The sequence below is a fragment of the Arthrobacter sp. H35-D1 genome, assembly GCF_030063185.1.
Lineage (GTDB): Bacteria > Actinomycetota > Actinomycetes > Actinomycetales > Micrococcaceae > Specibacter.
Genome location: NZ_JASISP010000022.1, coordinates 1 through 57,671 on the forward strand (window position 1 = coordinate 1; position 57,671 = coordinate 57,671).

The following is a 57,671-nucleotide window of genomic DNA, read 5'->3' on the forward strand; positions in this document are numbered from 1 at the left end:
GTCTTGCGCCTGCGGGTCCATCGCGACAGCTGCTCACGCTCTTCATCAGAGAGGTTCAATTCGGCCTTGGGTCGTCCGGTGCATGCCATTCAGCAATTTAAACACTTATTGAACGAATTTACGACGCGGGACACTAGATGATAGTGCGGCATCATAGATGTACGCCGCTGAGTCCCTTATGGAGTCCTCCTTAGACGTTTCCGTTGGGTTCGCCGCTAGTCAACGTCCTATGAAAGACATGGACCTCGCGGGCGGTACGTGATCAGTGTTAAGGGCACTATCATCGCCCTGCTCAGACGAATGAGACTTACCCAACGACTCTGGCAGTTCTTTCGCTTGCATGAGCAGGTGTTGCTACTACTGGCCGAGGAGCGATGCGCGGTAGGTGCTGGAACCATGCATCGCGTGTCTACCTAGTGTAGTGTCTCAGTTTTCCTTGACGGTTTGGAGGGCGACGCGGCCGCGGGTGACTTTTTCGAGGATGGAGTCGGCGGGTGCCGTCCAGAAGAAGGGCTTCGGGTTTTTGTTGTTGTTGTTGATCTGGATATATTCCTCGATTTTTTCGATCAGCTCTGGTACTGAGTGAAAGACTCCCCGGCGCCGGGCTCGCTCGGTGAGGTCCCTGAACCAGCGCTCGACCAAGTTCAGCCAGGACGATGATGTCGGCGTGAAATGCAGGTGGAACCGGGGATGTTAACCCAGCCAGACTTTCACCTCGGCATGCTTATGCGTCGCGTAATTATCGACGATGAGGTGGAACGCCAACCCTGGCGGGACTTCCTTGTCGATGGTTTTCAAAAAATCAAGGAACTCGTTATGGCGGTGTTTGGGTACACGCGATCCGATAACTCTTCCCGTGGCACCCTCAGGCTTGGAAAACTGTGTCAACTCCACGATTTCAGCGATCTTCGACTCCGGAATCACCGGCTTACGCCCCCGCCCGGCGCGACTGCTCCGAGTTCCTTCAACCCCTACTGAGCGAAACGCTTCCGCCAAGCACGCACAGTGGCCGGAGAAACACCAGCCACCCGAGCAATCCACTCATTAGCTAAACCTTCAGCGGCCATCAGCAACACCTGCGCCCGCCGCACCTGACGATGAGAAGCAACCTGAGACTTGGACAAGACCTCCAAGACCTCACGCCGGGCATCACTAAGCTGCTGTGCAGGGGCTGGATTCATCATAAAACCAGCTCAACACTCAAAATGTAAACTATTTTAGAGACACACCACTAGGGTGGCCATTGTGCAGCAGTCCTCCTGGGTGAAGCTGTATTTGCCGCGTTGATGGTTGGTTGTGCCCGGGACTGGACCCACCGAACGTTATAGGTGTGTCGCTGCAGGAAACGGATTCTGTTGTGTCGTAAGCAAGAGAACCTCGGTGGTTCTGCAGTATTTTGGGTCCGTTTTTCGCGCTAGGAGCTACCCGTTGGGGTGGAGCTCGCCGGCGGGTGAGACGTACCGGTAGAGGGGTTGGCGGGTTTCACAATATGGGTCTCGGGCTGGGTCTTGGCAGACATCGCGAGACGGCTTTTCGTTGGAGGCAGTGTAAAGATCCGTCCCCCCTGCGTGTCTTTGGGTCCGGGCTGAAGCGTTGGCCCTAAAGATGCCCGAGGAGCAACGGAGGCCATGGGAATGGAAACTTTTCTATCGGGTGGAGACAGTGGAAAGGCCGACACCCGCTGGGGTGCCGGCCTTTCCACAGTCCATGGGCCTGACCATCTAGGACGAGGGCCTGAGTTTAGATTGATAGTCCGGCCCGAATGTCGTTCTTTCGAACCAGGCCAAGATTAGTTGACCTCCCTTGTCCGAGGACTACTCCAAGGTGGGATCTGTTCTGGGAGTTAATGGCGAGGTGTGAGTGGAAGCGTAGTCTTCCTGGCCCAGGGCGGTAAGGAAGCCGAGGTGGCCTTCGTAGCGGGCTAGGACGTCGTCAATGATTTGTTGCTGGGTCACGCCCATGAGGTCGTAGCCTTCGGAGCCGGTGGATGAGAAGACTTCGGCACGGTAGTAGACATCCTCTTCGTGGAAGGTGCGTCCACCGAAGGTAGGGATGGGGGCCTGGACGGCTTGGATTTGGTAGAGGAAGTCGCGGTGGTCTGGGATAGCGACTACTAGCGCGTAATCGGTGATACCGGCGTATTCGCTTGCGACAGCGGTCAAGGTGGCGTGGTGGTTTTGTTCGTTGAATTCTTGGGTTACTTCGGCGAGGGCGGGTTGCGCGGTGTGTTCGATGAATTCCACTAGACCGGTTTTGGTGGGGTAGGAGCGGATCCCGGTTAGTCGTTGGCGCCAGGTGCGCTCCGGTCCGTCGCTGCCGTGGACTGCTTTTGATTGTTGGCGGAGTGCTTGGCCTTCACGTTGTGCCCGTTCTATCCGTAGTGCTTTGAAGAAGGATGCCATGACCAGCCAGGCGATGATGGTTACTGGTAGGGCGAAAATCAGTGTGGCGTGTTCCATGGTGGTCACTCCGCCTGCTACGAGCATCGCGATGGTGAGAAGTGCGGTGAGGATGGCCCAGAAGATGCGTAGCCATTTGGCCCCGTCTTGGGTTGCGTTAGTGATGCGGGAGGAGAAGTTGGACATCATCATGGCGCCGGAGTTGGCGCTGGTGAGGTAGAACAGCATGCCGGAGAGGGTGCCGAGACCGATGAGGAAGGCGGCTCCGGGGAACATTTCCAGGAGCGCGTACCAGCCTCGTTCGGGGCTGTCTATGGCGAGTTGAGCGAATTCTGTGTTGCCGTTGAGGACCTCGAACATGGCGCTGTTGCCGAAAATGCTCACGACGAGGAAGTCACAGAGCACGGGGATGGTGATGGCGGTGATGACGAACTGCCGCAGGGTTCGTCCGCGGGAGATGCGTGCGAGGAATAGGCCCACGAAGGGTCCCCAGGCGAGCCAGAAGGCCCAGAAGAAGAGGGTCCAGCCGGCCATCCATTCCGAGCCGCCTTCTTCGTAGGCGAATGTTTGCATGGTGCGTCCGGGCAGGGTCACGGCAAAGCGGCCAATGTTCTCCATGAGAGCGTTGAGGAGGAACGCAGTCTGACCGGTCACCAGGATGTACAGCAGCAGGGCTGCGGCGGCCCAGATGTTGAGCTCTGCGATCCAGCGGATTCCTTTGTCCACTCCGGAGGTACATGCGGCGATGGTGAGCACGGCGGCGACTATCACCAGCGCGATTTGCAGGGCTAGGCCCTGCTCTAGGCCAAACATGAGAGAGAAGCCGACGTTTAGCAATACCGCGCCGATGCCCATGGCTGTGGCCACCCCGAAAACGGTACCCACGAGGGTGACGATGTCGATCGTGTCGCCTAAGCCTCCCCGGATGCGCTTACCGAGCAACGGGTATAGGACTGCCCGGATTGATAGGGGGGTGCCCCACCGGTAGGCGAAGTATCCCATGGCCATGCCGAGCAGCGCGTACATGGACCAGCCGGCTATTCCGTAGTGGAACATGGTCCATACCACTGCGTCCTGGGCTGCGGCCGCTGTTTTGCCATCGCCTTCTGGTGGTGTGATGTATTGGGTGATGGGTCCGGTTACGGAGTAGAACAGCATGTCAATACCGACACCGGCGGCGAATAGCTGGGCTACCCAGGTGAAGAGTTTGTACTGGGGACGGGAGTTATCTGGGCCCATCCGCACCGAACCTACCTTGGAGAAAGCCACCCACAACACAAAACCGATCACGACGGTGACGGTGAGTACGTACACCCAGCCAACGTTCGCTGCGACCCATAGCGTGACGACTCTCATGGTGTCGTCGGCGTTAGTGGGGAACACCATCGCCCAAAGTGTGAAAGCGAGGATGATGACAGAAGCAATGATGAACACGATCCAATTGACCTTGGGAACATTGCTCTCGCTACTTTTAGCGCGTTCCATGTCGGGGTCTTTGACCGTGTTGGGTCCGATAGCACTCAAAATTTCAACTCCAGTTCTTCGTCGTTGCTGCATGAAAACAGCACATTATGGTGGTGTACACGGTCTTTAAAGGATCGCTCAGCTAAAAGGTTCCCGCTGTGGGCAGTGGTGTCCCCTTGACGTGCCGATAACGGACCAAAGCCTGAAAAAGCCTCTGCCCCTACCGCAACAAGCAGATACTGCATAGCTGTTGCCAGAGGCGAAGGCACTGCCAGGAAAAGAAAGCTGAACACGGTCACCATCGGCGAACCGGGGGTAAGGCCAGAAAGCCGCCAGCGCTGTCTTCGACGTGGAGGACCAAGAAAGTGCAGGTGAAACGGGTGCTGCCTGAACTGGTACGTAGCCGGCGCCTGAAGGCGGCGGCTACGTACCAGATTACTTAGTGATGCTCAGTAATATTCAGTGATGCTTGGTGTTGCTTTAGGACATGGAGCCGTGGGCGGTGAAGAAGCCTAGGCCGTAGTCGGGGGTTTCGAAGGTGATTTGTGATCCGGCGGGGAAGAAGAGGACGTCGCGTTCCTTGGCGTGGGTTACTTCTCCTGTGACTCGGTCGGTGAGTTTGAATTCGCCCTTGATGACGACTTTCATTTCATCGACTTCGTAGGTGTAGACCAGGGGTTCGGAGGCTTTGAGTTCGAAGAATCCGCTACTCATCACTGATCCGTTGGGGTGGGTGAGTGAGTCACCGATGAATGCTTCGACGCCGGGGATGTTCATGGACGGAAGTCCGATGAAGCCCTTTTCTACCTTGTGGATCGCGCCGGTCTTGGTGGGTGTTCCGAGAACTGTTTCCATTGTTTTCTCCTTTGAAGGGTGGTGCGTAGCTCTGACTTATGGTTGTCAGGACTGTTGTGGGTGGGTGGTCTTTGGTGGGGTTAGAAGATGACGAAGACTTTGCGCAGGGTTTCGTGGATTTCCCAGTTCCCGCTCCAGCCGCGGGGGACGAAGACCGCGTCTCCGGGTCCCACGAACTCGGGCTGCCCGCCGTCGGCGGTGATGGTCATCGACCCGGAGAGGACGTGCAGAAATTCGTGTGTTTCCAGGACCCAGCGAGAGGGCCCGGCCGTGCATTCCCAAATACCGGATTCGGCACCGTTCTCGTCCTTGAACAGGTAGCTTCCGCGAGTATCCATCTGCGGACCGGTCGCTTCAGGACACGGACCCCAATCCTCTAGCTCCGTAACGTTCTCCGCGTCGCGAATCAGGCTGGCAGAGATGGAGGGTGTCTGTGCGGTCATGAGATTTCCTTTTCGTGGGGGACTACCAGCCACTTTTGCCGATAGAAATATTTGTTGGTGATTCACAACGGACCAAAGCGCCCTCAGCTGCGGTATGCACAGTCTTCCGCCTTGTCCAGGCGTGCTGTTAACCCACGTCCAAGAGGACCTATGCCCACTGACAAAGCGGAGCGTGATTATTCCGGCTTCGACTCCGGATTACCACGCCCGCTCCACTGGTCATACCAGAGGAGTTGATCAACCTCTAGGGGTGGAACAGCGTACAAGCGTTCTGTCGTGCGGGGATCTACCAGGGTTAGAGTTCTTCGTATTTGAAAGAGTGTGACTCTTCACCGTCGGGGTTGGGGCCATAGATGGTGTACATCCGGGCGTAGACGGGTGCTGAGTATCGGCCTATCCCTCCGGGATTAACGCGTGCCGAATCGCCTGGCTTCAGGATGACAGTCTTGCCTTGACTCTCGATGTGGAGCTCGCCCTCCAATACGAAAGCAGTTTCGCTGTGTGGGTGGAAGTCCTCCCAGGCGCAGGCCTTCAGCTCCCATTCAGAGAGGATGAAGTCGTTCCATGCGCCGGTGGGGTGGGAATTGATGAACCTGCAGCTCAATCGACCCCAATCACCCTTTAGGGCCTTCATGGGCTCCGCTGGCCAGAAATCAATTGCTTCCCCCGACGTCACTGTCGGGGTTTGAGGGGTGCCTGTAGCCATGGCTTTAACCGTCTCTCTCTCATCGGAAGTCTTTAGTGGCACATCAGTCATACGGTCTGATGTGGTGCAGGTGATCAACATCCCATCGTTGTGATGTTTATCACCGTATATGGACTAGTCTCACATGTACAGTTGTTCAAATCAACCGTTCTAGACGAAAAGTTTGGAATATTCTTTTGACCAACACACCTTGACGTACGCGTCCTCGACCGGGGGCGAAACCGGAAGACTGGAGAGTGAACCATGCGGGTATCGGCAGAAGACCGCAAAGAACAGTTGATTGCGGCGACCATGGAATTGATGCGCCGTGAGGGTGTTCAGTCGGTGACCATGCGGGAGATAGCCAAAGAGGCTGCTGCCCCCTTGGCCGCGGCTCATTATTGCTTTGGCAATAAAGATGGGCTTATGGATGCCGCCGCCGAAGCATGGTTCCAGCACATGAACCGCTTTTCCAGCGACGTCCCCGTTCATTTGGGACTTCGCAAAGCGGTGGAAGAAGTGGCCGAAGGATACTGGGGCTCACTGGAGGAAGATCCAGCAAACATGCTCGCTCAGATGGAACTCATTCTCTGGGCCACACGAAATCGTGCCGTCAGCCCGCTGGCCACCAAGATTTATCCCGACTACGAGGTGGAACTCGGAAAGATTTTCTCCTCCGCAGCCCACAACAGTGGTGAACAATGCCTCATCGCCTTCCCCCTGCTGGTCAGGTCCTTCCTCGTGGTCTTCGAAGGAGTAGCCATTCAATGTATGACCGACCCCGAGGCGATAGATCACCGCGGACTGTTCTTCCTGATGATCGATGCGATCCTGATCAAAGCCGGCCTCTAACCGCAGAACTCCCGACGTCGTTTGAATGCTTTGAGGGTTGGGACGTGTTTCGAACGCGGCATCTGAGCGACAGCCTCAGCCCTTGGAGTCCTCAGGCCCTGAAATTGGGCCTGGTCCTTGTGGAGATTCCGACTTCGACGATCGGGTAGACCAAGGGACGTCGGCCGGGGAGAAAGGGGTGGGATGTTGTTGAGTTCCTCGGTGAATAGTGGCAGTGTCTGGACGACTCGTGGGCTACAGGGCACCCTGAGCGTGGTAATGACTTGGTCTGACGGCAGGCAGAGCGTCGCACTTATCGCCGTCCACCTGTCACCAGAGACCTACTCGAGAAGTTGCCGTTCCACTGCCGATTTCATCCAGAGAAGCTCCCGGCCCGAATATTATTTCGTTTTCGCGGGCGACGCGGACGTACCCGGGAAATATGAGAATAAGCGCAGGTCATCTGCCTTCATGGGCTTCCGTTGACCCTTGACATCCCGAGGCGATCCGACGTCGAATATTGATCAGGCATCGGGCAATGGTCGGTGAGGACCAGCCATCGCCACCAGCAACGAAGAAGCCCTGTTCATGACTTGGATTATGATAAAAGTTTCAACCTTTTCACCCGGAACGATTGACTTGAACGTATGTTCATGTCAGGCTTTCACTAATGTAGTGACCCGCCTCACAAAGGAGTTGTTTATCATGCGTAGTCAAACCATCGAGCAGTTGGAAGTCCTCGTCCCCACACGTGATCAACTTCACGACTTGCTCAATAACGCAGAATCCGCGCTCCGGCAGGTGGCAATGGTCCAACGTTCTGCTGGCATCATGGTCACCCGCCATCATCCCGGCCGGTACACGCTCTCGCTCAATGACACTGTTCCCTTTGGAGAAACCTGGGAACAGTCGCTCTCCTAACCGCCCAATGACGATTGCCCTGCCGGACCGCAGCCGGGGAGCACTTGAATGTTTCTAGCGCTGTGTCCGTGAAGGCTGGCGCTGCTTTTCACGTAATCTGAATGGTCTCGTGTCAGCCCCAGCAGTGTCCTTCATTTCAACTCCTGACTCGCTGAGTCGCGGGTCGCCAGCGAATCGGGGCCAGCCATCATGTGTAGTGAAGCGGTGCCACCGGCCTGCGTTGTGACGTACAGCGAGATCGAACGTGCTTTGGGGATTGATCCCTGGCACGCGGGCCGGGCCGTATTATTGCTGGATGATGACGTGCCGTGATGACGATTTGCTTAGCCTTGATCTCTAATTGTTCTTAGCAGGTCTGGTACCCGCTGGCAGGATGGTGCTGATCCACCGGGATGTGACTCAGCCGCGATCTGGTCTTTGACAATGGTCAATGTGCCTTTCGGTAGACCCGCCCATCCGGGTGGAGCGGCACCGGCCTGAGCTCTTGCCATGGCTGGACAAAAAGGTTGGCCGCAACCACTGGCTGCGTGCTTCATTAGGGCTTTGCCTGACAACAACTCTATTCCAGATCGATGCCGCCTTGACGGCTTTCAACTGGAACTGGAGGATCACCGTCATGACCATGGTGACGGAAAAGTACGCATACGTCATTGGAATTGACACCCATACACTGACCCATGCCTACACCATTCTCAACACCCGCACAGGCGCATGCGAGCGATGCGAGGCATTCCCAGTGAGTCCCGCCCGGATGCGGCGCGCGATCGCTTGGGCAGGGCGGAACACCGCCGGAGAGGTGCTCGCAGCGGTGGAAGGAACCCGCTCCTGCGGGGCCTCAATCACGACGGCACTAACCGTCGGCAATATCCTGGTGGTTGAGGCAAAGCCGCCGAGGAAGCAGGCCCGTGCCGGAGTCGGGAAAACCAACGAAATCGACGCAACGGCCGCCGCAATGAGCGTGCTGGGCAAAGACCCTACCGACCTCCTGCAGCCACGGGCTGAGGGAGTACGTTTGCGATCAGTGTGCTGCTGGCCAGTCGGCAGCGGATCGACCCCCAACGCACCATGAACCGCGACGCCGTCAATGCCCTGGTCCGCGAGATCGATCCCACTCTCGACACGCGAAAGGCCTTGACCGACCGTCAGCTTGCCGACATCAGTGCCTGGCGCCACCATGCCGGCGATACGACTGAGCACCTCATCGCACGGGAAGAGGTTGGCCGTGGCTCGGAACACTCCCGGAACCATTGCTGGCGATACTCGGCGCCGATGCGGCTGGACCCTTCCAAGTCAACTTCGAATATATCGCAGGAATGCCCATGCAAACCGCTTGAAGAGCGGTAAGGATCTGGGTGAAACGATAGTGGTCGCGCACGCCGCCACTCAAGCCGAGCAAGGCTGCGACATCACTGTTCTCATTGATGACCGCGGGGGCCAAAGGCTTGCCGCTTTCGAGTCCAAAAGCCTGGACCGTCTCAGGACTATCGACTCACAGATGGGGAGCCTGCGAATAATTACGCCACTGACCGTGCTGGAATGGACAGTAGCCGAATTCGAAGCCCTAGCCCTTGAACGCGCCTTCGGCCGCGCCCTGGACAACCCAGCGCTGGGAAATGTAGTAAACAATCAGTACCGGGATGGCCGAAAGCACTGCTCCGGCCATGATTGGTCCATACTGCTGGACGTCACCGGTGCTCATATGCTGCAGCGCGACAGGGGCCGTCATGACGCTCTGACCCTTGACGAAAGTCAATGCCAGAAAAAGCTCGCCCCATGCCATCATGAATGCCAGAGAGGCCGCCGTGGCTAGTGCCGGTGCGGAGACTGGCAGCAGAATGCTGATAAGAGTGCGCATGCGTGAAGCGCCGTCAATTGAAGCAGCTTCCTCTAAGTCCGGCGGAAATTCGCGGAAGTGGCCCAGAATTAGCCACGTGCAGAGCGGAACGGCAAATGTCAGGTAAACAAGGATCAAGCCAGACAAGGTGTCGGCAAGGCCCAGGTTTCCAACCACGACACTCAGTGGAATGAAAAGCAAAACCATGGGCGTCAGGTAACTCATGAGGATGAGCTGACTTGCCACGTTGCGGCCCGGGAACTTGAACCTGGCGATGGCGTAGGCCGCCAGCACTCCCAGAATCATGGCGAGCAAGGTGGTGACGAGGGCAACGATGAGGCTGTTGCCGATGTTCACAAGGAATTTGTCGTTGAACAGGACCTTGACATAGTTGTCCAGACTTGACCGCTCGGGCAACCACGACGGCGTCCGGTAGATCGATGAACGCGGCTTCAGCGAGACGATGATCATGTAGTAAACAGGCGGCACTACGAGAATGGCAAGAAATACCATGCCGAGAACGGTAGCCAGGCGGCCTTGATTCTTCATCAGGTGTCCTTCTTTCTGCGGCTGAGCAACATGATGAAAAGAGCCATGACCGGCAGGATCACCACGGCGTACGCGGCAGCTTGGCCGAGCTGACGGCTCTGCAGGCTCAGGAATGACAGAACAGGGAACGTCATCGTCGTCGTTGACGGTCCGCCCTGGGTCATCAGCCAAATGTTCTCAAATCCGTTAGCTGTCCAAATGGCGGAGATGACTGCGACCACGGCAACTGTTGAACGGATCTGCGGAACTGTGATGTTCACGAACTGCTGCCATGCAGAAGCGCCGTCCATTCGGGCTGCTTCGTAAAGTTCCTTGGGAATGGTCTGCAAGGCAGCCAGAATCGAGATTGCCCAGAACGGGAATCCGCGCCAGACAGTCGCAAGGACCACCGAAACTCGTGCCCAGTCCGGATCGCTCAGGAACGGCACGGGACTCGTGAACGTCTCAAGAGCCACGTTGACGGCGCCATAAGGTGATTCAAACATCAGGCGCAGGCCCATGAATGCAACGAAGCCGGGCATTGCCCACGGCAACATAACCAGAAGACGCCACAGATTGCGGCCTGGCATGGGCCGGTTGAGGATTACCGCAACCACAGTGCCCAAGACCAGCTTGAGCAGCAAGGACACGCCAACGATGAGAACCAAGTTTGCTGCCGCCGAAAGGAATCCGGAGTCAGTCGCAAGTCTGGTGTAGTTGTCTAAGCCGATGAAACGGCCCGGAGAGCCAACCATCCTGTCTGTAAAGCTGTACCAGATCGAGGAAATGGTGGGGTATCCAATAAGGATGACGATGACGGCAACCGCAGGAAGAACCAGCAGCAAACCCAGCCGGGCTTCCTTGCCGGTGGCGGCAGGGCGCTTTCCCTTGTTCCGTCGTGACGTGCCAGTGGTTCCTGCCGGAGCGTTCGCTTCGGCAGGAACCACTGCTTGTTCTGATTTAGCTTGCATGCTGGTTGTATATTGTCTGGCAGGAAGCCTGGGCTTCCGCCATGGCCTTGTCGATGGAAATGTTGTCAACAAGCACCCGCTGAACCATGCGTGGCGTTGAGAAAGCGTTCTGGTAATCGGAGTACGCAGCGTTTGCTGTGTCAGGGAAGGCCGGGGCAGTACCCTTGTCTGCCTGCTCGAGCAATCCGGCGTGAACCGGGCTGTCAGTGAAGACGGGGTACTTCAGCTGTGAATTCAAGACGGGACCGTAGGTCGCGTTCTCCATGAAGTCGGCCATGTAGGTGTCATCGGCCAGTGCCTTGAAGAGGTCCTGCGCCAGAATCTTGCCGGCATCTGAGGTGCTGGACGGAACCACGCGGTAGCGGGGGTCAACAGGGGCAACCTGGCCTGCGGGGCCGGCCGGCAGGGCAGAGTAGGCGCTCGCAGCTGCAAGGTCCGGATCATCTGTCTTCATTGATTGGTACACGCTGCCAGTGTTGACAATGAAAAGCGATTGGCCCGAGGTGAAGGAGTTGTTATCGCCTGCACCGTCCCAAGTGACTACCGACGGCGGGAACTGGCCGTCGTCGAAGGCGCCCTTGATCCACGTCAGGAACGTTGCCGTTTCCGGGGTGTCGATGGTGCACTGCTTGCCAGCGTCGTCAGCGACCCTGCCGCCGAATGACTGCATCATTGACGTGGTCAGGTTGCCGTCAAGGACATTAGAGAGCGCAAAGCCCATGCCATAGGTCTTGGGCGGGTCTTGGGCTGCCTTGGACTGGGCAAGAAGCTCATCCCATGTCTTCGGCGGGGTGTCGAATCCCTTTTCTTTCAGGAGGTCTGCGCGGCTGAACAGCACATTGCCGAAGAAGCCGAACGGGACGCCGAAGATTTTGTCTCCAAAGCTCTTGGCTTTGGTCGCGGCGTCAATTGAGTCTAACCAGCCCTCGTGGGCAGCTCCGACAGCAGCATATGCTTCCGGGACAGGCGATAGCTGGCCACCGGTGGCCATGGTGGACATCAGGTCATACGGTACGGTCATGGCGGTGGGAAGCGATTTGGCTTCGATGGCCCCGGAGGTCTGCTGGACAACTTCGTTTTGGTTTACTTTGACAACTTCAGTTTTGATGCCGAGGTTGTCCCCCCAAGCCTTGATGCGTGCGGCTTCGAGGTCATTGCTGGATTCTGGGAAGGTCAGTCCAATCCAGTAGGTGAAATTGCCCTTGAAATCCTTGGCGGCTTGGGCCACCTCGGCCGACGGGGTCCCCAATCCTTCAGCAGCAACGGCATCGGTGTTTGAGGTGCCGGACGAACAGCCCGTGGCCAGCAAAGCGAAGGCTGCCAGGACGCCAAGTCCTTTGATTTTCCTAGAGTGACGCATCTTTGTGTCCTTTTCCTAGTTGTGTTCTGAAGAGAGCTTTAGCCGGTGAACTGAATGTGCACCTTGAGCGGAGAGTCACCAGTTTTAGGAGGTTCAAAAACCTCCAGGATTCTTTGGATCGGCACTGTCTGTTCCACGAGCCAAGAGATGTCCAGCTGGTTCTCGGTCAGAAACTCAAGTGCCGGTTTCAGCCCGCCAGCAAAGCGCAGCGTGGAGGTGACCCAGGATTCCGCCTGGGTAACGTATTTGTGCGGAATACCAATACTCGCGGGCAGGTTCCCTACCAGCACTACATGTCCTGTGCCAGGGCAGGCCGCCAGCAGAGCGAGTTCCACTCCTGCAGGATGGCCAGACGCGTCAAATACGACGTCGTAGTAGCTTCCCTGGGCGAAGCCGGCTTTCAGCTCGTTTTCGCTCAGTGCGTAGTCGGCGCCATGTTGGACGGCTGTGCCGGCGCGGCGCTCACTGACATCAGTGACAGTGACGGAAGTGGCTCCTAGCGCCTGTGCGGCTTGGGCTGTGAGCTGCCCAATTGCCCCTCCCCCCACAACCAGCACCAATTTACCGGCAACCGGGGTCTTTCGTGCCGCATGCAAGGCAACTGCCATCGGTTCAAGCAAGGCACCTTCGGCAAGGGTGATTCCCTTCGGCAATGGCAGGACATGTGTGGCGGGAATGGCTAGATATTCCTGGAGCGCCCCATCCCGGTGCGGTGTGACTGCGGCCGAACCAAGGTAGCGAGTGTGCTGACATAGATTGTCGAATCCGCTCTTGCATTGCTCGCACTGCCCACAGGAAAGGCCGGGGATCAGAGCAACTGCCGTACCCGGAACAAGTCCGCGGACGCCGTCTCCCAGCCCTGCGATGGTGCCGCTTACCTCGTGTCCCAAGACCAAGGGCGCGTTGATGGCGTAGGAAGATGTGCCCTGGAAATATGCGGTGTCCGATCCGCAAATGCCCACGGTGTGAATTTTTACCAGGACCTCGCCCGCCGCAGGGATGGGTCGCGTGCGGCGTTGCAGTTGTAATTCCCCTGGTCCCGTGAGCACTGCCACGGTCTGGGTTGTGGCTGAAGCAGTAAGTGGCATGAGTCACAAGTTACAGCAAACCTATCAGCCTGTCAACCTATGTGACAGGTAGAAAGTGACTGGTTATGATTGGGTAATGGAGTAACTCCATATTCATTTGCACCTCCACTTTGGTGAGGTGAATTTCCAAGGGGGATGCGTGCATACGCCATTGACTCGCACCAAACTCAGTCTGCAGATCTTCGATGTCATGATTGCGCACATCATTGACAATGATTTACAGCCAGGCAGCGCATTGCCGTCCACAGCTGCGCTGTGCGAACAGTTTGCCACGAGCCGGCCAGTGGTTCGCGAGGCACTGAGCGCGTTGGAAGCAGTGGGCTTGGTCGAGGTACGCAATGGCCGAAATGCTGTCGTGAAGGAACTCGATGGCCACCTGATCAAGCTGTTTCTGTCAAGAGTCCTGCATAACAACAAGCGGCCCCTGACCGACATGATGGACGTACGCATACCCTTGGAGATCCAGGCCGCACGGCTAGCGGCCGAACGTGCTTCCGCCGAAGACCACCAGATCATTGATGAACTGCTTCTCCAAATGGATGAATCGTTGCTCGACACTGTCGGCTACCCGCTTCTGGACATCGCTTTTCATTTGGCTATCGCAAGGGCTACCGGAAACGGAGCGCTTGAATGGTTTAGCGACGCCTTGAGGCACGAGCTGACAACGGTGATGGTTGAGGTCCGACGCTACCGTGAAGTAAATGATCTGGTGGGTGACGAACAGCGCCAGCACCGCAAGATTGCCGCCGCTATCCGTGCCGGAAATGTCGAAGCAGCGGAATTGGCCATGCGCGAGCACATGAAGTCTGCCGAACGTTACGTGCAAATGATCGAGGAATCACTGTTTGAGGTAGGTGAAGGAACCCTTCTGGAGGTTCTGGAAGCGCGCGTCCTTGACGTCCCAAACCCCTAGGCGATGATCTGCCCACAGACAGCTCACGATCAATCTCAGGACATCTCTGGAAAAATCTATGTCGATGCCCAGCATCATAGCTACAAGCCAACCTGGCCGTCCCTCGGCATTGAACATCCTGATGCAGAATCGGATTGATGCAGTCCTTCGGGTAAGTCTTGCACGTGAATACCGCCCGAGCGTCCAAGCGATCGTTGATGACGGAGATGTGAGTATAGAACTGGCTCTCAACACTGAAGGTGTCATGCAAAGACTCCCGGAACTGCGGGCAGAGTTTGGCGCTGGCGTGGAAATCAGGGTCGGCACACTTACAACGATCGAGCAGACGCATGCTGCCATGGATGTGGGAGCCAATTACCTCGTCACGCCCACAACCCGTCCAGCGATCCTCGACTCGGCAGGACGACGAGGCATTCGCATTTTCCCAGAGGCTCAACGCCAACCATCATTTGCCGTTGGGCGCAGTCAGCAGAACACCACCGGCTTGGGGAACGACTGCGTTTCGTCAACTTTAAGTCGGCCGTTCGGCGCTAAGAATCCTGCCATGTGGGCATGGTTTCCTGCCGTTTGAGCGGTTGCTTATTTCATCAGGGCATCCTTGACCCGATAGGACTCGCCGCGGAACAGGAGGAGTCGTCCGTGATGGACGATTCCGTCGATGACGGCGGCGGCCATGGTGTCATCGCCGAATACGGTTCCCCAGCGGGAGAACTCGAGGTTGGTGGTGATGATCAGGCTACGTTTCTCGTAGCCGTCGGCGATGACTTGGAACAGGAGCCTTGGCTCCCTCGGTATCGATCGGCAGGTAGCCTAGCTCGTCAATCTATGCGGATGTCGGCATAGATTGACGAGGTCGGCTACATGCCCTTTGACCAAGACGCCGAGAATCTGTTCTTCCAACTCTTCTCAGGTCGCTGCGAACACGCCTCGATGATCCTGACCTCGAACCTGCCCTGCGCACGAGGGGGAGACGTCTTCGGAGACCTGACCATCGCCTCAGCCATGATCGACAGAATCGTCCACCACGCCGGCGTCATCAGCTACCGGCTACGAAAACACCAAACCATCGACACTACGACGCAATAGAAAAACACAACCAGTGGTCCTATTTTCAAACGGCACTACTGGACCTATTTTCGACTGGCGTCAACAGATCGCGTGACGTAGACTCACGCACGTTCGGGCATGTCGCCGGTGATCCTGCAAAACTAGCGCCCAACCCGACTGCGCTATTGTCCCGACAATAAATCAATCGAAGGAATTCACCGTGCCTGTCATCGCCATCATCGGAGCTGGACCAGGACTCGGAGCGGCAGTCGCGCGAAGGTTTGGCCGCGAAGGCTTCTCTATAGCACTGATTTCCAGGAACCAGTCGAAGCTTGACGTCATGGCCGAGGAGCTTACGGCAGGCGGCTTGACTGCGCGTGGTTACGCCGCGGACGTGCTGGTCCCGTCGGAGCTTGAGGGCGCCCTTGCGCGTGCCGCGGCCGAGCTGGGATCCATCACCACGTTGCAGTACAGCCCGCTCCCGTCGCGTGAATACCTCAAGCCCGTGCTCGAGATGAGTCCTGAGCTGGCGATGGAGGCATTGCGCTTCTCGGCTCTCGGGCTCGTTCATGCGGTGCGTACGGTGCTACCAGCGATGCGTCAAGCAGGAAGCGGAAGCGTCATCCTGATCAACGGAGGAACCTCGGTGAAGGCGCGCGCCGACTTCGCCGGCACATCGCTCGCTTTCCCGGCCGAGAGCGCCTACGGTGAGATGCTTCACGACGCGCTCGAAGTTGACAGCATCCGAGTCGCACAACTCGTGATCCCCGGGGGCATTCCTAAGCTTCAGCTTCCCAACGGCATTGACGACGTCGCCGATCGCATTTGGAGCCTCCACGCCGTTGCGGGTCCGTTCCGCACCATGCTCATCCCGCTCGAGGATGGCAGGGAGTAGCGGCACTATCGACGTCGGCCATGTTTGCTGCCCCATCGTTACGTCCTCCCTTATATGGGAGCCGAAAGGGCAACATGCTGTTTGCCGCTGACAGAACAACTGTCAAGCACGGGGTTTGGTGGAGGGTTTTTTAGACCCGTTCCAGCGTTTTGGGGGCGGGTAGATTTGAGTAGTGGTTGGCGTCTGCTTCGACTGGCGGGGTGTATCCGATTTCTCCGTGGAGTCGTCGGTGGGTGCACCAGTCGATGTATTCAGCAACGGCTATTGCAAGGCCGTTGATGCTTGTCCAGGGCTCTTTGCTCCTGATCAGTTCAGCGTTGAAGAGTGCACTGAGGGCTTCGGCCATGGCGTTATCTTAGCTTTAGCCGGCTAATAGTTGGTGGTGCTGCGCCATAACCGGCTAATTGTGAAGGCCTATTGCGGTGTGATGTGTGGTCTGCCTTCGAGTTGTCGGAGGCGTCTTCTTGGTTGCGGACCCGTGCGGCTAGTGTGTCTATGAGTGCCCCCAGACGGGTGATCTCGATGGAGAGATTCTTCCCAGCGTCCAGGTGTGTTTCGGCGATGCTTTGGTGGATGATTTCGCGTGCGGCCGCGTTGCGGTAGCGGCGTGAGCGCGGGATGCCTAGCTGGGCTGCTATCGCGGTGATGTTGATCCGGGAGCCCTAGCTGGCGGGCTGGTGCAGGGCTGTTTCGAGTTGCTCATTCAATGGTTCTGTATTCATGCTGTGCTGGTTTCCTTGAATGAGTAGGTCGAGCTGTTTGACCAAGGCGTGGTGCCTTCGTGCTTCGCTGTCCCAGCCGCGCCCGATGGCGTCCTGGGCCAGCAGGGCGGCGTCTTTGCGTTGGGCTTGAAGGACTGGGAGGTTGCTGTTCTCAGTGCGGAAGCTGGGGAAATGCCCACAAGTATTCGCTTAGGGCCGATTTCTAGTGATCGTTGCAACGCCCGCCCACGTCGTCGCAACAGATGTCCTTAAGCTTCCCGAGAGAGGCCATAAGCCAGTTCGTGTATTCACAGAGCCGGATCAGACGCTTGTTGTATCCGGATTTGCCCGACAGACAGACTGACAGGGGGACTTGCCCTGGTAGGGTTCCGTGGCGCAGCCACCTGGCTTCGGAGACGACCCCGGGCAGGGCCTGAATCAACGCCAAAGTCATCACATCGGCACCGGCGGGAGTCTCCCAGTTCGACGTCGGAGAGCCAACGCCGATTCTGAACACCTTGACATCAACCAGCCAGCGACCGAAAGAGGCCTACAGGGCCACCGCAGTTTCCTTCGCTGGAGAATCGCTGTCCTCGGTAAGAGCAGCTTTGCCCATGAAAGCAGCAATGACAACGATGCCCAAAGACACAAACGCGGCAACCATGAATGCATTGCTCAACCCACTGACCTGAGCGGCGATTTCTTTTTTGCCAGTGGCGGCAGCTGCCAACGTACCTGCTGACATGACGCCCACCAAGAGCGCTGTGCCAGCCGCGCCGCCCAGTTGCTGGAGGGTGGAAAGTACCGCAGATCCGTGCGAGTGCAGTGAATGTGGCAGGGGGTTGAGCCCCGCCGTGAAGGCGGGCGTAAAGATGAACGCCAGCGCCAGGGACATCATGAGGTGCAGGCCGATGATCATGAGCAGCGGGGTGTTTTCATCCAGCCGGGTGTAGCTGAACAAAGCGATAGCGAGCAGGGCGCCGCCTGGCATCAGCAGCGGTCGAGCTCCAATCTTGTCAAACAGCTTGCCCACCCAAGGTGCCAGCAGTCCCATGAGCAACCCGCCGGGAAGAAGTATCAATCCCGTGGTCAGAACATCGAGTCCTCGGACGTTCTGAAGGTACATGGGCAACAGGATAATGACACCGAAGAGAGCCACCATGGCTAGGACCATCAGCGCCAAAGCCAGGGTGAATTGACGGATCAGGAAAGGACGGAGATCCAGCAGCGCACGATCCTTGCGTTGCAACCGCAGTTGCAACATGACGAAGGCTGCCATGGACACCAGCGAAATGACCAGAGACAGCACGGCGATCTGTTGGGTTGCTGTTTCGGGTGAACCGATTCCGCTGAGCCCGTAGACCAGACCTCCAAAAGCCGGGACGGAAATCAGCACGGACGGAATGGATAGCTTGCTGCTGGCTCGTTGATTCTCCCCGGTGAGGAGCCTCGAACCCAAAATCAATGCGATCACCGCGACGGGAAGGACGAAGATGAACATGAATCGCCATGAGAGAGAGTTCAAAATTATCCCGGACAAGGTAGGACCAATGGCAGGCGCCACCGAAATTACGATGGAGACATTGCCCATGATGGCGCCGCGACGGTGCGATGGCACCAAATCCAAGATGGTGGTCATGAGCAAAGGCAACATGATCGCCGTGCCGGAGGCTTGGATGACCCGAGCCAAAAGAAGCACTTCAAAGCCCGGAGCCAAGCCTGCCAGCAGGGTTCCGGCCGAGAACAAACCCATTGCCAGGATGAACACCGTCCGAATGGAAAAGCGGCTAAGTAAATACCCCGTGGCGGGAATGACAACTGACATGGTCAGCAAAAACGCTGTGGCCAGCCACTGGATGGTTGAAGATGAGACGTTGAATTCCTGCATCAGGCGGGGAAGAGCGACGTTCATGATGGTTTCGTTCAAGATCACCACAAATGCCGAAACCAACAGGACTGCGATTGTAGTGCGGTCTGTTGTCGAGAGCCGTTCAGGCGCTGCATGGATGGAAATAGACATAAGTGATCCTGAAGCTGGTGGTTGAGAGTTGCGGAATACTGGTGGCCGGCAAGGCCGCCCTACCCGTCGAGACCCGTCGAGTAAATTCGACTCACATTTGAAAGCGTCACTGCTCGCGTATCTATTCCCACCGCAAAGCCACTTTTCCAGCCGTGCACACCACGGCATACGCCCCGCACCGGTTCACGAGAGCATGGTCGTCTTCACCACTGTTGCAACGGCCAGAGAGAACCTCAGGGTTCCGTCGCTGGCTCAGGCGCCTTCCGTGCCATCTTGTTGCGCGAGGATAGCAGCGCTGTGGCCGGGAAGTTCAAGCAGCGCCGAGGACCCATTGGAAACCACACGTGCGCCGTCATCGGTGACCAGCAGCAGATCAGTTCCCTGGACGGGGATTTGTGCTGTCTTGAGGGAGAAGTTCAACGCCACATCAATCCCATCCCTGTGCAACACCAGCCATTGTGCTTCTTCATCGAAGTCCACTGAGGTGCCGGCAAAACCGGGCTGGCTGAGTTCCGGGGTGCCCCGGCGCAGGGCGATCAGGCGCCGGTACAAATCCAATAGTCGGGCGTGATCGCCGCTGGCTGCTTCGGACCAATCCAGCTTGGAGCGGAGGAACGTCTCGGGGTCCTGCGGGTCGGGGACCAGCGCAGGATCCCATCCCATCCGTTCGAATTCCTTGATGCGTCCCGTGGCGGTTGCTTCCGCCAGCTCCGGCTCGGGGTGGGAGGTGAAGAACTGCCACGGAGTACTGGCTCCGTATTCCTCGCCCATGAACAGCATGGGCGTGAACGGCGAGGCGAGGGTGGCCACGGCGGCAACGGCAAGCTGCCCGTAGTTGAGTGATTGGGAGAGCCTGTCGCCGGCGGCACGGTTGCCGATCTGGTCGTGGTTCTGGATGCACACCACCAGCGCCGAGGGATGCACAGCGGCAGTGTCAATCTCCCGGCCATGGTGGCGGCCACGGAAGCTGGAGTAGCTGCCATTGTGGAAAAAGCCTTTTTCCAGCACTTTTGCCAGGGTGCCGACGGAATCGAAATCGGCGTAGTAGCCAGCGGTTTCGCCACTGACATTGACGTGCAGGGCGTGGTGGAAGTCGTCGCTCCATTGCGCCCGCAGTCCACAGCCGTTCTGGCTTCGCGGATACAGCAGGCGTGGATCGTTGATATCCGACTCGGCGATCATGGCCACCGGACGTCCCGTCCCGGCGGAAACAGCATCGGCAAGTTCGCCGAATTCCTCAAGCAAGGGCCGCGCCCGATCGTCCTTGAACGCGTGCACGGCGTCGAGCCGCAAACCGTCCACGTGGTAGTCCCGCAGCCACATGGCGGCGTTGTCAAGGATATAGCTGCGGACGGTGTCCGACCCCGCGCCGTCCAAATTGACCGAATCACCCCACGTGTTGCCCGCACCCTCCTTCAGGTAGGGACCAAAACGCGGAAGGTAGTTCCCGCTGGGCCCCAAGTGGTTGTAGACCACGTCCTGGATGACACCCATCCCAGCCTGGTGAGCGGCGTCAACAAAACGTTGGTACGCCCTCGGCCCGCCATAGCCCTCGTGGACCGCGTACCACAGGACGCCGTCGTACCCCCAGTTGTGCGTGCCGTTGAACCCGTTGACCGGCAGCAGCTCAATGAAGTCCACGCCCAGCTCCGCCAGGTAATCCAGCTTCCCTGCGGCGGCATCCAAGGTGCCCTCACTGGTGAAGGTGCCCACGTGCAGCTCATACATGACCGCGCCCGTGAGCTCACGACCCTGCCACTGCTCGTCGCCCCAGACGTGGCCGGAGGGGTCGAAAGTGCAGGAGCGCGCATGCACGCCGTCGGGCTGGCGGCGGGACCGCGGGTCAGGCAGCACGTCGGCTTCCCCATCCAGGCGGTAGCCATACTCAACCTCCCCGTCGGCAGGGGCGTCCGCAGCCGTCCACCAGCCCTCGTCCCCGGGAGCCTCATGGGCACGGCGGGTCATGGCATGGTCGCGGTCCCCGGCCAGCAGCGTCACGGAGTCTGCGTTCGGAGCCCAAACGTCAAAGCGTTCGCTGCCGTGTGCCTGCAAGGTCATACCAGTGTTCCTTCCATTGTGGGCCGGCTATGCCTGCGTCGGCACCAACAGCGCAACGGGGTAGCTGCCCAGGATGTCGCCGACCAGCGCATCGCCTGCGCTGAAGCTGCGGCCGGTGAGCTCGTCGCCCATGTCCGTTTCGAGGCGGATGCGCGTTTCTTGCCAGCCGTCCTTTTGTTCCAGGCCGCGCGGCAGCCTGGTGGCCAGTGTCAACGCGCCTCCGCCGGTGCCTTCGCCGCGGTTGAAGGCGAGCAGGTGATTCGCCGCCGACCCTGCGGCCTGCACCGGGGTGTATCCGCGGAACAGCTCCGGCCGGTCCCGACGCAGGCGCAGCGCACGCGAGACCACCAACAGTTTTGTCTCTTCCGCCAAGCACGACGCCGGGAGGTTGCCACCGTCCAGGCGCTCCAGTGCCTGCCTGCGTGAGTTGAAATCGACAGGCCGGCGGTTGTCCGGATCCGTCAGCGACCGCTCCCAAAACTCGGTGCCCTCATACACGTCGGGGACGCCCGGCATGGTCAGCTGCACCAGTTTTGCCGCCAAGGAGTTGGAGGCGCCATACGGGTTCAGCAGTGATACCAGCGCTTCGAGTTCCTTGTTGACCTCGGGATGGTCGAAGGCAGCATCGACGGCTTGTGCCAACAGCCTTTCGAAGTCCTCGTTGGGATCCGCCCAGTCGGTGGAGTTGCCTGCCTCCCTGGCGGCCTTCCGCGCGAACCCTTGGAGGCGCTCGCGATCAGCCGGCCAAACACCGGCGATGGACTGCCACAACAAGTTGGGCAGCGGGCCCTCGGGGAGCGGGGTGAGTTCATGGACACGGTCCAGGAACAGTCTCCATTCGGGGACCAACTCGGCCAGCACGGAGATCCGCGCCCGAGTGTCCTCGCTGCGCTTGGTGTCATGGGTGCTCAGCGTGGTCATGGACAACGGGATCTGCTCCAGGCGGATCCGCATCCGGGCATGGAATTCCTCCGCGGTGATGGCGAACTCCGTGGGGTCCGCACCAACTTCGGTGAGGGTTCCCAGCCGGTTGTGGCGGAAGAACGCGGAGTCCTCCACACCCTTGGCCATGACCATGCCGGAGGTCTGCTGAAAGCGCCGGCCGAGTTCCGCGTCGTCGCCGGGGCCCGCGTTGAGCAGCAGCGGCAGAAGCAGGTCAACGGCGGCCTGCAACTCCGGACGCCGGCTGCCTGCGTCTTGGCACGCCTTGCGCAGAACGTCGGCGCCCTCGGGCAGATACGTGCGGTACACCGGAAACGCGGCAATGATCTCCGAGAGCGCATCGGCGCTCTCGTCCATGCCGAGAGCCAGGCTGCCGGGCACCAGGCGGGCCAGCCTGAGGATCTCCGAGTGCAGGATCCCGTTGGTGACCCGGCGCTTGGTGCCGTGAATGGTCTCTTCGTACTGGGGGGACCGCCTGCCACGCGATGAGGCGTCCACAGAATCGATTCCGGACTGGCCGTCGTCGTCAATGAAAATCCGGTCTATGTCCGCCAAGGCGTCATAGCCGGTGGTCCCTTCGCAGTCGAAGGAAGCCGGCAGGGACTCTCCGGGTTCGAGAATCTTCTCCACCAGCACATATTTTCCGTCGATCCCCTCGCGCAGCCTGTGCAAGTAGCCTTCCGGATCGGCCAAGCCGTCCGGGTGGTCGATCCGTATGCCGTCCACCAGGCCTTCACGGAACCAACGCAGGATCTCCTGGTGGGCTGCCGCGAAAACCTCGGGGTCCTCCACCCGGAGGCCGGCAAGCGAGTTCACGGCGAAGAACCTGCGGTAGTTCAGGTCGCTGTCCGCCCGGCGCCACTCGATCAGTTCATAGTGCTGGCGTGCGTGAACGTCCGACGGGTGGTCCCCGGCAGAGTAGCTGCCGGCAGCCAACGGAAAGCGGTGCTCGTAGTAGCAAAGCTCGCCATCCTGGACTTCCAGCGCATCCAGGTCTTGGGAACTGCCCAGGATGGGGATCCTGATGCGGTTGTTCCCGGCTGCCCAGTCGACGTCGAACGCCTTGGCCCACGGCGACTCCCTGCCTTCCTTCAGCAGCGACCACCACCAGGGATTCTGGCTGGGGGTGGCAACACCCATGTGGTTGGGCACAATGTCCACCAGCACGCCGAGGCCTGCTTCCCGGGCGGCCGCGGACAGGGCCAGCAGCCCCTCCGGGCCCCCGCGTTCGGCATCGACGCTACTCGGATCGGTGACATCGTAGCCGTGGGTGGAGCCCTGCTCCGAGGTCAGGATGGGGGAGAGATAGACCCAGTCCACCCCGAGCAGCTTGAGATACGGCACGGTCCGGGCCGCGTCCTGCAACGTGAAATCCGCGTTGAGCTGCAGGCGGTAGGTGGACACGGGCGCCTTCACTGCGACGGCCCGTCCGGTGCGGCCGCGGGGGAGTGCTCCCCAGTCTCCGGCTCTGTCTCCGCTTCCGCTTTTCCTTCCGCAGCCATGGCCGCCAAGGAGGCCTCGGCGGAGTGGCCCACCACTTCCTGCGGGCCGGAGTAGGCGCGCAGGACCAAGGTGGACTTTGCTGCGAGTTCCAGCACGGCTTCGGCCTTGACGGGATCCCTGTCGCCGCGACTGGCGGTGTCGACCAAAATTTCCCAGAAAGGCGAGTGCTCCTTCGACGGGAGCTGGAAGTCCACGGCCTCGTCGGAGGCGTTGAAAATCAGCAGGAAGTTCTTGTCGACAATGTGACGCCCGCGCTTGTCCTTCTCCCTGATGCCGTCCCCGTTGAGGAAGACGCCGATGGAACGACCGAAGCCGTTATCCCAGTCCTCGGGCCGCATGTCTGCGCCGTCGGGCCTGAACCAGACGATGTCCGGAAGCGCCTCGCCCTCTCCGCGGAGCACCGGCCTGCCGTCAAAGAAACGGCTGCGCTGGAAGATGGGATGTTCGGCGCGAATCTTGCTCACCAGTGCGGTGAACTCCACGAGGGGTTGGTCCGCGGTATCCCAGTGCACCCAGCTGAGCAACGAATCCTGGCAATAGGTGTTGTTGTTGCCTTGTTGGGTGCGACCAAGTTCATCGCCGTGCACGATCATCGGGACGCCTTGGGACAGCATGAGCGTGGCGATGATGTTGCGCTGCTGGCGGGCACGCAGGGTCAGCACGGACTCGTCGTCGGTGGGGCCTTCAACTCCGCAGTTCCACGAGCGGTTGTGCGCTTCGCCGTCGTTGTTGCCTTCGCCGTTGGCTTCGTTGCGTTTCTCGTTGTAGGAAACCAAATCGCGCAAGGTGAAGCCGTCGTGGGCGGTGACGAAGTTGATCGAGGCCACGGGGCGGCGCCCGGAATTCTCGTAGAGGTCTGCCGAACCGGTCAGCCGCGAGGCGAACTCGCCAAGGGTTGAAGGCTCCCCGCGCCAAAAATCACGCACCGTGTCGCGGTACTTGCCGTTCCATTCAGTCCATTGCGGCGGGAAGTTGCCTACCTGGTACCCTCCCGGCCCCACATCCCATGGCTCGGCGATGAGCTTGACCTGGGAGATCACCGGATCCTGCTGGATGATTTCGAAGAACGTGGAGAGTTTGTCCACGTCATAAAATTCGCGGGCCAGTGCGGAAGCCAGATCGAAGCGGAAGCCGTCAACATGCATCTCCGTCACCCAGTAGCGCAGCGAATCCATGATCAGCTGCAGCGAATTGGGGTGGCGGACGTTCAACGAGTTTCCCGTGCCGGTGTAGTCCATGTAGTACTGGGGGTCGTCTTCAACCAGCCGGTAGTAGGCGGCGTTGTCGATGCCCTTGAAGGAAAGGGTGGGGCCCAGATGGTTGCCTTCAGCCGTGTGGTTGTAGACCACGTCGAGAATGACTTCGATGCCCGCCAGGTGGAGATCCCGCACCATGGCCTTGAATTCCTGCACCTGATTTCCCTGCTCACCGGTGGAACTGTAGGTGTTCTGCGGAGCGAAGAAACCAATGCTGTTGTAGCCCCAGTAGTTGCTCAGTCCCTTCTCAATCAGGGTGCCGTCGTTGACGAACTGATGAACGGGCATCAGCTCAACGGCAGTGATGCCGAGCTTCTTGTAATGTTCAATCATCACCGGGTGGGACACACCGGAATAGGTGCCGCGTTGTTCCTTGGGGATGTCCTGGTGAAGCTGGGTCAAGCCCTTGACGTGTGCTTCGTAAATGACAGTCTCATGGTAGGGAATGCGCGGATAGCGATCCCCGTCCCATTCGAAAAACGGGTTGATGACAACGCTGTACATGGTGTGTGCCGCCGAGTCGTCCTCTTGGCGGGCTTCCGGATCCTGGAACTGATAGGAAAACAGTGCCGGATCCCAGTCGATTTGTCCATGGATGGATTTGGCGTACGGATCCATCAGGAGTTTGTTGGCGTCGAAACGCAACCCCTGCTTGGGGTCGTATGAACCTTCCACGCGGTAGCCGTAGTGCTGGCCGGGTTGGATCTCCGGCAGATAGCAATGCCAAACGTGCCCGTCCACCTCTTCGACGTCGATCCGGGTTTCCGTCAGGTCGTCGTCCAAAAGACAGAGGACCACCTTTTCGGCGTGCTCGCTGAACAGGGAGAAATTGGTGCCGGTTCCATCGAAGGTGGCTCCCAACGGGTAGGCATTTCCGGGCCAGACTTCCAAGTGTCCTCCAGTGCAGAGTGAATCAATGAGACCTGCGGCTCACGATTGCAGGTTATGAACGCCACAGTACAGGATTCAAAACCAGCCCTTGGGACCATGAACCATTGCGTCAACCAACACCGCAGAATGGGGATCGGCGCCGTCATTTCAGTCTTGTCCCCGACCTCGCCGTCGTTGGTGTCTTCGTTTTTCCTTGGTTTCCTCCGACGGGAAGTGGACGGGGCCACCCATCTCACTGGCCGCCTGCGCAAGTCGAGACCGCGTGCACGACGCGCAAGGCGTTTTTCAAGACACGGGAGAACACCGCTAGGTCCCAACAAGCCTCAGCGAGAATCCGCGGAAAAGGTGGTTGTGGATCAGACTATCCGGCCGTGTCAATGCTCACGGCGGAACCTTTTGGCCATGGGGAATAATCCACAGCACCACTACATATAGTTGTTTCTCAACACATTCCACACTTCATGTAGTGGTGTCAGGTAAGAAAACAATAAAATTAGACATCCCGAAATCTCGTTCACTGCCGATGAAGCGGACCTTCCATTACAGGGTTGACGATCTGCCCGCGGGGGCGTGATACTTTCAAGAAAGCGGCTCCGGTGCTGACGCCCACGTTCCAAAGTGCACCAGCATCGGGAGCCCCGGTTGGGGCGGGTCGCAACCGGCCGGCACGTGCCGGCCTTCAAAGAGAATTCACCGGAGGCAATCAAGTTGAGCAAGCCAGTAGTGGCAATCGTTGGAGCGGGTCCTGGAGTAAGTGCAGGCATAGCCCGAAAGTTTGGCGGAAACGGATTCACGCTCGTCCTGCTGGCAAGGACCAAGGAATCGCTGGAACGCCAAGTTGCCGAGTTGCGCAGCCAAGGGATGGATGCGCACGGGCTTGTCGCGGACGCAGCGGACAAAAAGAGCCTGACGGGAGCATTTGCCCAGCTGCACGCGGACTTCGGTGCCCCGGAAGTGCTGGTCTACAACGCCGGGGCCAACACCATCTGCAATCCCTCGGAGCTCGCTGAAGAGGACCTCCTGAGCGACTTCACCATCAACGTGGTGGGTGCGCTGACCGCCTCGCAGCTGGTCATCCCGGCGATGACTGAACGGGGCGCCGGAACCATTCTTTTCACCGGCGGCATGCTTGGCGTGCATCCCGTTGCCTCAAGGGCCTCGGCCTCCATTGCCAAGGCGGGCCTGCGCAACCTGGCCTTCACGTTGTCCGAGGAATTGGCTCCGCTGGGGATCAAGGTTGGAACCGTCACCATTGGCGGTGCCGTCAAGCCCGGGACCTTCTTTGACCCTGACCTGATTGCGGACTCGTTCTGGGAGCTGCACACAGGTGCGCGCCAGGGGGAAGTTCTCTACAAGCAGGACTAAGCAAGAGCCGGCTGGTTGGCCCCTCCGTGGGCGCGGCGATGGCAGGGCCCTGTCCCGGAACCGGCACCCAACAATGTGTCAGGGCGCAGGGCGCAGGGCGCAAGAAGTCCGCGAAGCCGGGTGTCAGAGGAGTGGGCGGAGGGGGACCAGCACGGTTTCACTGAACCGGGCGAACGGGGACCGATGCTGCCATTCGTCCATGGTCAGTACCTTGCAGTTCTTGCTGTCCACCTCGAATATTTCCTGCATGTCCGAGGCAAAGCCGTCGTCGTGTATTTCGAGATTGATCTCGTAGTTGCCCGTCAGGCTCAGCCTGTCGATGTTGGCGCTGCCCACAGTTGACCAGCTGCCGTCGATGGTGGCCGTCTTGGCGTGGATCATCGCATTCCGGTAGAGGAGGATGGTCACTCCATCCTCGAGTAGGGACCGGTAAAACCCTCGCGAGAGCCAGTCGGACAGGACGTGGTTTGAATCTTCGGGAAGGATGATCCGAACATCGACCCCGCGCCTGCTGGCAGCAAGCAACGCCTTGAGAATTTCCTGGTCCGGTATGAAGTAGGCCATGGTGACGAAAATATGGTCTTGGGCCCGGGCGATGGCATCCAGGTAGACGCCGCGGATGGGATAGACAAGATTCGACGGCGTGTTCTTGACCGCGCGGATCCGTGGTTCCCAAACCTCCGGGCTCGTGTGCGGAATCTTTGGGGTGTTGTGGGAGGCGGTCTCATCCCAGAAGTTCACGAACGCCTGGCGTAACTCCCATACGGAGGGCCCCACGAGGCGGAGGTGGGTGTCGCGCCATTCGGTGGCGTATAGGGACCCGATGTTGTAGCCCCCCACAAAGCCGATCTCGCCGTCCACGACGAGGAGCTTGCGATGGTCCAGCCCTGTGCTGCGCAGGGTTTTGGTGAGCAGCGAGGTGCGCACCACGGGGAAGCGGTAAACGTGGACGTCCGGGTGGAATCGGAAGAAGGAAGAGGGCACCACCAAGTTGGCGAAACCGTCGTAGATGACAAAAACCTTGACACCACGGTTGGCCGCTTCGTTGATCGCCTGCTTGAACTGTTCCCCGGTTTCGTCGTTCTTCCAGATGAAGGTTTCAAGCAGGATGCTGTCTTTGGCTTCGCGTATAGCCTGCAGCATGTCGCGGTAAAGGTCGGCGCCAAAGGTGTACGTAGTGACATCGGTGTCCGAGATTCTCTGCTCGAAAATGCCGGGGTGCGGGAAGCCCTTGCGTTTGCTCCGATCACGTTTTTTGACCATGTCCAGAACCACGAGTCCGGCGATTACCGCTCCTTGGACTGCTGCGAATGCCAACAACGAGCGGGTGATGGTTTTTCGAGCGAGGCCGGCAACGGGCACCGGGAGCAATTCATCCATTTGCAGAGTCTAGCTGTTGGCGGCATCCCGGAGCACGTTGCCGGGATTGTCCACACCACAGTCCTGACGATGCACGGTGGCCCCCAGCTCCAAATGAAAACTTGGCCAGCACCGAATGCATGGCATCAACGAGCTGCCAGCTTTGGAAAATGACCAGTCCGGAACGAGAACCCAGCGCCGCAAGCCCGCCCGGGGACGACCCAATCGCCAGCAGGCCAACTGTCAGCAGCGCCGACGTCGTACTGTTCCGGGCGGCCTGCATCTTGTCCGTGGTCGGCATGCTCGCGACCATTTTGGCCAGCGCGGTGTTCGCTCGCCGTTTCTGGTTGCGGCGGGCTGCCACGCACGCCGGGATCAAAGTCCTGCGGTGGATCGCGGTGGTGGCGTTTTCGGCAGTGCTGGCCATGGTTCTGTGGCTTGTCCCGTCCTCCGCGACGGAGCCGTCACTTGCAGCCATGGCCTCCGATGCTCAGGTTACTGTTACTGAGACATCGGATCAGATCGTCTTGGCACCGTCCGGGACACCTAGCTCGGTGGGGGTGTTTTTTCAGCCCGGAGCCCGCGTTGATGCCCGCGCTTATGTATCAACCCTCCGTCCGCTGGCCGAAGACGGCCACACCGTGGTCATCCCCAAACAGCCGTTCGGCATCGCCTTTCTTTCCACCGGTGCCTACAACACGGCACGAGCAGACCACTGCCCGGTTAATCGGTGGGTGGTGGGCGGCCATTCGCTGGGAGGAACCGTTGCAGCGATCGACGCACAATCATTTGCCACGGCATCTAGCGACGCCGTGGTGGGCCTACTGCTTTATGCTTCCTATCCGGCAACCGACATGAGCACGCTAACGGCGAAGGTACTCTCCATATCCGGCTCCAATGACAGATTGGCAACGCCGGAAAAGATTGCTGAATCGAAAACCATGCTGCCGGCCGGCACCACCTACAAGGTGATTGAAGGTGGAGTCCATGCAGATTTCGGCGACTACGGACCCCAAACCGGCGACGGGCAGCCGTCCATCAGCCCTGATGCTGCCCGCACGGAAATCACCGGCGCAACCCTGGAATTCGTGAATTCCTTAGGGCCGGTGTTGTGAAGCAAATTAGCTAGCGGCCAGTTTAACTGACAGAGCATCTCGGACTCCGGTTTAAGCGCTTGGCCCAGCGGAGTCCCCGGACGGGAGAGAATGGTGAAACAATCCGGGGACAACCTGGCAGCCCTTTGGTGTCCGAACTTGTTAAGCGCGGTGTGCGCCCAGTTACTTCTTCTCTTCGAGCTTCAGTGCAATTCCCACAGCGAAAAAGGTGGGCGCCCAGTGGCCAATGAAGATGCCCCAACGGTCCGACTGGGCTTTGGAGTGATTTTTCTTGCCGCGGCTGATCAGCCACGAGACCAGAGATAGCGCTATCGAGGCGAAACCGCCTACGTACGCGTACTCGCTCTTGATGCCTGCGTTATGCAATTGCTCAATCATGGGAACTCTTTTCCGTAGATGCGAATCACTTCCGACAGTCAGACTCTTTCACAGCTTTTGCCGAATCGAAAGGGTCTTTGACCCTTGGTGGCGAAACTGCGGTCTGCCACGGTCCGGGATACTGCCTAGGTCATGGCCCGGCAGGCGGCCGCCACGGAAGCTATTCGGTGTTGGCCCTTCACTTGACGAAGGAGGGTCCTCAGTTCATCCTTGGATGTGCCCATCACGTGATCGGCACTGTGCCAGTGGTCGAAGAAGAGTCAGGCTTTCAATGGATGTGACGCAGTGGAATCCCTGAAAATGTGGGCGAAGTCCACGGTCAACGGGCAACGGGTGCTCTTGGCGATCAAGGCTGCCTTGGCGGTGGGCATTGCGTGGTTTTTGGCACCACATATGCCCGGAGTGACCGAAAAGTATCCGTATTATGCGCCTTTGGGCGCGTTGGTCAGTATGTATCCCACGTTCATGGGCTCAGTGCGGACCAGTTTCCAGACACTGCTGGGTGTCTTGTTGGGGATTGCCGTGGCAGCTGGTGTGCTGTTGCTTGGCGACCCCAACATCCTCACCATCTCCCTTGCCGTGGGACTAGGCGTGCTGCTCTCAAGCTCCCCCCGCCTTGGACCTGGCCGCGAGTATGTGCCGGTGGCCACGTTGATGGTGCTCATTATTGACGGCCATACCGGAGTGGACGCGTTTTCCCTTGGGTATGCCGTACAAATGGGGATGGGCGTGCTGGTGGGTCTTACTGTCAATGTGACAATTTTCCCGCCCTTAAAGTTGGAGGATGCCCGAGTTGGAATTTCGCGTGGGCGGCGCGTTCTCGTAGACCAACTTGAGGACGTGGCCGCGGCACTGGTTGAACAATGGCCTCCTGAGCGTGATGCGTGGGCCGCCACGGGACACATATTGGAGAACTCCGTCGGCGAGATCCGTGCCGCCGTGTATGAAGCCAAGGAAAGCCATCAAGCCAATCCACGCGGTCTGCTGAAGTCACGGCATCGCGTTGTCAGTGAAGGGTTCGAGGACCTTGCCGTTTTGGAGATCGTCACCTTTCATATCCGGGACCTTTCGGAAGTTCTGGTGGCTGCCATCTGGGAGGGATCGTTGGATCTGGCCCTCGATGTCGAGTTGCGTGAGCCGTTGAGTGGCTGCCTCAAGGCGACCGCAAAAGTGGTGCGCGACTGGGATGAAAACCACGAGACGGTGGAGGCCCTGGCTGCCGCCCAGGAGAGCATGGGCGTCTTCACGGCTGCCGTGGCTGCCCGAGAAGGCTACGACGTCCCGTCGCTGGCTCCAGGCGTGGCGGTGGCGCTGGATCTGCAGCGTATTCTTGCTGCTCTCCAGCACCGGTTGGCGCCCGTAGCGCCCAGCGAAACCGAAGTATGAAGCGGACTTGGCTCAGGCTCTGCGGCCTGATCGCCGAGCTGACCGAAGAAGCATGTTCCGGCGGTGGCCCAACGGGCAAAGAGAAAAGCTTGGGATGCAAAGAAATTCTTTGCATCCCAAGCCTTTCTTGGAGAGGCTCCGACCAGTGCCGGGGGCTCTCCGCAACTCCTGGGAAGAGGCGTCCTAGATTGCTGAAACGATCCAGATGATCAAGGCAATGGCTACAAGGACTCCTACGATGGTCCAAATAAGGCTGCTACCGCGCATGTGAGTTGACTCCTGTTCTTTGTTGTTGCATCTCATTATGAATATAAGAGAAGAAGCTTAGCATAGCGGCAATGGCGCCAACTATGGGCTAAGCAACGTGCCGCGTGGGAAAATTCAATTCAAGTTCAGCTCTAGGGAAGCGGGTCGCACGGATTTGGAAGATTCATTTGTCATTGACTGTTGTCACTGGCTCCTGAATGGCTCGATGGCTTTAGAGATCCACCTTTTCGCTTTCTCCGGCATCGATTTGTTCACCTTTTAGGCGGGCTTTGGCCCATTCAAAAGCCATGGTGATCGCTCCGCCGGGGGAATTCCAAAACTGTGCCCCTGCGGGACGGACACGAATGAGTGCAAGCTCGGGCGAGTCGGGTCCGTCCGGGAAAAACGCGGCAGCAGCTTCGTTCCACAGCTCTCGGGCCTTGGGCTCACTGACGATCACTGCCGCTGAACCGTGCAGCGAGAGCCATTCCCCCTTGCCGCTGAAGGAAAGATTCACCGCTGCACCAGTACCAATTTCCGCCACTGGCGAACCAGTGGAGGACGTGAAGAACCACAGCTCCCCACTGTCTTCGGTCTTGATCACGGTCATGGGCCGGCTCAGGAGCGCATCGGTGGCCCCGTTGACGGTAAACATGCACACCGGGTTGTCGCCGATGATCTCGAATACTTTTTCGCTGTTGTCGCTCGCAGACATGAGTTCTATCCTTTCGTGGTGATTCAACTGCCGGGTTTACTTGCCTGCTTTGGTACCACTTGGTGTTTTTCCGGTCTCGTGGAGGTTGCCGGCATTATCTTCCAGATGGGCGCGCATGAACCATTGGAACAGTTCGAGCTGGGCAGTGTGGCCAATGAGCATGTCCTCCGTGATGGGATCCAGTTCTCCTGCAACGGAGATCGCCTCCCGTTGGCTGGAGACCACGCCGTCGTAGACGGAGTCGAGGGCGGCCAGATGCTCAGCCGTGCCGGCCCTGCCCAACGGATAGTCCTCCCAAGTGCGGGATTCAACCAGCGCTCCGGGCAGGCCGTTGGGTGAAACGCCCAAGGTGGCCATCCGCTCGGCCGTTTCGTCAATCATGGCCCGGACCAGCTCAATTTGCGGATCCAGCATTTGGTGGACACCAATGAAATCACGGCCGACCACATTCCAATGTGCGTGCTTGAGCGTCAGTTGAAGATCGTTGAGCGCATGGAGACGGTCCTGCAGGAGATCACCCACTTTGTGGCCCTCAGACAGCGACAGCCCAGGGACCGTGTATTTGGCGTTTGTTGCGTTCTTGGAAACCATGAATATCTCCTCACCTGCTTTGACGGATAAACTTCAACGTTCCGGTGGAACTAAGCACTGCGGACGTTGTGCCGATCATGTTAGCGCAAATTATTTGCAAGATGCCAGACAGTAGCAACAACCGAGCCGCAATTGTCCTTTCGGCCAACTCAGCGTGGCGCCGCCGATGTACCTGCCGGATCCACACGATCCCCGGGAACATCAAGCGTGGCCAAGAAGCCGGCGAACCCGCCCTCGACCCGCCCCTGCAGGCGGCCGGATGTACGAACTCGGCAGGCATCGGTGGCCTGGACCACGCTGCCCCGTGCCCGGGCAATCGCCACAAATTCACGATCTTCGTGCAAACCGATATCAGGGAACCCGCCCAGCGCAGTGAATATATCCGCCCTGAAACCCAAATTTGCGCCGTGCACGTGGGAATGTCCCTCTCGAAGCTCATGCCAAGCGTGCCATTGCACCAACCGGGAAGGGTCCAGTTCCGCCGGAAAGGGTTCCACTGTTCCCACCAGTACGTCCACGCCAGCCAAAGCCCGAGTATAGTGGTGTTCCAGCCAATCAACGGGCACAGCACTGTCTGCATCGGTGGTGGCGACCCACAACCGCGATGATGGCACGCCGGCGGCCGACAGTGCGGCGGCGATCCCTGCATTACGTGCTGCCCCCACCCTGCCGAACGAGACGGAGCGCACCCGGACTTGGGGGTGACGTGCCAAGAGCTCCGCCGATGTGTCGGTTGAACTGTCCAATACCACCGTGAGGGAGGTGCGGACGTGCGGAAACTTTAACGTCATGCGGCGCGTGGATTCCTCGAGGGCCGACAGTGACCTTGGCAGCAAAGCAGCCTCATTCCGGGAAGGAACGACGACGGCGATCTCATCTATGGCCGTGCTCACGGTTTCTCACGCAACTGAAAAACCTCGAGGCGGAAGTCCTCCTCAACGTAGGCGCCCATCGGTGCCAGCTGCTCATTTGCACGGAGCAACCTGTGGACGTCGTCGCCTCCAAGCGGCCATCCAGCAATGGGATGGCGCCAGTGGCACGCCACCAGGTGTGCATGCGGCAGCGCAGAAGCAGCCATGCTGGCCACTGCTTCAGACAGTTCTGCGGCCGTAAAGTAGTATCCGGTTTCGGAGAGCACGAATAAATCGAAGCGGCCCTGGGGCCAGCCAGCTGGCAGTGTGGCCAGGACAATGTCCACATTGCCTGCCGACGCCACCCTTTTGGTGGCAGTGGCAACAGCTTCGGCACTGGCATCGACCCCAGTTATTTGATCGCATCGGGGTGCCAGGTCGGCAGTCAACGCCCCTGTGGAGCAGCCGAGTTCCAAGGCTGAGCGGAACCGGTCATTCGGCAAGGATCCCAGCAGTAACGCACGCTTGCGCTGCTCGTACCATGAGGACGGGTCCCACGGCTCAGCGCCGTCGGCGTGGATGGAATCGAATTGGGTGGCCAACCACGTTGGCGAATTTTCTCCCGAGGGGGTGAAATGGCCAGCCACGTCAATGAATGTTTCAAAGCCGCGGTCGAAATGCGACAACAAGGCAGGGGACAAGAGTGTTTCGTCACCGACGGCGTCTGAGAGCGGCGCGACTTGACTGGCGTGACTGGATACTGCCGACCCCTTCACATCCTGTTCGGTTTCATCCATTTCGAACTTGCGCAGCGCAGGCCAGGCCATGTCATTGTGGGTGGGAGATCCCCAGTGCCACCACCAGATGGGGTATTCCAACAGCGTGCTGCCTGTCGCTGCAGCGGCTTTGGCTGCCGCTATGCCAGCGGCGTCGTGGTCTGTATGCCCATCGGCGGACCATGGCGCCACGATCAAGGTGGAGTGGCCACCAGGCTGCGCAGCTGCCGTGATTGCTTGCTCCAACGCGAAAAGATGCTCCGCTACTTGTCCGTCTGGCAGGCCCAAAACCATGTGTTGGGAGGCGGGGGCCAGTGTTTTCAGTGCATTTTCCAGTTCGATGCGACGGACCGCCGCAAGCTGCCCAGGTGTGTGGGTGGGGGAAGCTGGGTGTGAGTTCTCCCCCAAAGTGGCTACAAGAACCACTATGGGCACGTTGCGACTGGCCGCGCGCTGCAGAAGCCCTGCCGCGCCAAGGGTTTCGTCGTCGGGGTGGGCGGCGACCACCACAATCTTCCCCAGCGTGTCCCAGTCGAGATGCAGCAAAGGCATGTCGATAATGCGGGGACTGCTCAACCATTGCGCTTCGGCCGTGGACTCCTGATTGTGAGTGAAAACTACCATGGAGGCTCTCCAGCTCCCGCCGCCACAGCCGCAGCGAGCACAGCCTTGCCGTGCGCCGCAAGGGAACGTTCGGCATGGTCTTGGCGCAGGTAGAGCTCAAGATCAGCAACTCGCTGGGCATGTTCCGGTTCGAATACGAGCGGTTCCGGGCCCATGCCGTGGCCCGATAATGAAAGGATGGTCTCCGCCGTTGAGACGATGGTGGCCCTGACGCGTGCGGCGACGAGCGCAGGCATGTCAGCGCTGGGAGTATCTGAGGTGTCTGCTGCGATTGGGTCGGCTACGGTGGCCGCGGACTGAAACGCTGCCTTGGCCGACCAAAGCGCTTGATCTGCGCTACCTAAATGCCACAAGGCTATTTGATCCGGTTCACGCGACAGGCAATGTCGGTGGAGTCTCCGCGCCAGCGCCGTCGCGGCGCCGTGCCAGATGGCAGCCACCCCAACGCCGCCCCAAGCGAACCCAGGGCGTTGCGTGTACCAACCCGGTCCGCCCACGGCCGTGGCCGGAACATTTACCAGCGAGAGTCCCCGGCTTGGGACAGCTGGCAGACCGAGCGCAGCCCACGGCCGCCCGGTCGTGGCGACTCCGGGGTGGCGCAAGTCGATCGCGAACAACTGCATTCCAGCCTCGGTCCGTGCTGTGAGGAGGGCATGGCTGAGATCATCCGCAAGGGAACACCAAGGCTTGAGTCCATCGAGGCTCCAGCCGTCTCCCGCCGGCGTGGCCAGCAACTGCTGGCCGGGCCCCTGTGCTGCAAAGACGCCCCAAGTGGAGTCCGCCGGATACGCTCCGGTTTGGCCAGCTTGGTCAAGAATGGCCAAGGCATCCAAATGCGGCTCGATGATCCGAGCAGCCGTGAGGTTTGCGGCACCCAGCGTGGCCAATGCCTGCCACAGCTGCAAGGTATGCCCCTGCTGGGGGAGCGGTAGTTTACGTCCCAGCCCACGAGCAAGTTCGAGCAGGGCCGGAACGCGCCCGTTGCAGCTCCTCACCAACTCGTGGAGCTCGTTCAGAAAGACCGTGTGCTCCGGGTCTGCCGCGGTTCCAGTCGCAAGCCGTACACCCATGGATGCCGGAGCGTGGGGGAGTCCGTTTGCGGTTGTCGGAGGGTGAACCGTAGAGGACATTATGCCGCCTTCTGGGGATTATGGGATGGTTCGTGGACTAGGCCCCGGACGCTTCATCGTTGGGCTCGGAAGAAAACGACTCACGGCCGGAACGCGCCGCTTCTGCGTTGCCCTCTTCCACTGGAGCGTCGGTCGAAGGAGCCTCCAGTGGGTACTCGTCGCCCTTTTCTGCAGGTTCAGAACTCTCCCCGGATTCGGGACTGGATGAGCTGGAATCTTCCGTCTTCGACGGTGGCATTTCATCCTCCGGCGTCGGAGACCCGTAGCCGGATTCGGCCGGGACCGATGCTGGTTCGTTGCTGTTGGCGGGATCGTTGCTTGCTGCATCGTTGTCGTTGCTCATGAAATTCTCCTTGATCGCTGACGTGCTTGTGGGTGATTTGCCTGTGGGTGGCCTACTTCGCTCATGCGGACGCAGTGTCGGCTGTGTCCTTCTGCCACATCAGCTTGCGGGGCCGGATGGGAGGGCGCCGCCTTCGTCGGCCCAATCCTGGCCCAGGTCGTCATTCAACGCCGGGTCCGAGTCCACATCAGAGCGGGCGGGCTTCTGTGCAGAGGTAGTTGCGTTTCCCCCGGAGACTTTGCTGGCTAGTCGGGCTCCTAAATCTTTAGCTTCGCCCTTGATGGACTCTTCCAAATTCTGCACCGTTTCCTGAACTGGGTCCGTCTCCCAAACGGCACGGGCATTGTTCTTCAAGCTCTCATAGCCGCGGCGTCCCACCCGGGTGCCGACGACATAGCCAACGGCCAGTCCTGCCATGAAGATTAGCTTTGCTTTCATGAATATCTCTTTCTCTCAACGGGTACGGCGTTTCCCCGTGGGCGGCGGTGAAACTGTCACGAAAAAGACACGAAGCTCTGGATCCCAGCTCTCTCCCACGGGGTGCTAAATCCTACTGTAGCCATGATTGATGGCATTGAGTCGGAAATTTTACGAACCGTCGCTCGACGAACGAACGGAAACCTTGATTGATGCCGATATTTTAGTGAGGATAGAACCACGTTTCAGCGACGGGGGTTGGGCAAAGACGAATGCTAGCAAGGATGTCCAGAGGGACTGGCACCGGCGTGCATTCACCGGTAAATTGAATGTCAAAACCATGAGAAACGAAGCCACCGAAGTGGCGCGGAGGTTGGGATGCAGACCCTTTGGCCATTTCGGATGCTGGATGGACTGGAAAACGCGGAAATCTTCGACGGCGCTGTTAAGGCCCTGAGCCAGATGTTTCGCCGCACGATCCGGCCCGGGCCCGTCAAAGATGTACTGCACGGAGTGCCCACCGGACATCCCCTGCATCCGCTCGCAGTGCAAGTGCCGATTGGTGCTTGGACATCGGCAGTTCTCCTGGACTTTGTTCCCGGCGCTGACAAGGCATCGCGGGTGCTTATTGCCGTCGGACTTGTGAGCGCCGGTCCTGCGGTTGGATCGGGACTAGCGGACTGGGTGGAATTGCACCCCCAGCAGCAGCGTGTGGGGCTGGTGCACGCCGCCGCCAATGCCACCGGAGCACTTTTGTTCGCTACATCGCTGATACTGCGAAGCAGCAAACACAAGAGGGCAGGAACGATTGCTTCAGCGGCGGCACTGGCCATTGTCGCTGCGGGAGGAACGCTAGGAGGGCAAATAGCTTACCGCCAGGCAGCCGGTGCCAATCATGCTGAATCCGTACCTCATCTCGTCGCTCCCGGGTGGCATGCTTTGGGCGAGCTGGCGGACATTGCACCAGGTAGGCTCGAAAGGCGCTTGGTGGGAGACGTTCCGGTGGTGGTATGGCATGCCGCGAACGGGAACGTCACTGTCCTGTCCAACGAATGCTCGCACCTTTCCGGACCCTTGAGCGACGGCGAGGTCTTGAACCTCAACGGGGGCCCCTGCGTGGAGTGCCCTTGGCATCAGAGCCGGTTCTCGCTGGTCACGGGGCAGGTCATGGGAGGACCAGCCACTTCGCCGCAGGCGGTCTTTGAAACGAGAATCGTGGACGGTGTTCTTGAAGTTTGCCTCCCGAACGCCGGGTAGCATCGGCGGGTTTTACCAAGCGATGCGTCAGGCTGGGTATGCCAGATTCCGTCATTGTCAACCGAAAGCAGGATCCATGGAATCCCACAATGCCGAGGCCACATCGACCGGTCGCAATGAAACTCCCAACGAGCAACAGGATCGGAACTGGAACGACATTCTGCAGGAATTGCGAGTCATGCAAACCGGTGTCCAGATCATTGCCGGTTTCCTCTTGACCTTGCCATTTCAGCAGCGGTTTGATGACTTAAAACCCGCTGCAGTTGCCCTCTATCTGATTCTTGTTGTTCTGGCAGCCACGGCGACCTGCCTGATGCTCGTTCCCGTGGCTCTGCACCGACAGATGTTCAGGCTGCAACGAAAAAGCACGGTCGTGTCCACCGGCCACCTGGTGCTGAAGACCGTGTTGGTGCTGGTGGGCCTGCTCATCACGGGGACAACAACGCTGATCTACTACGTTGTAGTGGGTGGGACGGCCGGCGCCATTGTGGCTGGTGTTTTTTCTGCCGTTCTCGTCGGTGGCCTTTTCATCTACCCGAGGATCGTGAAGTACAACCAGGTGAAGTGAGCCAGGACGACGGGCAGCGGTCCTGCCGGATTGAGCGTCTGGAACGTCCCCCCGTGAAAATTAGTGTCCAGTCCGCTGGGACACGTTGCCGAGAATTCCCCGCGCCTGCGTGAATGCCCAAGGAATTCTCGGCGGCTTTGCCCTGTTCGGTTTACCCTGTCCAGGTTCTAGGACTTGGTGGGGCCAATATCTTCAACGTAGCTGTTGCCGGCATCATCGGTGTGGACAAGAAGCTCTGGAACTTCTTGGTGTTTCTTCGCCTGCTCGGCCCTTTCCGTGGGAGGGGCGTCAATAGCTGAACGTTCTGCATCGCCGAGCACGGCGCCCAAACCCTTGGAATCCTTTGTCGCTTCGCCGGCGGGGATGTGCTCACCTTGCCCCCGGGAGTTCTCTTCTTCCGGAACGAGGCCCTGGCCTGTTTCGGTTAGAGTTTGGGTTCCCTGACGCTGCCAGCTCACGCGGATGTTGACTGATCCGTCATCAAGAGTCTCCACTGCGGTGTGGATCTGCTCCTCGGGTGCGCCCATTTCGCGCAGCTTCTGCTGGTAGGAGCCAACGAGTACCTTTAGGGACTCGTCGGTCCACTCGCCTTCTTGCATTTTCGTGGATACTTCCACTGGCTGATTGTTGCTGGCATTCATTCCGGCCTCCTGTTGGGGGAAATCCTGTCTTTCCCTTCCGCTCAAAATACTACTGGCTGCGCGGCGACGGGCAGAGCTGGCACCTCGCCATTGTGGACGGACAGCTCCCTTGTTACGCTTCGGCCATGACTGACTTGCGCGATACCCATTTGCTCGTTGTTGGCGCCACAGGTGGCCTGGGGGCTGCCCTGTCCCGTCGCTTGGTCCAGGAGGGGGCGAGGCTAACGCTTGCGGGACGAAATGAGGATAAGCTCTCTGCCTTGGCCCGGGAGCTGGGCGAGGCCGTTGTTGCAACGGTTGCTGCCGACCTAAGCGTTCCGGATGGTCCAGCGGCCGTGGCTGCGGCAGCGGTGGCCGACGGCGGGCTCGATGGTGTGGTCTATGCGGCAGGCGTGGTGGCGTTCGGGCCGCTGGGCGAACTGGACGACGACACATTCGATGAGTTGTTGTTGCTGAACTTCGTTGCTCCGGTGCGGCTCTTGCGAAGTTTGCTGCCGCAGCTGAATCCGGGATCCGTGGTGGTGCACCTCAGTGCCGTGGTGGCAGAAACCCCGATGAAAGGGATGGCTGCGTACTCGGCGAGCAAGGCCGCCTTGACCGGTTTCGGCACCGCCATGGCCGCGGAACTACGCCGGCAGAAAATACGCGTTCTCGATGTGCGCCCGCCGCACACGCAAACCGGTCTCCACACGCGCCCCATCTCGGGAACGCCCCCAAATCTGCCCGAGGGCTTGAACCCTGACGCCGTGGCAAGCCGGATAGTGGCAGCCATCGCCGACGACGAAGCCAGTCTTCCTTCCTCTGCCTTTGGGGCGTGACCCTATAAGGCACAACAGAAACTTTTGCAGGGTTCAGTGATCGGTCGGTGCGGAAGGGCTGTCGTCGAGATCAAGGATGATCTCGTTGCGGCGCAGGAACCAGGGTTTGATGGGTGGATCGAACCTGGCAAAACGTGGTGCGCCAACGCTGTAGAGTCCCGCTGCACCCAAAGCCTTTTCCAGCGTGTCCAGATGCCGTTGGTAGCTTTCATTGCTCCACCGGCCGCTGAAGGAGATGACCGCAGCCAGACTTTCGGGAACTGCCCGCAGAACAACCAGGGAATTGGTGGGCAAGGGCGCGGTGTCGATCGTGAAGTCTGCAGGCAGGACAAAAGCCACCCGGAATCTTCGAACCTGGGTGCCGACGGCCGTCTCGTCGGCTCCCCGCACCACTTCCCCCTGCTGCACGACAGGGGCTGTCATCTGAATCTTCTCCGACGCAGCATCCTGGACCACTGGTGCCGTCATGGCGACTTTCTTGCTTGAGCGGTTCTCACCGCCTAGGTAGGCAAAAAGGTAGCGGAATGCCTTGTTTCCGGCCTCTTCAAAGGAACCCTCGACGACGACCTCGGCCAGCAGGTGTTCGGGATAGCGGCGAACCTGGAAATCGGCATACTTGTGAACAATCCGGTACGGCTGTTGTTCGGTCATGACACCACGCTACGCCCGCCCGCGTGCCTGCGCCATGGAACGTGGATCACAATGGAAACGTGGATCACCGGGTTGCTGCGCCGCCAAGCCTGACGGTGACGATGCCGGCGCACTGTTTGCAGGCCTCGCCCAAGGTCTGCAGCCGTTCCGGGGACACCCGGAAGCGCGGCGCCGGGATCAGGACGGCGGCCACAGGGTCGCCGCGATGGTCGTAAACGGGGGCGGCAACGCCCACTTCGTCCAACGAGGACTCGCCGTAGTTTGTGGCATAGCCGCGCTTGGCGACGTCGGCGAGTCGCAGTAGATAAGCCTCGAGTCCGGCGTCGTCGAGGCTGGCGAACTGGATGGCGCCGCTGAGCAAGAGCTCGCGCACCCGGGCTTCGGGTTCCAACGCGAGAAAGATCTGCACTGAGGCGCTCATGGCATCCCGGTAGCGGGCCCCCAAAGGGGCGGTGTGCTTGACCTGCTGGGGGCTGGGAATCTGTTCCACGCACATGGACTCGCGGCCGTTCCACACCATCAACGCACTGGTCTCGGCGGTACGCTCGGTCAGTTGCTGCAAGGACGGGTACGCCACACGTCGCTCGTCCAGTTCGGCCAGCAAGGGGCCCGCCACCGCGATCAGGCCCAGCCCCAACTTGTACCGACGCGAGGCGGTATCCCGTTCGACGAGTTCCTCCTGCTCCAAGGTGGCCAGAATCCGCGACACCGTGCTCTTGTGCATGCCCACACGCTGGGCAATCTCCGTGACACCCAGCATCGGCTCCGCGGCGGAAAAGCAGCGCAGCACCGCGATGGCGTTGACAATGACGGAGGTGCCGCGGGCATCGGTGGTGCCATTGCCGGCGTCGGACTTGCCTGTTGGAGTGCTCATGGAGACCATCTTTCCCTATGCGGGCGTTAAAGCAGGGTGCTGTGACGGCCTGACCGGCCGCCACAGCACCCTTGCTTGATTCCCAGCCGGCTTCCGGCTGGTCCCTGCCCGTTTGCTGCCTTGCTGCTTGTTACCTTGCTTCGATGATGTTGTGCTCGGGGCCGAACCCGAACTTCGTGATGTTCTCGGCGCCGTCCTCGCCGACCACCAGGATGTCATGCTCGCGGTAGCCGCCGGCGCCGGGTTGGCCGTCCATTACCGTGATCATCGGCTCCATGGAAACCACCATGCCCGGCTCCAGGACGGTGTCGATGTCTTCGCGCAGTTCCAGTCCGGCTTCGCGGCCGTAGTAGTGGGACAGGACGCCGAAGGAGTGGCCGTAGCCGAACGTGCGGTTCGCGAGCAGGCCGCGGTCCACGTAGATCTCGTTCAGCTCGGCGGCGATGTCCTTGCAGACTGCGCCGGGCTTGATGAGCTCCAGTCCGCGGCGGTGGACTTCGACGTTGACGTTCCACAGTTCCAGGGAGCGGGCATCCGGCTCGCCTAGGAACAAGGTGCGCTCCAGTGCGGTGTAGTAGCCGCTGGTCATGGGGAAGCAGTTCAGCGACAGGATGTCGTGTTCGGCCAGCTTGCGCGTGGTGGCCCAGTTGTGGGCGCCGTCGGTGTTGATGCCGGACTGGAACCACACCCAAGTGTCGCGGATTTCCGAGTCGGGGAACGTGCGGGCAATCTCGTGCACCATGGCCTCGGTGCCGATGAGGGCCACCTCGTATTCGGTGATGCCGACCTTGATGGCGTTGCGGATCGCTTCGCCGCCCATGTCGCCAATGCGGGCGCTGTGCTTGATGACGGCGATTTCCTCCTCGGACTTGATCATGCGCTGGCGCATGGCGGACTGGGCAACGTCGACCAGGGTGGCGCCGGCGAAGGCGTCCTGGATCTTGTTGCGGTTGTCCAGCGGCAGGGTGTCGTCTTCAACGCCGAGACGGCGGACGGAGACTCCGCGGGTGCGCAACGATTCCTGGATGGCGAAGATGAAGTTGTCGCGGCGCCAGTCCGTGTACACGATGTTTTCGCCGTAGCTGCGGCGCCAGGGCATGCCGGCGTCGATGTTGGCGGTGACGGTGACGGTGTCGTTGGGTGTGACCACCATGGCGTAGGACCGGCCAAAGTAGGTGAAAAGGAAGTCTGAGTAGTACTTGATCGAGTGGTAGCTGGTCAGGACGACGGCGTCGAGGTCCTTCGCTGCCATGATCTCCCGCAGGCCGGCAATGCGTCGTTCCAGCTCGGCGTCGGAGAAGGTCAGCTGCACCTTTTCTCCGTTGTGCAGCACCTTCAGCCGCTCCAGCTCGGATACGGAGGTTGCGGTGGTGGGAAGGCTGATGCTCATTGTTGCTCCTTGGTGATGTTGCGTGTGAAAAATTGCGAAGTAAGTTGGGAGGGTCGGTGCGGCTATTTGGTGCGGAGGGGTGCCTTGGACGTTTCCTTGGCGAGGGACACCGCGATGAGGGAGACGATGGCGGCTGCCATCAGGTACCAGCCTGGGGCTAGATCGGAGCCGGTCACATCGATCAGCAGGGTCGAGACGAAGAGCGCGGTGCCGCCGAAGAGTGCGTTGGAGAGGTTGAAGCTGACGGCGAAGCCGCTGTAGCGAATCTTGGTGGGGAACAGTTCGGCCAGGAAGCTGGGCAAGGTGCCGTCGTTGAGGGTCAACATGGCACCCAGCAGGATCTGCACCATGAGGATGACAAAGAAGCTGCCTGTGGACAGGAGCATGAAGGCCGGCACTGTCAGCAGCACGAAGAGCGTCGATGCGGTGATCAAGACCCGCTTCCGGCCGAACCTGTCCGAGGCCAAGCCCGTGAGGAAGATGAAACCGATGTAGGTGGCGAGCGCCACGGTGGTGGCCAGGAAGGACAATGAAGCGTCCAGTCCCACGACTTCGCTGAGGTAGGTGGGCATGTAGCTGAGGATTACGTAGAAGCCGACGGCGTTCAGCACCACCGCTCCGACGGCGATCAACAGTGTGCGCCAGTGATCGCGGAACAGGGCCATGACGGGAGCCTTGATGGCCTCGTCTTCTTTCTCCATGGCCAAAAAGGCGGGGGTGTCCTCCAGCTTGACGCGAATGTAGCGTCCGATCAGGCCCATGGGTGCGGCGAGCAGGAACGGCAGGCGCCAGCCCCAGGAATTCAACTGGTCAGGGGTCATGGAAACGGAGAGCAGCAGAGCGATCAACGAGCCCAGCAGCAGACCGGTGGCTGTGCTGGCCGGCACGACGGCGGCATAGAGGCCGCGACGGTTCGGCGGGGCGTACTCGACGAGGAACGCTGAGGCGCCAGCGTATTCTCCGGCCGCCGAGAAGCCTTGGACGAGGCGGATGATCAGCAGCAAAATAGGGGCCCAGATACCAATGATGTTGTAGTCCGGGATCAGCGCGATGGCGAAGGTGGCCGCGGACATAATCAAAATCGACAAGGACAGCGCATTTTTGCGACCGACGCGGTCGCCGATGTGGCCCCAGATAAATCCGCCGAGGGGGCGGACGAAGAAGGAAACGGCGAAAAGGCCAAAAGTCAGCAACAGGGCAGTCTGCTTGTCGGCCGTCGGGAAGAACACGTGGGAGATGGTGACTGCAAGGTAACCGTAAACGGCGTAGTCAAACCATTCAACAAAGTTGCCGATGAAGCTGGCGGCTACTACTTTTCGCAGGGTCCTCTTGTCGGGGCCGGTGCCGTCGCCCGGTCGCTGCTGGCCGCTCAAGGTTAAGTTTCCAGCTGCTTTCGGCACCATTGCCGACCATCCGGAACCTGGGAGGTTGCTATTTGTCATGGAATCCACCAAAAAGTTTGGGGTTGCGTCTTACGCAACGCTGTTGCATCAGACTATGTGTGGGCTGAGTCACTGTCAACGGTTTGCCGGTAGGAAGTTTCAGAAATTGATGAACCCAACGCCATGAGGAACAAGTTATCCGGCGGCCTATTGACCCAGGTCACATTTCGCCCTAGTGTTTCATTCATTGCAACTGAGTTGCATTGAAAGCGACTAGACGAAGGAACTACGATGACGTCCATCCTTGAGGGCTCCCTGGCAGCAGTCGACAGCGAAGTCGATGCAGCCATCGCCGCCGAACTCCAGCGCCAGCAATCCACGCTGGAAATGATCGCCTCCGAAAATTTTGCACCCCAGTCCGTGATGGAAGCCCAGGGCTCCGTGCTGACCAACAAGTATGCAGAGGGGCTGCCGGGCAAGCGCTACTACGGCGGCTGTGAACACGTGGACGTGATTGAGCAGCTTGCCATCGATCGGGTGAAGGCGCTGTTCGGTGCCGAGGCCGCCAACGTCCAGCCCCACTCCGGAGCGCAGGCCAACGCCGCGGCCATGTTTGCGCTGCTGGATCCCGGCGACACCATCCTGGGCCTGGACTTGGCCCACGGCGGCCACCTGACGCACGGCATGCGGATCAACTTCTCCGGCAAGCTGTACAACGTGGTCCCCTACCATGTGAACGAAACAGACATGAAAGTGGACATGGCCGAGGTGGAGGCGCTCGCCGTCGAACACCAGCCGAAGCTGATTGTGGCCGGCTGGTCCGCCTACACGGCCCAGCTGGACTTTGCCGAGTTCCGCCGCATCGCCGACCTGGTGGGTGCCTACCTCATGGTGGACATGGCCCACTTCGCCGGGCTGGTGGCCGCCGGGCTGCACCCCAACCCGGTGCCGTACGCGGACATCGTCACCACCACCACGCACAAAACCCTGGGCGGACCGCGCGGCGGCGTCATCCTCAGCACGCAGGCGCTGGCCCGCAAAATCAACAGCGCAGTGTTCCCCGGCCAGCAGGGCGGACCGCTGGAACACGTGATTGCCGCCAAGGCCGTGTCCTTCAAGATCGCCGCCACCGAAGGTTTCAAGGACCGTCAGAAACGCACTCTCGAAGGCGCCAAGATTCTGGCCGAGCGCTTGCTCGCCGCGGATGTTGGCGAACACGGGATCTCCGTGGTGGGCGGCGGCACCGACGTGCACCTGGTCCTGGTGGACTTGCGCAACTCTGACCTTGACGGCCAGCAGGGTGAAGACCGGCTGCACAGGATCGGCATCACGGTCAACCGCAACGCCGTCCCGTTCGATCCCCGTCCGCCGATGGTCTCCTCCGGGCTGCGCATCGGCACCCCGGCCCTGGCCACGCGCGGCTTCGGAGCTGCCGAGTTCACCGAAGTTGCTGACATCATCGCCGAGGCCATCAAGGGCGAACTCAGCGAAGAGGCAGCCGTCCTGCTGCGCGACCGTGTCACGGTGCTGGCGGAGAAGTTCCCCCTGTACCCCAAGCTCTCCGGCCCCACCCTTGCAAGCACCGGTCTTTCCAACGCCGCCGTAACCACCCCGAACGGAGACAGCCAGTGAGCACCGAACACCTGCCCGAACACCCGGAATTCCTGTGGCGCAACCCGGACCCCAAAAAGTCCTACGACGCCGTGATCGTCGGCGGCGGCGGGCACGGGCTGGCCACCGCCTACTTCCTGGCCAAGAACCACGGCATGCGCAACATCGCCATCCTGGAAAAGGGGTGGCTGGCCGGCGGCAACATGGCCCGCAACACCACCATCATCCGCTCGAACTACCTGTGGGATGAAAGTGCCGCCATGTACGAGCACTCCCTGAAGCTGTGGGAGATCCTGCCGGAAGAGCTCGAGTACGACTTCCTGTTCAGCCAGCGCGGCGTCATGAACTTGGCCCACACCCTGGGCGACGTGCGTGAAAGCGTGCGCCGCGTGGGCGCCAACCAGCTCAACGGGGTCGACGCCGAATGGCTGGACCCGAAGCAGGTCAAGGAACTGTGCCCTATCCTGAACATCAATGACAACATCCGCTACCCGGTGATGGGCGCCACCTACCAGCCGCGGGCCGGCATCGCCAAGCACGACCACGTGGCCTGGGCCTTTGCCCGCAAGTGCGACGAGATGGGTGTTGACATCATCCAGAACTGCGAAGTGACCGGCTTCGTCAAGGACGGCAACAAGGTCACGGGGGTCAAAACGACCCGGGGCACCATCAACACCGAAAAGGTGGGCTTGTGCGCCGCCGGCTACACCTCGGTGCTGGCCGAGATGGCAGGGTTCCGCATTCCCATCCAGTCGCACCCGCTGCAGGCGCTGGTCTCGGAACTGCACGAACCCGTCCATCCCACGGTGGTCATGTCCAACCACGTGCACGTCTACGTCTCACAGGCCCACAAGGGTGAGCTGGTCATGGGGGCCGGTGTGGACTCCTACAACGGTTACGGCCAGCGCGGGTCTTTCCACGTGATCGAGGAGCAGATGGCAGCCGCCGTGGAGCTGTTCCCGATCTTTGCCAGGGCACACGTGTTGCGCACCTGGGGCGGCGTGGTGGACACCACCATGGACGCCTCGCCCATTGTGGGGGCCACTCCCGTGGAGAACATGTTCGTGAACTGTGGTTGGGGGACCGGCGGATTCAAGGGCACACCCGCCGCCGGGTTGACGTTCGCGCACACCATCGCCACCGGCTCACCGCACGCCTTGAACAAGCCCTTTGGGATGGAGCGGTTTGAAACAGGCGCCCTCATCGACGAGCACGGCGCCGCAGCAGTCGCCCACTAAAACCGGCCCCACCACATTAGAGAAGGACCACAAGATGTTGTTGTTTACCTGCCCCAACTGCGGGCCGCGCAACGAAACCGAATTCCACTACGGCGGCCAGGCCCACGTGGCCTACCCCGCAAACCCCGCGGAGCTCTCCGACAGGGAATGGGCGGAGTACCTGTTCTACCGCGAGAACACCAGGGGCCTCTTTGCCGAGCGGTGGGTGCACAGCGCCGGCTGCCGCAAATGGTTCAACATGGTCCGCGACACCGTCAGCTACGACGTCAAGGCCGTCTACCGGATCGGTGAACTTCGGCCGGAGACCCTCGAGCGGGCCGCGGCGGCGACCGCACCCGATCAGCCGCAGCAACTGGCCCCGGCCCAAGCCAACCCCAACAACGCATCGGAAGGAGTGTAGAGATGACTATCCAGAACCAGCAGCAGAACCGGCTCGCAAGCGGTGGGCGGATCGACCGCAACAACACATTGACCTTCACCGTGGACGGCGTCGAGTACTCGGGGCACCCCGGCGACACCGTGGCCTCGGCCATGATCGCCAACGGCCGCCTGGCCGCAGGGAACTCCCTGTACGAAGACCGCCCCCGCGGCATCCTCTCCGCCGGCGTCGAGGAGTCCAACGCGCTCATCAAGGTCGCCGGCCGCTTCCCGGGCCACTCCGCCGAATCGATGCTGCCCGCCACGGCCGTGTCCCTGGTGGACGGGCTCGACGTGGAGCTCCTCTCCGGCCTCGGCAAGCTGGACCCTTCCGAAGATGAGGCCATCTACGACAAAAAGTACGTCCACACCGACGTACTGGTGATTGGCGGCGGCCCCGCCGGACTCGCCGCAGCCCGGGACGCGGCCCGCACCGGAGCCCGTATCATCTTCATCGACGACCAGCCCGAATTCGGCGGGGACCTGCTCTCCGGCCGCGACGAGCAGATCGACGGCAAGCCTGCGCTGGACTGGGTGGCCGGCATCGAGGCGGAACTGGCCGCAGCGCCGGAATGCACCGTGCTGCACCGCACCACGGCGTTCGGCTCCTACGACAGCAACTTTATTCTCGCCGTGCAAAACCGCACCGACCACATCCAGCAGGCACCGGCACCCGGCGTCTCCCGCCAGCGCATTTGGCACATCCGTGCCAAGCAGGTGGTGCTGGCCACAGGCGCCCACGAACGCCCCATCGTCTTCGAAAACAACGACCGTCCCGGCATCATGCTCGCCTCGGCGGCACGCAGCTACCTCAACCGCTACGGCGTGGCCGCCGGTTCCCGCGTGGTCATCGGCACCACCAACGACAGCGCCTACCAGCTGGCAGCGGACCTGCTGTCCGCAGGCATCGAGGTGGCCGCCGTGGTGGATGCCCGCCCGCAGTTCTCCGAGCTCGCCGCAGCCGCCGCGCTCAGCGAGGACGTGCACGTCATCACCGGCAGCGCCGTGGTCAACACCGCAGCCGACGCCACCGGCCGGCTCTCCACCGTCACCGTCTCCGCGATCGACGCCGACGGCAGCCCCGTGGGTGCCATCGAGGAAATCGAGGCAGACCTGCTCGCCGTCTCCGGCGGCTGGAGCCCCGTGGTGCACCTGCATAGCCAAGCCCAAGGCAAGGTGCGCTGGGACGCCGGCCTGGCCGGCTTTGTCCCCTCCACTGTGGTGGCGAACCAGCAGGTGGTGGGCGCCTGCCGCGGCAGCTACGCCCTGACCGACTGTGTGGCCGAAGGCGCGGCAGCCGGGGCCGTGGCCGCCGTCAACGCCGGCTACGCCACGTCCCACGCCGTTGCTGCCGCCACCGCCGCGGCATCGCGCCCGGCCCGCCCGGCACAGCCCACCGGTCCCACCCGCGCACTCTGGCTGGTGGGCGGAACGGAAGGAACGGCGTCGGACTGGCACCACCACTTCGTGGACTTCCAGCGCGACCAGAGTGTGGCCGACGTCTGGCGTTCCACCGGTGCCGGACTGCGCAGCGTGGAGCACATCAAGCGCTACACCTCCATCAGCACCGCCAACGACCAGGGCAAGACCTCCGGGGTGAACGCCATCGGCGTCATCGCCGCCGCCTTCCGCCAGCAGGGCACAGTAGTGGATTCGGACATTGGCGCCATCGGCACCACCACGTACCGGGCCCCTTTCACCCCGGTGCCGTTCGTGGCCCTGGCCGGACGCCAGCGCGGGGAACTCTTTGACGCGGCACGGCGCACCTCCATCCACTCATGGCACGAGAACCGCGGTGCACTGTTCGAGGACGTGGGCCAGTGGAAGCGGCCCTGGTACTACCCGCTGCCGGGGGAGGACATGGACGCGGCCGTGCTGCGCGAATGCGCCGCCACCCGCGAATCCGTGGGCTACATGGACGCCAGCACGCTGGGCAAGATCGAGATCCGCGGCAAGGACGCCGGGGAATTCCTGAACCGCATCTACACCAACGCGTTCAAGAAGCTCGCCCCCGGCCTGGCCCGCTACGGCGTCATGTGCACCCCTGACGGCATGATCTTCGACGACGGCGTGACCCTGCGCCTGGATCCGGACCGCTACTTCATGACCACCACCACCGGAGGCGCCGCGAAGGTGCTGGACTGGCTGGAGGAATGGCACCAGACCGAATGGCCCGAACTGGACGCCGTGTTCACCTCGGTGACCGAACAGTGGACCACCATCGCCGTGGTGGGGCCCAAGTCCCGCGCCGTGCTGGCCAAGGTGGCCCCGAACCTGGACCTCGCCACGGAGGAGTTCAAGTTCATGGCCTTCCGCGAGACGGTGCTGGCCTCCGGCATCCCGGCCAGGGTCTGCCGCATCTCCTTCTCCGGGGAGCTCGCCTACGAGATCAACATCCCCGCCTGGTACGGATTGTCCGTGTGGGAGGCCGTGACGGATGCCGGGGCGGAATTCAACATCACCCCGTACGGGACCGAGACCATGCACGTGCTCCGCGCCGAAAAGGGCTACCCGATCGTCGGCCAGGACACCGACGGCACCGTCACCCCGCAGGACGCCGGCATGGACTGGGTGGTCTCCAAGGTCAAGGACTTCATCGGCAAGCGCTCCTACCAGCGCACCGACGCCGCCCGCGAGGACCGCAAGCACCTGGTCAGCGTGCTGCCGGTGGACGGGAGCATCCGGTTGCCGGAGGGCACCCAGCTGGTGGAGACGGGGATTGCGGTCAACCCGGCCTACGGTCCCGTGCCCATGCAGGGATTCGTCACCTCCAGCTACCACAGCGCCGCCTTGGGACGCTCGTTTGGATTGGCCATGATCAAGAACGGCCGCAACCGGATCGGCGAACGCCTGGTGGCCGCCGTCGGCTCGCAGTTGGTGGATGTGGTTGTTGGGGAAACAGTACTTTTTGATGCCGAAGGGAAGCGCCGAGATGGGTAACACAGCACTGAACACAGAAGTAGCGGCACTGCGCCGGAGCCCGGCACACCACCTGTGGACCGACTTCACCGTCGGCTCGGTGGCGGGAGAGCGCGGGGTCACCCTGCGCGAGGTCCCGTTCCAGCGCATGGTCGGCATCCGCGTCGACCCGGCCTCCGATACCGGCGCCCGGATCGGGGAACTCACGGGCGGACTGCCGTTGAACAGTGGCGACGTGACCACCGGTGAGTCAGGCGCAGCCGTGCTGTGGCTGGCCCCGGATGAATTCCTGCTGGTGGCCCCGGACGACGGTGAACCCGGTTCCGGCGCCCTCGTCGCCTCGCTGGTGGAAGCCCTGGGTGACGGTGCCGGGCAGGTCATCGACCTCTCCAGCAACCGCACCACTTTCGAACTGGCCGGACCCAGCGCCCAGGCGGTGCTGGAAAAGAGCTGCGCGGCGGACCTGCACCCGCGCACCTTCGCTGCCGGCACTGCCATCACCACGGAGATCAGCAAGATCCCCACCCTCCTGTGGAAGACCTCGGACAGCACGTTCCAGCTCTTCCCGCGAGCGTCCTTCGCGGATTACCTGGGCCGCTGGCTGCTGGATGCGATGACGGAATTCGCCGCCGAGGGCACGCCATGGCCCTGAGCGTCCTTGACCTGTTTACTGTTGGCATTGGGCCCTCCTCCTCCCACACGGTGGGCCCCATGCGCGCGGCCAAGCGCTTTGCCGACGGATTGGCGCACGACGGCGAGCTGGCCGACGTCGTGCGCGTACAGACCCAACTCTTCGGCTCGCTCGGGGCCACAGGGCGCGGCCACGGATCGGACAAGGCCGTGGTGCTGGGCCTGCAGGGGCAGGACCCGGAAACCGTTGACACCTCCAGCGCGGACGACCAAGTGGCGCAGGCTGCCCTGGACGCCCGGCTGCTGGTGGGCGGCACCCACGGCGTCGATTTCAACTTCGCCGAAGACGTGGTGCTGCACCGGCGCAAGTCGCTGCCGGCCCACCCCAACGGCATGACGTTCCAAGCCACCAACCACCGTGGCGAGGTGGTGCGCGAGCGCACCTACTACTCGGTGGGCGGCGGCTTCGTGGTGGACGAGGAAGCCGTGGGTGCGGACAGGGTGGTCACGGACAAGACCGTGGTGCCCTTCCCCTTCAACACCGGCAAGGCGCTGCTGGCCATCTGCGCCAGGGAGGGCAAGAGCATCTCCGAGGTCATGCTGGCCAACGAGATGGTCTGGCACACCGAGGAGGAACTGCGCGCCAAGCTGCTGGGCATCTGGGCCGTCATGCAGGAGTGCGTGGACAACGGCTGCGCGGCGGAGGGCATCCTGCCCGGCGGGCTGAAAGTGACCCGCCGGGCGCCCGGGCTGCTGCGCACGCTGGAGAAGCCGGGCGACGGCGAAGATCCACTGCGGGCCATGGAATGGGTCAACTTGTTCGCGCTCGCGGTCAATGAGGAAAACGCGGCTGGCGGGCGGATCGTCACGGCGCCCACGAACGGGGCGGCGGGCATCATTCCGGCCGTGCTGCACTACTACATGAAGTTTGTGCCCGGTGCCGATGACGACGGCGTGGTGCGGTTCCTGCTGACGGCGGCCGCCATCGGCATGCTGTTCAAGCTCAACGCCTCCATCTCCGGTGCCGAAGTGGGCTGCCAAGGCGAAGTGGGGTCGGCGTGTTCCATGGCTGCCGGGGCCCTGTGCGAGGTGCTCGGCGGTACGCCCATCCAGGCCGAAAACGCCGCGGAAATAGGCATTGAACACAACCTGGGGCTGACCTGCGATCCCGTGGGCGGGCTGGTGCAGATCCCGTGCATTGAGCGCAATGCGATCGCCAGCGTCAAGGCCATCAACGCAGCCCGGCTGGCCCGGCACGGGGACGGCAGCCAAAAAGTATCATTGGACAAGGCAATCGAAACCATGCGTCAGACAGGTGCGGACATGATGAGCAAGTACAAGGAAACCTCCCGCGGGGGCCTCGCCGTGAACGTGATTGAGTGCTGAGATGGATGCGCAGCCGGGGCGTGTGGACACCGCCGACTACGTGCTCACCCTGGATTGCCCGGATGCCCCGGGTATAGTCCACAGCTTGTCCGGGGTGCTCCTGGACGCGGGGTGCGACATCGTTGACAACCGCCAGTTCAGCGACCGCCAGCACCTCCGGGCCAAGCCGGGGGAGCCGGAACCCGACGGGCACTTCTTCATGCGCCTGCATTTCTCCGCCCCCGCAAGCACCGGGCTGGAGCGGCTGAAGGCTGCCGTGGAGCCGTTGGCGCAGCGCCACCACATGCGTTGGCAGCTGCGCCCCCACGGGGCGAAACGGCGGGTGCTGATCATGGTCTCGAAGTTTGAGCACTGCCTGAACGATCTCTTGTTCAGGACCAGGACGGGCGAGTTGCCGTTGGAGGTGGTCGCCGTGGTCTCCAACCACCTTGACCACCAACGGCTGGCGGAATGGCACGGAATCCCGTTTTTCCACGTGCCCATCACGGCGGCGACAAAACCGGCTGCGGAGGCGCGGCTGCTCGAGCTGGTGGACGAGCTCGAGGTGGAGCTGGTGGTGCTGGCCCGCTACATGCAGGTGCTCAGCGACGGGCTGACTCAAAAGCTGGAAGGGAAGGCCATCAACATCCACCACTCGTTCCTGCCAAGCTTCAAGGGTGCCAAGCCCTACCACCAGGCCTACGCCCGGGGCGTGAAGACGGTGGGAGCCACCGCGCATTATGTCAACAGCGAGCTCGACGAGGGGCCCATCATCTCCCAGCAGGTGGTGGAGGTGGACCATGCTTTTGGGCCCGACGACCTTGTCGCTGCGGGCCGGGACACCGAATGCAAGGCGCTGAGCAACGCCGTCCGCTGGCACTGCGAGGGGAGGGTGATTGTCCAAGGCAACCGGACCGTCGTGCTGCGCTAAGTGCGTTAGGTGCTCTAGGTGCGCTAGGTGCTCTAGGTGCGCTAGGTGCGCCTCAGATGTGCACCGGAGCATTCCGGGCCTGGCACTTTTCAGCGCCGCATAATTTCATTGTGCAGGTGATGCGGGTGTTCAGCACAAACACCCGCATCACCTGCCAAAGAGATGACGATGTCCGGATTTAGCTGGGCAACCTCAGCCGGTGGGCAGGGGAGCGACTGGGACCTTGACGGCCGAACCACCCTCCTGGGTGATCCGCCCGCGCATCTGCGCCACCGTGGGCTCAGCAATGAAGCCACCGGCAAACAACCCCTGGCCCTGCTTGAAATGTTGGGAGCGCAGGGGTAGTTCTTCGGGGACAAGGCCGAAGACTTCCGCCAGCTCGGCCAGGTCGCGCGGGGAGTTCATGCGCATCAGCCCCAGGTTGTCGCATTGGGAGAGCGCGTTGGGGTGGATCTTGGTAGGCCGCTGGGTGGAGAGAAAGAGCCACAGACCATATTTGCGGCCCTCGGCGGGGATCTGGACGATGAGCGCGGTCAAGGCACGTTCCACTGGTGTCGCCGGAGTGGGGGAGCAGAGGTTGTGGGCCTCGTCGATCACGATGAGGAGGGACTTGCGGTCGTTGCGATTGATCCAGAGATGTTCAAGCGCAGCCAATGCTGCCACTTTTGGTTCGGACGGGTGCGCAAAACCACCCAAGTCCAACACCGTCGCGCGGGGGCGGGTATCGATGATTTCAGTGACGGAACCGCCGCCGCGGGACCAGAGCCTCCAGCCGAGGACCTGCAGGTTCTCGATCCGCATGGCCAGCCGGGCCTGCCCCGGATCTCCCGAAGCATGCAGGGAAGAGACATAGCTGGCTTCATCGGAGGCGACGAAATTGGAATCGACGTGCAGCAGGACGTTGAATTCCTCGGCATCCTTGATCGGGTCGAGCTGGAGGACCGCGGCCTTGGAAGGCACCGAGAGATCGATGAACCGTGCCTTGAGCTGTTCGCCGGTTGGCACCGACGAGTGCTGGATGCGGATATCGGCGTCGTTGATGCTTCGGGCTTCGGCGGTGTCGGCCCCGGGACGTGTCTGGTGGAGCTGGGTGAAATCTGCGTTGGGGTCCAAGACAGACAAGGGAAGCGCAGTGTGCCGGAGACGTTGCTCAAGCACCACTCCGAGCGCGCAGGTTTTTTCCGGAACCGCTCTGGCCGCATCAAAACGTGTGGCGGTTGAAACGCTCCGCGTTCAGCTGCACGGATTCTCCGGGGGTGTCACGGGTGTGCCAATGGTCAAGGTTGTCATCTGCCGCTCAAGCTCCTTCGACCCGGTGAATGTCCGGGAGTGGTCCAGATACCTTCAATAATCAGGGAATCAGATTCATCCATGCGCAGCAATGGCCGGACATCGCCTTCCACTGCAGGCCCCTGGACACCCGGACCCGCGAATTCGAAGGTCAGCTGTCGCAGTCGACCACCATGCGTCCGGTGTTGCCGCCGGACAGCAGCGACGCGAACGCGTCCGGGATGTGGTTGAACCCTTCCACCACGGTGTGCACGCTGTGCACCTTCCCTTCATTCATCCATTGGGCGACGCGGGCCTCGAAGCCCGCGCGCAGGTCCTCGTGTGCCGTGACGGTGAATCCGCGCAGGGTCAGCTCCTGGTAGATCGCGTTGGTGTAGTTGGCGGGGCCGCGGCGGTCGTTGCCTTTCCCGTATTGGGAGGCGGCACCGCAGATGACGGCGCGGCCGCGAAAGCGCAGAACTTCCAGTGCAGCCTCGAGCTGATCGCCGCCAACGTTGTCATAGAACAGGTCGATCCCGTCCGGGGCGGCGCTACGCAGCAACTCCGCCGCCGGACCGTCGCGGTGGTTGAACGCAGCGTCTGCACCCAGCTCCTCGGTGAGCAGCCGAACCTTCTCGGCCGTGCCCGCGCTGCCCACCACCGAGGCGCCGACGGCCTTGGCGAACTGCACGGCGCAACTGCCCACGCCGCCGGCCGCGCCCGAGACATAAACGGTGTCCTCGGCCCGCACTCCGCCAATGTGCACCATGCCCGTGTAGGCGGTGAAACCGACATGTCCCAGCACGGTCAGGCGGGCTTCCATCGGGATGTCTGATTCCTCGGGGGAAATCCTGCGCAACTTGTCGGCAGCGGCCACGTCCACACCCCTCCACGGCGACTTCCGGACAGCGAGTTCGCCCTCCTTGAAGGCATCGGTGCGTGATTGCAGGACCTCCACCACGCCGTCGCTGGCAGGAACGTCGCCGGGGTGTATGCCGGGTCCGTAGTCAGTGTCGGGACCGCCGATGCGATTGGCCAGCCCGGCGTTCAGGCCCAGCCGGCGGAGCCGGACAAGCACCTCGCCGGGGCCAAGCTCAGGGACGCCGACTGACTCGATCTTGAAATTGCGGGCTTCGACGGAGCCGTCCGGTTCGCTGGCCAACTGCACTTCAAAAGTTTCCATGCTCCCAGCGTATGCCTCCCGGGGAGCCGGCAGAAGGGACGTTAAACGCGTGCGGGGGTTGCTGCAAGCCTGCAGCAACCCCCGCACGGCAGCATGCCGCGCCCTGGAAATCGTACGCTAGCTGCCGAGCAGCAGCGGCCCCCAGCCCCTGCTTCCAATCTGGGTGTTCGCACCCCAGTAGTTCCGCATGATGGGATAGTGCAACAAGCTTCCGCTGGACGTGCGGGCCAGGATGCCCTGGCCGCCCGTGCCGAGGTGGTTGCTGACGCCGGAGAGGTGGGTCATGGAGCCCCAGCCGGTGCCCACCACGCGGCGCGCCTCGCCCATGAAGCCTCCCGTGCCGGTGCCCCGGTAAAGGAGCAGCTGGCCGGCCGCGTTCCGGGCCAGCAGGTCCTGGCGGCCGTCGCCGTCGAAGTCGGCACCCATGATGGTCAAATTGCCCCAGCCGGTGCCGATCCGGGTCGTGGCACCGAACCGTGCGCCGTCGAGGTTGCGGTAATACCGCAGATCACCCGTGGCTCGGTGCTTGGCGAGGATGGACGGCAGCCTGTCGCTGCCCTTCCACGCCGTCACCACGATGTCGAACGGGGCCCAGCCATGGCCGATCGAACGGAGCGGCTTGAACGTGCCGTTGGACTGGCCGTAGCTGACGGTCAGGTTGCCGTTCTTCCACACGGCCACAATGTCCTGCATCCCGTCGCCGTTGTAGTCGGAGACCACCAGCTGCTGCGCTCCAGACCAACCGGAGGAGACGTACTCGCGCTGCCATATGTCCGCACCCTTGGCAGAGGGGTAAATGTACATGTCACCATTGGCGTCCACGGCCGCAACGTCCCCGGCGCTCCCGCCGGACGCAGGGTTGGGCTGCGGGTTTCGCGAGTCGGGGTAGCCGGCCAGGTTGGCCACCACCATGGTCATGCCGCTCCATCCGGCCTTCGTGGTCTTGACGTAGCCCAGGCCCATGTCGGTGGCGCGCTTGTCCAGCATGGCTGAACGGTGCGCGGGGGAGCCCATCCACCAATCGACGACCTGCTGGGCATTGTTGTTGACGGCGATGATCTCCGAGTACATGTCGAAGCCGTCGGGCAGAATCGAGGCGCCGGCATCCGGGCGGTGGACCCTGTTCCAGTCCAGCGTGTTGGTGTTGATTTGCCTGTTCAGGGTGGTGGCCCACTGCTGGGACCCGGCGCCGATCTCGGAGCTGACCTCCAGCGGTTTGGCGCCGTAGGCGGCCCGGTAGCCGTTGATGGCGTTGCGCACCTTCGCGACGAACGCGTCATTGGGAGCGGGAGCGGCGAGCGGCTTGGCCACGCCGGCAAGGGGCGCTGCGAACGGCGTGGCGACCGTGCCGGGTGCCGGGGACGTGGCCACTGACCCGAAAGGAGGGTGGGACGACGGCGTTGCCGTCGGCTGGGGTGTCTCAGCCGGCGCTGTCTCAGCTGGCGTTGTCTGGCCCGGTGCCGACTCGGACGGCGCCGGCTCGGAGGGCGCCTGCTGTGCCGGCGCCTGCTCGGACGGCGCCGTCGCAGGCAGCGTCGGGACAGGAGTCGCAGGGGGCGCGTCTGTTGCGGACTTCGCCTCTCCCGGCGCAGCAGTGGCTGCGGCTTCCGGTGTGGCTGGTGTAGA

The 57,671-nt window shown here is 61.0% G+C and carries 48 protein-coding genes and 4 pseudogenes (1 of these 52 running past the window's edge); 20 read left to right on the forward strand and 32 right to left on the reverse strand.

Annotated elements, in window-relative coordinates; genetic code table 11:
* Window positions 1–426 precede the first annotated feature (426 nt).
* From QMG25_RS16695 to QMG25_RS16715, 5 genes and pseudogenes are all read right to left on the reverse strand, one after another.
* A pseudogene (locus QMG25_RS16695) lies at window positions 427–1,184 on the reverse strand (IS630 family transposase).
* A 630-nt stretch (window positions 1,185–1,814) separates the two neighbouring features.
* Window positions 1,815–3,884, reverse strand: coding sequence for a choline BCCT transporter BetT (betT, locus tag QMG25_RS16700; RefSeq protein WP_283462161.1), 2,070 nt, complete (start codon window positions 3,882–3,884; stop codon window positions 1,815–1,817).
* Between the two features lie 459 nt (window positions 3,885–4,343).
* The gene (locus QMG25_RS16705; protein WP_283462162.1) at window positions 4,344–4,718 is read right to left on the reverse strand and encodes a cupin domain-containing protein; all 375 of its coding nucleotides are present in this window, start codon (window positions 4,716–4,718) and stop codon (window positions 4,344–4,346) included.
* Between the two features lie 80 nt (window positions 4,719–4,798).
* Window positions 4,799–5,161, reverse strand: coding sequence for a cupin domain-containing protein (locus QMG25_RS16710; protein WP_283462163.1), 363 nt, complete (start codon window positions 5,159–5,161; stop codon window positions 4,799–4,801).
* Between the two features lie 295 nt (window positions 5,162–5,456).
* Window positions 5,457–5,867: a cupin domain-containing protein gene (locus tag QMG25_RS16715; protein WP_283462164.1), complete on the reverse strand. Its 411-nt coding sequence runs from the start codon at window positions 5,865–5,867 to the stop codon at window positions 5,457–5,459.
* A 243-nt stretch (window positions 5,868–6,110) separates the two neighbouring features.
* On the opposite strand from QMG25_RS16715, the gene QMG25_RS16720 reads away from it, so the two are divergent.
* From QMG25_RS16720 to QMG25_RS16730, 3 genes and pseudogenes are all read left to right on the forward strand, one after another.
* On the forward strand, window positions 6,111–6,698 hold the full coding sequence (locus QMG25_RS16720) for a TetR/AcrR family transcriptional regulator (protein WP_283462165.1): 588 nt from the start codon (window positions 6,111–6,113) through the stop codon (window positions 6,696–6,698).
* Between the two features lie 684 nt (window positions 6,699–7,382).
* Window positions 7,383–7,598, forward strand: a complete 216-nt coding sequence (locus QMG25_RS16725; protein WP_283462166.1) for a hypothetical protein — start codon at window positions 7,383–7,385, stop codon at window positions 7,596–7,598.
* A gap of 616 nt (window positions 7,599–8,214) precedes the next feature.
* A pseudogene (locus tag QMG25_RS16730) lies at window positions 8,215–8,822 on the forward strand (IS110 family transposase); the annotation flags it as partial.
* A 337-nt stretch (window positions 8,823–9,159) separates the two neighbouring features.
* Here the strand turns inward: QMG25_RS16730 and QMG25_RS16735 are convergent.
* Genes QMG25_RS16735 through QMG25_RS16750 form a run of 4 tightly spaced genes read right to left on the reverse strand, consistent with a single transcriptional unit; the run spans window position 9,160 to window position 13,379 of the window.
* Window positions 9,160–9,981: a carbohydrate ABC transporter permease gene (locus tag QMG25_RS16735; RefSeq protein WP_283462167.1), complete on the reverse strand. Its 822-nt coding sequence runs from the start codon at window positions 9,979–9,981 to the stop codon at window positions 9,160–9,162.
* A complete protein-coding gene (locus tag QMG25_RS16740) occupies window positions 9,981–10,931 on the reverse strand; it encodes a carbohydrate ABC transporter permease (protein ID WP_283462168.1) in 951 nt (316 codons plus the stop codon). Before QMG25_RS16740 ends, QMG25_RS16735 begins: the two co-directional genes overlap by 1 nt.
* A complete protein-coding gene (locus tag QMG25_RS16745) occupies window positions 10,921–12,291 on the reverse strand; it encodes an ABC transporter substrate-binding protein (RefSeq protein WP_283462169.1) in 1,371 nt (456 codons plus the stop codon). The genes QMG25_RS16740 and QMG25_RS16745 overlap by 11 nt, the downstream gene beginning before the upstream one ends.
* 38 nt (window positions 12,292–12,329) lie before the next feature.
* On the reverse strand, window positions 12,330–13,379 hold the full coding sequence (locus QMG25_RS16750; protein WP_283462170.1) for a zinc-dependent alcohol dehydrogenase: 1,050 nt from the start codon (window positions 13,377–13,379) through the stop codon (window positions 12,330–12,332).
* Between the two features lie 139 nt (window positions 13,380–13,518).
* Between QMG25_RS16750 and QMG25_RS16755 the strand changes: the two genes are divergently transcribed.
* Entirely contained in the window at window positions 13,519–14,292 is a 774-nt protein-coding gene (locus tag QMG25_RS16755) for a FadR/GntR family transcriptional regulator (RefSeq protein ID WP_283462171.1), read from the forward strand.
* A 64-nt stretch (window positions 14,293–14,356) separates the two neighbouring features.
* A complete protein-coding gene (locus QMG25_RS16760) occupies window positions 14,357–14,863 on the forward strand; it encodes a beta/alpha barrel domain-containing protein (protein ID WP_283462172.1) in 507 nt (168 codons plus the stop codon).
* 8 nt (window positions 14,864–14,871) lie between these two features.
* Here QMG25_RS16760 and QMG25_RS16765 read toward each other — a convergent pair.
* Window positions 14,872–15,115: pseudogene (locus QMG25_RS16765) on the reverse strand (ATP-binding protein); the annotation flags it as partial.
* A gap of 20 nt (window positions 15,116–15,135) precedes the next feature.
* On the opposite strand from QMG25_RS16765, the pseudogene QMG25_RS16770 reads away from it, so the two are divergent.
* Together QMG25_RS16770 and QMG25_RS16775 are read left to right on the forward strand one after the other, a co-directional pair.
* Window positions 15,136–15,378: pseudogene (locus QMG25_RS16770) on the forward strand (ATP-binding protein); the annotation flags it as partial.
* Between the two features lie 181 nt (window positions 15,379–15,559).
* On the forward strand, window positions 15,560–16,234 hold the full coding sequence (locus QMG25_RS16775) for an SDR family NAD(P)-dependent oxidoreductase (RefSeq protein ID WP_283462173.1): 675 nt from the start codon (window positions 15,560–15,562) through the stop codon (window positions 16,232–16,234).
* A gap of 130 nt (window positions 16,235–16,364) precedes the next feature.
* Here the strand turns inward: QMG25_RS16775 and QMG25_RS16780 are convergent, their stop codons facing one another.
* The 5 genes from QMG25_RS16780 to glgX all read right to left on the reverse strand — a co-directional run bounded on the left by QMG25_RS16780 (window position 16,365) and on the right by glgX (window position 25,605).
* Window positions 16,365–16,580, reverse strand: coding sequence for a hypothetical protein (locus QMG25_RS16780; protein ID WP_283462174.1), 216 nt, complete (start codon window positions 16,578–16,580; stop codon window positions 16,365–16,367).
* A 905-nt stretch (window positions 16,581–17,485) separates the two neighbouring features.
* The gene (locus tag QMG25_RS16785) at window positions 17,486–18,955 is read right to left on the reverse strand and encodes an MDR family MFS transporter (RefSeq protein ID WP_283462175.1); all 1,470 of its coding nucleotides are present in this window, start codon (window positions 18,953–18,955) and stop codon (window positions 17,486–17,488) included.
* A 252-nt stretch (window positions 18,956–19,207) separates the two neighbouring features.
* Window positions 19,208–21,013, reverse strand: a complete 1,806-nt coding sequence (gene treZ / locus QMG25_RS16790; RefSeq protein WP_283462176.1) for a malto-oligosyltrehalose trehalohydrolase — start codon at window positions 21,011–21,013, stop codon at window positions 19,208–19,210.
* Between the two features lie 27 nt (window positions 21,014–21,040).
* On the reverse strand, window positions 21,041–23,371 hold the full coding sequence (treY, locus tag QMG25_RS16795; RefSeq protein ID WP_283462178.1) for a malto-oligosyltrehalose synthase: 2,331 nt from the start codon (window positions 23,369–23,371) through the stop codon (window positions 21,041–21,043).
* Entirely contained in the window at window positions 23,368–25,605 is a 2,238-nt protein-coding gene (gene glgX / locus QMG25_RS16800; protein ID WP_283462179.1) for a glycogen debranching protein GlgX, read from the reverse strand. The genes treY and glgX overlap by 4 nt, the downstream gene beginning before the upstream one ends.
* Window positions 25,606–26,313: 708 nt before the next feature.
* Here glgX and QMG25_RS16805 point away from each other — a divergent pair.
* Entirely contained in the window at window positions 26,314–26,970 is a 657-nt protein-coding gene (locus tag QMG25_RS16805; RefSeq protein WP_283462180.1) for an SDR family NAD(P)-dependent oxidoreductase, read from the forward strand.
* A 123-nt stretch (window positions 26,971–27,093) separates the two neighbouring features.
* Here the strand turns inward: QMG25_RS16805 and QMG25_RS16810 are convergent, their stop codons facing one another.
* The gene (locus tag QMG25_RS16810; protein WP_283462181.1) at window positions 27,094–28,350 is read right to left on the reverse strand and encodes a phospholipase D-like domain-containing protein; all 1,257 of its coding nucleotides are present in this window, start codon (window positions 28,348–28,350) and stop codon (window positions 27,094–27,096) included.
* Between the two features lie 149 nt (window positions 28,351–28,499).
* Here QMG25_RS16810 and QMG25_RS16815 point away from each other — a divergent pair, with 149 nt between their 5' ends.
* Window positions 28,500–29,444 carry an alpha/beta hydrolase gene (locus QMG25_RS16815; RefSeq protein WP_283462182.1) on the forward strand — a complete coding sequence of 315 codons (945 nt, stop codon included), beginning with the start codon at window positions 28,500–28,502 and terminating at the stop codon, window positions 29,442–29,444.
* A gap of 162 nt (window positions 29,445–29,606) precedes the next feature.
* Here the strand turns inward: QMG25_RS16815 and QMG25_RS16820 are convergent, their stop codons facing one another.
* Window positions 29,607–29,822 (reverse strand): hypothetical protein, encoded by a 216-nt coding sequence (locus QMG25_RS16820; RefSeq protein WP_283462183.1) that lies wholly within the window; start codon window positions 29,820–29,822, stop codon window positions 29,607–29,609.
* 285 nt (window positions 29,823–30,107) lie between these two features.
* On the opposite strand from QMG25_RS16820, the gene QMG25_RS16825 reads away from it, so the two are divergent.
* Window positions 30,108–31,208 carry an FUSC family protein gene (locus tag QMG25_RS16825; RefSeq protein WP_283462184.1) on the forward strand — a complete coding sequence of 367 codons (1,101 nt, stop codon included), beginning with the start codon at window positions 30,108–30,110 and terminating at the stop codon, window positions 31,206–31,208.
* 478 nt (window positions 31,209–31,686) lie between these two features.
* On the opposite strand, the gene QMG25_RS16830 is transcribed toward QMG25_RS16825, so the two are convergent.
* From QMG25_RS16830 to QMG25_RS16860, 7 genes are all read right to left on the reverse strand, one after another.
* Window positions 31,687–32,169: a pyridoxamine 5'-phosphate oxidase family protein gene (locus QMG25_RS16830; RefSeq protein ID WP_283462185.1), complete on the reverse strand. Its 483-nt coding sequence runs from the start codon at window positions 32,167–32,169 to the stop codon at window positions 31,687–31,689.
* A 36-nt stretch (window positions 32,170–32,205) separates the two neighbouring features.
* Window positions 32,206–32,760: a Dps family protein gene (locus QMG25_RS16835; protein ID WP_283462186.1), complete on the reverse strand. Its 555-nt coding sequence runs from the start codon at window positions 32,758–32,760 to the stop codon at window positions 32,206–32,208.
* 149 nt (window positions 32,761–32,909) lie between these two features.
* Complete coding sequence (locus tag QMG25_RS16840) at window positions 32,910–33,653, reverse strand: glycosyltransferase family 2 protein (protein WP_283462187.1); 744 nt, start codon at window positions 33,651–33,653, stop codon at window positions 32,910–32,912.
* Entirely contained in the window at window positions 33,650–35,011 is a 1,362-nt protein-coding gene (locus QMG25_RS16845; RefSeq protein WP_283462189.1) for a PIG-L family deacetylase, read from the reverse strand. Before QMG25_RS16845 ends, QMG25_RS16840 begins: the two co-directional genes overlap by 4 nt.
* Window positions 35,005–36,081, reverse strand: coding sequence for an acyl-CoA dehydrogenase family protein (locus QMG25_RS16850; RefSeq protein ID WP_283462190.1), 1,077 nt, complete (start codon window positions 36,079–36,081; stop codon window positions 35,005–35,007). The genes QMG25_RS16845 and QMG25_RS16850 overlap by 7 nt, the downstream gene beginning before the upstream one ends.
* Before the next feature lie 97 nt (window positions 36,082–36,178).
* A complete protein-coding gene (locus QMG25_RS16855; protein WP_283462191.1) occupies window positions 36,179–36,484 on the reverse strand; it encodes a hypothetical protein in 306 nt (101 codons plus the stop codon).
* A 99-nt stretch (window positions 36,485–36,583) separates the two neighbouring features.
* Window positions 36,584–36,922, reverse strand: a complete 339-nt coding sequence (locus QMG25_RS16860) for a hypothetical protein (RefSeq protein WP_283462193.1) — start codon at window positions 36,920–36,922, stop codon at window positions 36,584–36,586.
* A 357-nt stretch (window positions 36,923–37,279) separates the two neighbouring features.
* Here QMG25_RS16860 and QMG25_RS16865 point away from each other — a divergent pair, with 357 nt between their 5' ends.
* Together QMG25_RS16865 and QMG25_RS16870 are read left to right on the forward strand one after the other, a co-directional pair.
* The gene (locus QMG25_RS16865) at window positions 37,280–38,158 is read left to right on the forward strand and encodes a Rieske (2Fe-2S) protein (RefSeq protein WP_283462195.1); all 879 of its coding nucleotides are present in this window, start codon (window positions 37,280–37,282) and stop codon (window positions 38,156–38,158) included.
* Between the two features lie 76 nt (window positions 38,159–38,234).
* Window positions 38,235–38,726, forward strand: coding sequence for a DUF6328 family protein (locus QMG25_RS16870; RefSeq protein WP_283462196.1), 492 nt, complete (start codon window positions 38,235–38,237; stop codon window positions 38,724–38,726).
* A gap of 167 nt (window positions 38,727–38,893) precedes the next feature.
* On the opposite strand, the gene QMG25_RS16875 is transcribed toward QMG25_RS16870, so the two are convergent.
* Window positions 38,894–39,367, reverse strand: coding sequence for a hypothetical protein (locus tag QMG25_RS16875; RefSeq protein ID WP_283462198.1), 474 nt, complete (start codon window positions 39,365–39,367; stop codon window positions 38,894–38,896).
* 125 nt (window positions 39,368–39,492) lie between these two features.
* Here QMG25_RS16875 and QMG25_RS16880 point away from each other — a divergent pair, with 125 nt between their 5' ends.
* Window positions 39,493–40,185 carry an SDR family NAD(P)-dependent oxidoreductase gene (locus QMG25_RS16880; RefSeq protein WP_283462199.1) on the forward strand — a complete coding sequence of 231 codons (693 nt, stop codon included), beginning with the start codon at window positions 39,493–39,495 and terminating at the stop codon, window positions 40,183–40,185.
* Between the two features lie 33 nt (window positions 40,186–40,218).
* Here the strand turns inward: QMG25_RS16880 and QMG25_RS16885 are convergent, their stop codons facing one another.
* The 4 genes from QMG25_RS16885 to QMG25_RS16900 all read right to left on the reverse strand — a co-directional run bounded on the left by QMG25_RS16885 (window position 40,219) and on the right by QMG25_RS16900 (window position 44,542).
* The gene (locus QMG25_RS16885; protein WP_283462200.1) at window positions 40,219–40,836 is read right to left on the reverse strand and encodes an SOUL family heme-binding protein; all 618 of its coding nucleotides are present in this window, start codon (window positions 40,834–40,836) and stop codon (window positions 40,219–40,221) included.
* Window positions 40,837–40,900: 64 nt separating this feature from the next.
* Complete coding sequence (locus QMG25_RS16890) at window positions 40,901–41,719, reverse strand: IclR family transcriptional regulator (protein ID WP_283462201.1); 819 nt, start codon at window positions 41,717–41,719, stop codon at window positions 40,901–40,903.
* 121 nt (window positions 41,720–41,840) lie between these two features.
* Window positions 41,841–43,100: an aminopeptidase P family protein gene (locus QMG25_RS16895; protein WP_283462203.1), complete on the reverse strand. Its 1,260-nt coding sequence runs from the start codon at window positions 43,098–43,100 to the stop codon at window positions 41,841–41,843.
* A gap of 62 nt (window positions 43,101–43,162) precedes the next feature.
* Complete coding sequence (locus tag QMG25_RS16900) at window positions 43,163–44,542, reverse strand: MFS transporter (RefSeq protein WP_283462204.1); 1,380 nt, start codon at window positions 44,540–44,542, stop codon at window positions 43,163–43,165.
* A gap of 231 nt (window positions 44,543–44,773) precedes the next feature.
* Between QMG25_RS16900 and glyA the strand changes: the two genes are divergently transcribed.
* Genes glyA through purU form a run of 7 tightly spaced genes read left to right on the forward strand, consistent with a single transcriptional unit; the run spans window position 44,774 to window position 53,593 of the window.
* Window positions 44,774–46,114: a serine hydroxymethyltransferase gene (glyA, locus tag QMG25_RS16905; RefSeq protein WP_283462205.1), complete on the forward strand. Its 1,341-nt coding sequence runs from the start codon at window positions 44,774–44,776 to the stop codon at window positions 46,112–46,114.
* Window positions 46,111–47,331: a sarcosine oxidase subunit beta family protein gene (locus QMG25_RS16910; RefSeq protein ID WP_283462206.1), complete on the forward strand. Its 1,221-nt coding sequence runs from the start codon at window positions 46,111–46,113 to the stop codon at window positions 47,329–47,331. Before glyA ends, QMG25_RS16910 begins: the two co-directional genes overlap by 4 nt.
* A gap of 34 nt (window positions 47,332–47,365) precedes the next feature.
* The gene (locus QMG25_RS16915; protein ID WP_283462208.1) at window positions 47,366–47,731 is read left to right on the forward strand and encodes a sarcosine oxidase subunit delta; all 366 of its coding nucleotides are present in this window, start codon (window positions 47,366–47,368) and stop codon (window positions 47,729–47,731) included.
* 2 nt (window positions 47,732–47,733) lie between these two features.
* Window positions 47,734–50,688: a 2Fe-2S iron-sulfur cluster-binding protein gene (locus tag QMG25_RS16920; RefSeq protein WP_283462210.1), complete on the forward strand. Its 2,955-nt coding sequence runs from the start codon at window positions 47,734–47,736 to the stop codon at window positions 50,686–50,688.
* The gene (locus QMG25_RS16925; protein ID WP_283462211.1) at window positions 50,681–51,319 is read left to right on the forward strand and encodes a sarcosine oxidase subunit gamma; all 639 of its coding nucleotides are present in this window, start codon (window positions 50,681–50,683) and stop codon (window positions 51,317–51,319) included. Before QMG25_RS16920 ends, QMG25_RS16925 begins: the two co-directional genes overlap by 8 nt.
* Window positions 51,310–52,683 (forward strand): L-serine ammonia-lyase, encoded by a 1,374-nt coding sequence (locus QMG25_RS16930; RefSeq protein ID WP_283462212.1) that lies wholly within the window; start codon window positions 51,310–51,312, stop codon window positions 52,681–52,683. The genes QMG25_RS16925 and QMG25_RS16930 overlap by 10 nt, the downstream gene beginning before the upstream one ends.
* Before the next feature lies 1 nt (window position 52,684).
* Window positions 52,685–53,593, forward strand: a complete 909-nt coding sequence (gene purU, locus QMG25_RS16935) for a formyltetrahydrofolate deformylase (protein WP_283462213.1) — start codon at window positions 52,685–52,687, stop codon at window positions 53,591–53,593.
* 192 nt (window positions 53,594–53,785) lie between these two features.
* On the opposite strand, the gene QMG25_RS16940 is transcribed toward purU, so the two are convergent.
* From QMG25_RS16940 to QMG25_RS16950, 3 genes are all read right to left on the reverse strand, one after another.
* Window positions 53,786–54,715: an ATP-binding protein gene (locus tag QMG25_RS16940; protein ID WP_283462214.1), complete on the reverse strand. Its 930-nt coding sequence runs from the start codon at window positions 54,713–54,715 to the stop codon at window positions 53,786–53,788.
* A gap of 319 nt (window positions 54,716–55,034) precedes the next feature.
* A complete protein-coding gene (locus QMG25_RS16945; protein WP_283462215.1) occupies window positions 55,035–56,045 on the reverse strand; it encodes an MDR family NADP-dependent oxidoreductase in 1,011 nt (336 codons plus the stop codon).
* Window positions 56,046–56,162: 117 nt separating this feature from the next.
* Window positions 56,163–57,671, reverse strand: the 3' portion of a protein-coding gene (locus QMG25_RS16950; protein WP_283462216.1) for a CAP domain-containing protein. The gene runs 87 nt beyond the window's last position; 1,509 of the gene's 1,596 nt are visible here — the last part of the coding sequence; its start codon lies beyond the right edge, outside the window — the gene reads right to left on this strand; the stop codon is at window positions 56,163–56,165.

Coding starts and splice junctions, on each gene's coding strand:
- betT (WP_283462161.1), bottom strand. CDS start 3,884: ATGGAACGCGCTAAAAGTAGCGAGAGCAATGTTCCCAAGGTCAATTGG.
- QMG25_RS16705 (WP_283462162.1), bottom strand. CDS start 4,718: ATGGAAACAGTTCTCGGAACACCCACCAAGACCGGCGCGATCCACAAG.
- QMG25_RS16710 (WP_283462163.1), bottom strand. CDS start 5,161: ATGACCGCACAGACACCCTCCATCTCTGCCAGCCTGATTCGCGACGCG.
- QMG25_RS16715 (WP_283462164.1), bottom strand. CDS start 5,867: ATGGCTACAGGCACCCCTCAAACCCCGACAGTGACGTCGGGGGAAGCA.
- QMG25_RS16720 (WP_283462165.1), top strand. CDS start 6,111: ATGCGGGTATCGGCAGAAGACCGCAAAGAACAGTTGATTGCGGCGACC.
- QMG25_RS16725 (WP_283462166.1), top strand. CDS start 7,383: ATGCGTAGTCAAACCATCGAGCAGTTGGAAGTCCTCGTCCCCACACGT.
- QMG25_RS16735 (WP_283462167.1), bottom strand. CDS start 9,981: ATGAAGAATCAAGGCCGCCTGGCTACCGTTCTCGGCATGGTATTTCTT.
- QMG25_RS16740 (WP_283462168.1), bottom strand. CDS start 10,931: ATGCAAGCTAAATCAGAACAAGCAGTGGTTCCTGCCGAAGCGAACGCT.
- QMG25_RS16745 (WP_283462169.1), bottom strand. CDS start 12,291: ATGCGTCACTCTAGGAAAATCAAAGGACTTGGCGTCCTGGCAGCCTTC.
- QMG25_RS16750 (WP_283462170.1), bottom strand. CDS start 13,379: ATGCCACTTACTGCTTCAGCCACAACCCAGACCGTGGCAGTGCTCACG.
- QMG25_RS16760 (WP_283462172.1), top strand. CDS start 14,357: ATGCCCAGCATCATAGCTACAAGCCAACCTGGCCGTCCCTCGGCATTG.
- QMG25_RS16780 (WP_283462174.1), bottom strand. CDS start 16,580: ATGGCCGAAGCCCTCAGTGCACTCTTCAACGCTGAACTGATCAGGAGC.
- QMG25_RS16785 (WP_283462175.1), bottom strand. CDS start 18,955: ATGTCTATTTCCATCCATGCAGCGCCTGAACGGCTCTCGACAACAGAC.
- treZ (WP_283462176.1), bottom strand. CDS start 21,013: ATGACCTTGCAGGCACACGGCAGCGAACGCTTTGACGTTTGGGCTCCG.
- QMG25_RS16810 (WP_283462181.1), bottom strand. CDS start 28,350: ATGGATGAATTGCTCCCGGTGCCCGTTGCCGGCCTCGCTCGAAAAACC.
- QMG25_RS16815 (WP_283462182.1), top strand. CDS start 28,500: ATGACCAGTCCGGAACGAGAACCCAGCGCCGCAAGCCCGCCCGGGGAC.
- QMG25_RS16820 (WP_283462183.1), bottom strand. CDS start 29,822: ATGATTGAGCAATTGCATAACGCAGGCATCAAGAGCGAGTACGCGTAC.
- QMG25_RS16830 (WP_283462185.1), bottom strand. CDS start 32,169: ATGTCTGCGAGCGACAACAGCGAAAAAGTATTCGAGATCATCGGCGAC.
- QMG25_RS16835 (WP_283462186.1), bottom strand. CDS start 32,760: ATGGTTTCCAAGAACGCAACAAACGCCAAATACACGGTCCCTGGGCTG.
- QMG25_RS16845 (WP_283462189.1), bottom strand. CDS start 35,011: ATGGTAGTTTTCACTCACAATCAGGAGTCCACGGCCGAAGCGCAATGG.
- QMG25_RS16850 (WP_283462190.1), bottom strand. CDS start 36,081: ATGGGTGTACGGCTTGCGACTGGAACCGCGGCAGACCCGGAGCACACG.
- QMG25_RS16855 (WP_283462191.1), bottom strand. CDS start 36,484: ATGAGCAACGACAACGATGCAGCAAGCAACGATCCCGCCAACAGCAAC.
- QMG25_RS16860 (WP_283462193.1), bottom strand. CDS start 36,922: ATGAAAGCAAAGCTAATCTTCATGGCAGGACTGGCCGTTGGCTATGTC.
- QMG25_RS16865 (WP_283462195.1), top strand. CDS start 37,280: ATGCAGACCCTTTGGCCATTTCGGATGCTGGATGGACTGGAAAACGCG.
- QMG25_RS16870 (WP_283462196.1), top strand. CDS start 38,235: ATGGAATCCCACAATGCCGAGGCCACATCGACCGGTCGCAATGAAACT.
- QMG25_RS16875 (WP_283462198.1), bottom strand. CDS start 39,367: ATGAATGCCAGCAACAATCAGCCAGTGGAAGTATCCACGAAAATGCAA.
- QMG25_RS16880 (WP_283462199.1), top strand. CDS start 39,493: ATGACTGACTTGCGCGATACCCATTTGCTCGTTGTTGGCGCCACAGGT.
- QMG25_RS16885 (WP_283462200.1), bottom strand. CDS start 40,836: ATGACCGAACAACAGCCGTACCGGATTGTTCACAAGTATGCCGATTTC.
- QMG25_RS16890 (WP_283462201.1), bottom strand. CDS start 41,719: ATGGTCTCCATGAGCACTCCAACAGGCAAGTCCGACGCCGGCAATGGC.
- QMG25_RS16895 (WP_283462203.1), bottom strand. CDS start 43,100: ATGAGCATCAGCCTTCCCACCACCGCAACCTCCGTATCCGAGCTGGAG.
- QMG25_RS16900 (WP_283462204.1), bottom strand. CDS start 44,542: ATGACAAATAGCAACCTCCCAGGTTCCGGATGGTCGGCAATGGTGCCG.
- glyA (WP_283462205.1), top strand. CDS start 44,774: ATGACGTCCATCCTTGAGGGCTCCCTGGCAGCAGTCGACAGCGAAGTC.
- QMG25_RS16915 (WP_283462208.1), top strand. CDS start 47,366: ATGTTGTTGTTTACCTGCCCCAACTGCGGGCCGCGCAACGAAACCGAA.
- QMG25_RS16920 (WP_283462210.1), top strand. CDS start 47,734: ATGACTATCCAGAACCAGCAGCAGAACCGGCTCGCAAGCGGTGGGCGG.
- QMG25_RS16925 (WP_283462211.1), top strand. CDS start 50,681: ATGGGTAACACAGCACTGAACACAGAAGTAGCGGCACTGCGCCGGAGC.
- QMG25_RS16930 (WP_283462212.1), top strand. CDS start 51,310: ATGGCCCTGAGCGTCCTTGACCTGTTTACTGTTGGCATTGGGCCCTCC.
- purU (WP_283462213.1), top strand. CDS start 52,685: ATGGATGCGCAGCCGGGGCGTGTGGACACCGCCGACTACGTGCTCACC.
- QMG25_RS16945 (WP_283462215.1), bottom strand. CDS start 56,045: ATGGAAACTTTTGAAGTGCAGTTGGCCAGCGAACCGGACGGCTCCGTC.